We start from the raw sequence: 56,374 nt of genomic DNA on the forward strand, positions 1-56,374 counted from the left end.
AAACCTCGACATTCATATCGCCAAGCGCAATGCGTGGTGCTTGCTGATCCTGATTTAAGCCTTTGTGCTGAGCGACCAACCTAACCGCATCCAACTGAGTGGCGTGTGCCTTAATAATCTCAGCACTAATGCCTTGAATTGTTTGAGCGCGTTTGACCTCAGTTTCAAGCTCATCTTTGTCAGCCTTAGCTAAACGACCCAACTGATCAAACAGATGCTTGTTTAAATCTTTTAATGTGCTCATGCTGCCACCTTCGCTTTTAATTTTGCTTTTAATGCGTCGCGCTCTTGGATTAATGCTTGCACATCATCCGATAAGGCAATTGCTAATCGCTCTTTAGTGAATGCGGCTTGACAGTCCTGCACCAACTGCTTAATTAGCTGCTCAAGCTCCATAAATGTTTTTGCATCACTACCGATGCTCGCATACTTCATTGCACCTTGAATCGCACCAGAGATTGTTGAGTAGTAATATTTCTTACTGATTAACTTTGTGTTTAGCTCGCCACCCTGTGCTTTCTCAGGAATCTTGCCAAGCACAACCCCGCCATCATTAGCAGCCGAGTAAATCACCCATTCGTTATTTAGTCTTATTTCCATCACGCCACCTTCATTATTTGATTAGCCACGACACGCGCTAAATTTTCATTCGTTTCATCTGATATAGCAGGGCTGCGCAAGTGCATTTCATATTCACCAAATAACACTTGGCATGCTGAATTACCCGTTAAATCATTCTTTACAAACACATAGCTCAAAGCTTTACGTGTGCCTTTACCACTAAAAGTGCAGCTACCATCTGCAAGGACTTTCTTCACATAACCGAGCTTCTCTAACCAAATTTTGAAGCCGTCGGCATGTTTATTTTTGATTCTGAAAATCATGCTGCCACCTCACTTAATCGCAAGCTTTTTAGTGCGCACAAACTCCACACCTTCAATTTTTGCACCTTCTTTAAAAGCTAATTTCAGCGCATTCTTATTCACAGTGATGGTGGTTTTCGTAGCCTTGAATTGAGAAGGAATAGCATCCTCATCCTTAACAACAACCGAGATAGGGTTTTCACGAATTTTTACAGATAATAAAGAGTCTTTGATTTCTAGCTTCCCAAAATTCTCCATCTGCCACATCAATAGGCTAGATAGATTTGCATAGGCGTTGCTTATATTTTTCCGCTTATTGGTTAGGCGCAGAATTTCCGAGTCAATCATCACCTCATCTTTAGACAATTGATTGAGGTACTTGGCAACATTAACTGCCTTGTTCTCCCAATCTTCTTCTTGAGCAACCATTTGCTCAAGAAGCTCTTGCACACGCTCATCATCAGCACTAATACCCTCATCTAATAGATCTTGGATTTTTTCAACAGTGTCACCAAGAGCAGAGCCGAAGTCATATAAAGTAGTCATTATGCTGTTCCTTGTTGCTGAGTGAGATTTGTTTTACGAGAGCTGCAAGCACTTATAATTTCTGCTTCACACTCAGTGCCCTTGAATTGGGAATATATAATTCCAAGTTCGGCAATGTCGTTAGTTGAATTGATTCGAGATAGAGCTTCAGAAAAAGCCTCTTGTAATGCTTCTTCTTGACTCTTTCCGTCATTCAACCAAGCAACAAGCTTTTCACCAGTTTCGCGCGTGATAATTTCACCATCGGTGTTGAATAGCTTGGTTCGATCTTTGGTTGGTGTAACAAAGTGATTGTCATGAACAACATCAAGAGCAACAGTTAATTCATACTCGTAACCATCACGCTGTTCAGCCTTCATCCCTAATTTCACAATCTTTTTACCTTCACCTTGTACGGTTTCGGTTTTTGCACGGGTGGTTGTGATGATGTGCATATCGGTCTGTAGGATTGCATCAATAAAACGACGGTGGCGTGGGGTGGTATCAGACCAGGCAGACCATGTATTGCCTTTAAATTTAGTGCGGGCAGTCATGTCATTAATTTCCAAGCATCCACCGGTACCAATCCATTCATGCGAGGCGCTATCTATAATCAAAACCTCATACCCCATGTTGTAAGCTGCCAAAATAGCACCTGCAAAACGCTCAGGAGTGTAAGGGGGGCGCAAAGGCAAGGTATCAAACTTAAAATCGTTTGCGTACAAACTTGCTGACTCATTTTCCGTGTCAATCAAAGCAATTTTAGAGGATATTCCGCTTGCCATTAGGAGTGCCGAGTAAGTTTTGCCTGAACCGCTTGGGCCGTTTAAGTTGAGCTTTAGTTTTGCTTTTTTACGTTCAGCTTTTTGAAAAGAGAACGACTCGTTAGTTTGATTATTCATCCGTAAATCTCCTCTGCAATATCTTCCGCAACGTAATTAGCTTGCTGTTCAGATTCCTTTAAAAACTGCTCTTCACACCAATCCACAATCAACACATTCAAAGCACGCAACTGCTCAGGAAGTAAGACAAATTCATTGCCTTCTTTTGTTGCCACAGCATCAGTTTTCATTACAGTTACCAGTGTGTTTTCAATTGCTTTAAAAGCAGGGATATCAATTTCATGGCAGTTTTGTGGATCTGAATCACCAACTGCAAAACCCTGTGTGCATTCAAGTAATGGCATGCTGCATTCGATAGACGCATCACTGATAAAATTGAAGCGATACTGAAGCGTGAATTTAACCTTGCCGTCATGAATAACAATGTCTTCAGCCACTTCAAAATCAGGAAAGACAGGGGCAAGGATTAAAGTATTAGTTTTGATGTTCATTGATCACCCCTAACCATTAACCGAGATGCGAAGAGATTCTTTACATTCGGCTGATTTGTCTTTTAACGCGCCATAAATCTTCTTTGCTGTCTCAACATCACCACACACCAAATTGAAAGGAATATCAAAACAGTGCCATTTACCAGGCGGAACATTTTGAGCACTTTCCTGATGGTTATTACTCATGAAGTCAGCAATATCTTGAGGGAATTTAATTCCAAGTCTTGCTTCAATTTCTGAAACACTTAGGTTTCCAAGCATGATGTTCATTGATCACCTCGCAAAATCGCAGCGTTAATATTTTGAATATCCGCCTGATCGATGTATGCATTTACTTCAATGCCGTCTTTGGAAACGCTCATTGGTTCCATGTAGCGAATTGACTCGCCATCAAGCCCATATTCAACAAATACTTCGTAATCACCGATAGTGATTAGTGCAGGGCATTGTTCAGCACAAAATTTAAGTTTTTTCTTAAGCTTTACTTCACCTGTAACGACAACTTGATTGTCGTCAATCGGTGCGGTAGTTGAGGCAGGTGATATTGAAAATGCACCAACAATGAATGCTGCAAGTGCAAAAGCACTACCAGCAAACTTGATTTGTTTCTTGTTACTATCCATAATGGTCCCCGTAGTTTGTAAAGCACATCGAAGGTTGAAAGGGTCGGTGTGCTTTTTTTGTTTGTGTAGAGCTATTTAAACAAAACGTTTAAGGATCGTCAAACACTTTTTACACATTTCGTGTAATTTGTTTTTCGACATGCAAAAAAAAGCCGCCCAATTAGGCGGCCTTTGTGTAACGTTGTTTATCCGTAATTACGGTCTTCGGTTTTTATATCTGGGTACTTATAAACGTGTCTGCTTGGCGGGATGATGTCGATTACAGCATTAATTGATTGAACTTCCGACATTTCTATACTTATTCTTTTCTCCCCATTAACTCCTAGTAAATGCAACACATCATTCGTGATTCCGATAAACTCCTTAATTGTTCTTCTGCCATCCTTTAACTCCACCTCAACAAACTCTGTTGGAATAGGTGATGCCTCTGGATCGCAAACAATATACCAACCACTCCTAATAGCTGGATACATTGAATCTCCCGAGCCTCTTACCGCATAAGCAGAACTACTAGCTGTAAGCGACTGAACATAACCATCACCAGCGTCACCAGCATAACCCATATCCGTGTAATACCCATCATCTCCCATCTTGCTGTAGGATTTTACTGGAACCCACTTCGCTGTAGGTACGTAATTTTTCTTAAATAATTGGTCATGCGACAAATTATGACGCTCAATTTTTATATCGCCATTTCCGCTTAATATCCAATCTGAGCTTACGTTAAACATCTCTGAAATCAGCGTTAAGCCATTCTTTGAAATACCCCTCAAATCCCAGTTGTTCACTGCTTGTGGCGATATGTTTATAGCGTGCGCAAGATCACTTTGATCAAGTTTTGTGGCCTCATAAACACGCTGCATGGTTGGGTGAATAATCTTTTCCTTGCTCATGAAAATGCCCATCAATTAATCCCCCTAAATTTTCCTATCTTTTACACAGTTTGTGTTAAACGTTTTGTTTGACAGAGATGCGCTATATGTTTAATATTGTTTAAACAAAACGTGTAAAGGTGTCTTATTATGTTTAAAGACAATCAGCAAATTACTGATGATCGAGAGATTATTGACCGCCTTGGCGGATCTACAAAGGTTGCTGAATTGATTCACTACAAAGTTCAGCGTGTTCAAAACTGGAAGGAGCGTGGAATTCCATCGGCTGAAAAGTTGAAATTCCCGCACCTTTTCTTGAACACAAACATTCACACGCAGAGAAAAGCAAAAGCCAATTTTGAATCTATCTCCGCTTAACCAATCAGAAAGAAACTTGAGGGTCTCATTAATGGGGGTAAACGATATGCAAGAAGCATTGGATTTAGGTTTTCTTGATGTGCATGGGAAAAAGACCGACTCAACATCAGTCCGCATGACACATGAAGCATTGCAGGCGATTGATGCGCTGGCAGCAATGGACGACATAAAGCGCTCGGAGTGGATTCGAGATGCAGCCATAGAAAAACTCGTGAAGTTTAAGAAGCAACATGAGTATCTCAGCAGGGCGTTTGGTAGCACCACAAATACGGTGAATACATCGTCCACAAATAAAGAAAGCCCAGTAGCGCGAACTACTGAGCCTGATGTTCAATAAGGAGTCTAGTCAATATGAACATGCCAATTTTACCACAGTTCGGAAATTCTGAACAGAAAATGTCAAGCAAAGACTTGCTTGATTTGATTAATCAGGTTCGCGCTCAATTCAACGAAAAACCAGTTCGACTGAATGATTTTAATAATCGAGTGGCTGATGAGCTTGATGGTGATAACTACGAAACTTTCGTAGTTCAGAATTTCAACAATACAGAGTCGGTTGTTTTTGAATTAACAATCGATCAATGCATATTGATCGGTATGCGCGAATCGAAAGGTGTTCGCAAGAATGTATTGGCAATTTTAAAAGAAAAGCAAAAGCCTTTCGACATCACCAACCCAGCACATCTACTTCAGGCAATTGAGATTCAGGCAAAGCAGAACATTGCACTAAAACAGGAGTTGGAGATTCAAGCTCCAAAAGTCGCTTTCGTGGATAAATACGTTGCAGGCAATGGCAATAAAACATTCCGCCAAGTTGCAAAGCTATTGCAGATCAAGGAATACAAGTTCCGTGAATTCTTAGAGTCAAACCGAATTATGTACAAGCTCAATGGCGAGTGGACTGCATACCAAACCCATGTAGATGCAAAGCGATTCCATGTCAAAACAGGCGTAAGTGATTCAGGCCACGCATTTAATCACGCCTTGTTTACACCAAAAGGTATCGAGTGGATTGCTGGGGAGTTGGCTAAGTTTAATTTGCGGGGTGCGGCATGACAGCACTCAAAAAACACGAGGACAACATTGTCCAATTCAACAAAGGTAAAAAAATGGCTGACAAGTTTGAAAAAGGCTATGTCATGTCTAGTCGATTATATCGCCAAGAGGTTCGTCCATTTTTAAGTGATGCAGCGAAAAATGTCTATGCAGAACTTGAGGATCGTATTAACGGCTTTAAGGACAAGGTGACTGACCATGTGAGCTATTCACAGTTGCAAGGTGGAAAGCTCGAAGGCTCTAAAAAAATGGGTACAGGTACAGTTAGAAGAGGTCTCAAAGAGTTGCTTGATTTAGGTGTTATTACACTGGTTAGCGAGAACAGTCGCAAGGGTAATGAGTACCAGATCAATGAGGTCTCATTGGTTGAGCACTTCCACAATGAAAGTACCACTTCCAAAAGTGAAGCACTTCCAAAAGTGAAGTGCGAGCACTTCCAAGATGAAAGCGCCAGCACTTCCATAACTGAAGACACAATAGAATTAATTTATAGAACTATATCTATAGAATTATTAATTAAGTCGCTTCGCTCCAAAAAACCTTTGGAAGCTAATTTTTACAGTTACCCAATCTTTGTAAAACAACAAAAAGCAAAAGCCGAAGCTGAGCGCAAAGACAAGGCTCGTAAATTGTCTTATGACGAAGTAATCAAACTCACATCTGGCCGATTTAAAAACCTTTGTGACTTTTCACTTTGGGAGCAGTTTGTTTCCAATCGCTCAATGACCGCCAAAACAAAGCTGACTAAAAACGCACTCAATGCGATTTACAAAGATTTCCAGAAATGGGGATTTGATGGCAGCAACGAGTCTTTGAAAACTTCAATCACTGGAAACTACCAAGGCTTATTTGAGCCAAAGCAAACCAAGCAGACTGCAGCAACCGTCTACCAGTCGTCTGCAGCAAAAAACAGTAAGACCATGAATGACCATGATGCATTTTTCGCAAAGTATGGCATCGGATCTGAACAGCAGGAAATCATTGATGTGAATCCTGTGTTTGCTGCAGTTACTTGGGAGGGCGAGCAATGAGCATTTTTACAACTGAACACGCGGCTCGCCTGATGAACAAGATGAAGGCGTTTTATGGCAAGAAGTACGCTGAACAGTGGGGTGATATTCCTGCTGCAGATATTGCGGATGCAATGGTTGAATGTCTGCAAGGGTTGAGCCAAGAGGATTTTAAGCGCGGTTATATGCGGATGCAGCGCTCAACTTTCTGCCCAACCATCCCTGAATTCCGTTCTTGGTGCGAGCCAAAGACCGATGACTGGCTCGGCTCACATGAAGCATGGGCGATTGCTGAAAAGTCGATTGGTTTTGATGGTCAGGAATTAACAGTAATTTGGACTGAACAAATGGCTCAAGCATTCAGTCGTTGTGAAGACTTGGTTAAGACTGGTGATAAATACCAACGTGCTGAATCCAAGAAAATCTTTTGTGATGCGTATGACCGCCTTGTGATTCAAGCCAAAGATCAGGGATTAAAGCCGATTTATGTAGCTTCGCTAGGTACAGACAAAGACCAAGCGATTGCTGCTATCAAGCAAGCTGAGGTTGATGGGTTTTTAACTACTCCAGATGCAACTGCACTGCTAGAGCATAAACAGACCAAATTGGAGCAACTGAGCGAATCTGAGCGATATAAAACGATAGCTCAAGAAGCTTTAGCAAAAATCAAAGACTTAATTAAGCCAAATGTAAACAAGATGACCGAGGAAGTGAAAGAGCCTCAGCCTTGGGAGTCTATGGAAATGCAGCACATTGATCCGTTTGACAACTTTGATGAATACAAAGCGGCTTTGCAGGCTGAGCAAAAGCCATTGCCGAATGCAGTGCGTTTTATGGATAAGCAAGTAGGAGGTGGGGTGTGAGTTTTACTGTTCCAGAGAAATACAGAATTAAATCAGGACCATTGGCGAGCAGTGAGAGCTATGGAAATAATGGTGCATTTTGGGTGAAGACCAAGAAATGTGTTTTCACTGTCATTGCTAGCGATCAAATGGGTTGGGAGCATGTCAGTGTTTCACTTCCGTCACGTTGTCCAACTTGGGAAGAGATGTGTTTCATCAAGTCCTTATTTTGGAGTGAAGATGACTGCGTAATTCAGTATCACCCACCTAAAAGCGACTATGTGAACAACCATCCGTATTGCTTACACCTGTGGCGACCAATAGAACAATCGCTACCTACTCCACCAAGCTTTATGGTTGGTAAGGCAGGTGCAGCATGAACGAATTACTACAACAGCGTATCGAATCCGTGCAAGCGGGTCGAAATATAACTCACGCTCAGATTGAAGCTAAGCGCAGTCTACGTGAGCAACTTGATAGTGATCTTGAGGCTTTCTTAAAAAATGGTGGAGCTGTTGAGCAATTACCTCAAGGCTTTTCGGGTGAATGCAGCAAAGGGTGGAATGGCTCAAAACCAAAATCTCAAAAGACTATGCGTCAAGTGATGGCGAATTCTGTTGCGCAGACAGATAAAAAGCGTGCTCGTCAAAAAGAGGATCAGGCAGCCTTAGTAGAGATTAAGGCTTTGGATCAGTGGTGCAAAGAACGCAAAGGCCGTGGTGGTGATTTGTGTCGAGAGTTGAAAGTGGCTCATGCGTTCATATCGCAAATAACCAATCAAACTAGACCATGCTCAAAAGAGCGTTATGAGCAAATTAAGTTAGCAATGAAAGCGATTGAACAACGGGAGAAGGCAGCATGAACCTAACAATCGAACAAATGCGGGAAATTGTGGATGGGGCGCCTGAATGGGCAGAAAGCTTCAATGTGTATCTTACGGCCTATGGTAGTGGTGGTATTCCATGCAAAGGTGATGTCTTGATTGCAGATCTACGTGCCGCTCTAGCTGACCACGACCGAACCGATCATGTAAGTGACATTCGGAACCATATAGCGCCGACAACGAAGGTGATTGAGGGATGAGTGATTTTGAAGGTTTGACAAATAGTGACTTAGATTTACTGGGCTTTAGGGCTTTTAATCATTTCACGGTTGGTGAGCAGAGTAAGTATCAATTATCTCGTAAGCGACATCTATCAGCTATGTGTGTCGGCACTTGTAATGAATCATTTTGGCTGTATCAAAAAGATGAAACTGGTGAGATTTCAGATTTGATATGTGTTCACAACTACGATCACGACGGCTTTATTACGAATGAGAAAATTAAAGCATTAATTGAGTGGTTTGATGGTGAGTGTAAAGCCCTGCGAGGTGAGCCATGAATAAGCACTTAAAAACTATAGTTGGCTTTAAAAACGGCACTAGAAGTATTTTTTCAGACTTGCGTTGTGATGTCTTGGATGCTCTTGAAGACTTGTGGGGTGTAATCAAGGTTTTCGCAAAAGCTGTATTCGTAATTGCTGTCTGGTTGTTTTCTTTGTGTTTGGTGGTACTTGCCTTGCCCTTGGCTACTTATCTTCGCATTAAGTGGGAGCGTGAAGCCAAAGAAGCTCACGAAAAAGCCAAAAAGGAGCTACTTGAACGCATGTCGCCAGTGAAGCGAGGTGCCAATGACTAAATACAAAAACAAGAAGGTGGTGCTTAACGGCATCACTTTCGATAGTCAAAAAGAAGCCAGGCGCTATCGGGATTTGTCGCTGTTAGAACGTGCAGGGGAAATCAAAAGCTTAGAGCTGCAAAAGGCTTTCATTTTGGCTGAGTCGGTCAAGTTTGAAAATGAGCCAAAACGCAAGCCAGCAGTGAAGTATGTCGCAGATTTTGTTTATCGGGAAAAGGGGAAGATGGTTGTTGAAGATGTCAAAAGCAAAATGACACGGAATTTACCAGTTTACCGCTTGAAAAAGCACTTAATGAAATCGGTACACGGTATCGAGATTAAAGAGATTTGAGGAGTTAGGGATGGCTTTAGTAAAAATTTGGGATAAAGAAATTAAAGGGAAATTGTGGGCTGTTGGGGATATTCATGGCTGCTACAACCTGCTTATGACTCGACTTAAAGAAATTGGCTTCGACTTTGAAAATGATTTGTTGGTTGCGGTTGGTGACTTGGTGGATCGTGGCACCCAAAACATGGAGTGCATCGAGCTATTGTCTAAGTCGTGGTTTACATCAGTGCGTGGTAATCATGAAGATTTATGTATTTGGGGTTTAAGCAATAGAGCTGCAATGCAATGCCATGTTGAAAATGGTGGCGAGTGGTTTTACGTGCTTGATGAGCAAGAGATGCGCAACATTGCGAAAACCTTTGCTGAACTGCCAGTAGTGCTTGAAGTGAACCATGGCGGCAAGAAGTTTGGATTTGTTCATGGTCACATCGAGGAGAATGACTGGGATGAGTTCAAGCTTAGTTTTGAAAAAGAATCTATTCGTGATGCGGATCAACTGGCAATGTGGGGCCGTTATCGATTAGACGAAGATAAAAACCAATATACCCATGTTTCTGGTGTGCATGCGGTAATCATGGGCCATACAGTCACCCAGAAACCATGTAAGCGCGACAACTGTTATTGGATTGATACCGGTGCAGTTCATTGGGGCACGATGACGATTTTAGATTTAAGCAAAATTTGAGGGACTAGGGATGAATGCAGCGACAGAGTTAAAAATTGATTGGTCCAAGCGTTCAGCGCACCAATGGCTTGAGCAATACGGGGCTTGGGTAAGAACTGTAAAAACAAGCGTGTCAGCCAATCCGCTTGCTATCTTGATTGACCAAAGTGACAAAACAAGAATACGCGCAAGCAAGGTGTCAATTCCAGTCGAGATTGAAGATTATGAAGCGGTGCGAGTTAGCAAGTTGTTAGCAAAAATGCACAATGATAGTCGGGAGTTTTTACAGGAAAGAGCTTGGTTTTTAATCCTTTTTTATGAAAACAATTGGTCGTACCTGAGTATTGCAAATGCTCACGATTGCAGTAAAGCAAAGGTACGCGCTGAGATCGACAAAGGGCTTTCGTACCTTGATGGTGTGATTGAGAATTTGCCCTATTGACAGTGCAGCACACTTCGTTTAAATTTGTGTTAAGTGGTCGAAGTTATGTATACGCACTTAACCACGAAAAGCAAATGACAATCAGGAAAGACTGATAATTACCGTAAAGGCTCACAGAAATGTGGGCTTTTTGCGTTATGGCGGTTCCTATTAATTTCTAGTGGTTTAAATTAATACCGCCACCTAGATTCTAAAGAGGGGTGAATAGCGTAGCTCAGTTGGTTAGAGCGGCTTTCTAATACGAGATAGCAGTCGTATGTATGAGATCACGGTTAAGACACTCTTCGCGCAGGTTCAAGTCCTGCCGTATTCATCCCGTCTTTAAAATCAAAGGAGATCCACATGCTCCAATTTTTAATGTGCTTATTCGGTTTTCATGGTGCAGTTGAGATTGATCACACGATTGATGATGAAGAAATCAAGGTGTGTCGGGATTGTTTGAAAGAAGTTAAGTAAACCCTCGCCACTTCGGTGGCTTTTGCTGAACGTATTACGGCACACAAAGACCCTGCTCAATTCTGGAGATTTGAGTGGGGTTTTTCTTTTCTTATTGGTGGTGGTTATGGTTGATCGTGTCGAAGCATCTAAAAACTTAGAAATACTTAAAGCAAACCAAGCGCGGTTAATGAATTACAACCATCTATTTTCAAGCCATGCATTTAAACAAGACTGTGGTGCTGAATTAAAGAAGATTGGCAGACAGATTTACAACATAGAGAAGCAGCTCAATGCGAAGTCCTAAGCGACTGGCGGAGATTCGCAAGCTTCCTTGTGTAAGGTGTGGTAATCCTGCGCCAAGTGAAGCATGTCATGCGAATTGGGCAGAGTTTGGCAAGTCGATGGGACGAAAGGCTGATGATGAATATACTGTTAGCCTGTGTAGAAATTGCCATTACTTGTTAGATACATATCAGCTTGGTAGACGAGAAGAAACTAAGAAGCTATTTGAACAATGGTTAGTCAAAACTGAGTTGATGATGCGCAAAAATGAGGATGTGTTTTGATGAAAGTCAAACTCGAACCTGCATGTTTTGTTATCAAGTCATTTGAAGAAGTGGGTCGTGCGATTGCGTATATGCACAGGCATCATGCGGATGCTTTGAGCGATGGCAAGCCTTTGGTTGTGCGGATAGATCAGAAGCAAGAAGATCGAAGCAAGGCGCAGAATAGACTCTATTGGCTATGGATTTCGCAGTGGGCAAAACATCAAGGCACAGATAAAGACGCAGAGCATTTATTTTTCAAGAAGCAATTCTTGGCGCGTATCTATCATCGTGATGATGTGGGTCAATACAGAAAGACCTTTGCAGCAGTAAAGGCTTTGAAAGATCAAGGACACCCGATGTATCAGCAAGTGGCAGATGGGTTGAATGGATTAATCACAACGACTGACGCAAGTGTCGAGCAGTTTACCGAGTACCTGAATGACATTCATGCGTTCTGTTTGAAGCATGGGAAATATTTAAGTACACCAGATGATTTGATGTTTGCGATGGAGTAGAGATATGGCGAACCTAACGCCTAAACAGCAAAGGTTTGTCGAAGAATATCTGATAGACCTAAATGCTACGCAGGCTGCAATTCGTGCGGGTTATAGTGAAAAGACAGCAAGAGACATTGGTTGTGAAAACCTAGCAAAACCCAACATTGCAAAAGCCATTCAAGAAGCGCAAGAAAGCTTATCAAACAAAACTCAATTAACCGTTGATATGGTCGTGAATGGCTTGCTTAAAGAGGCTCAAGATTATGCAGAAGGCTCAACACAATCAGCGCGTGTATCTGCTTGGGCGCATCTTGGCAAGCACTTGGGCATGTTCAAAGACAAAATTGAGCATTCAGGCGACCCAAACAACCCAATCAATATGAGTTTAAAGGTGGTATTCGAAAATGATGGAGAAACGAGTACCGAGTAAATTTAAGCCGCTTTATACACACCTAAAAAACAATAAACTGTTCTATGTGTATCACGGTGGCCGTGGTGGTGGTAAGTCTTGGGAGATTGCAGACTTTCTGTTGATCGAAGGTGCAAAACAAAAGCATCGTATTTTATGTTGTCGTGAAGTGCAAAAGTCAATTAAACAGTCTGTGCATAAGCTTTTATCAGATCGCATTGCAGCACTTGGTTTAGGTGCTTTCTATCAGATTTTAGAAACAGAAATACGCGGCATTAACGGCACTGAATTTAGCTTTGCTGGCTTACTGAATCATACAGTCGAGTCGGTCAAATCGTTTGAAGGTGCAACAATCACGTGGATTGAGGAAGCGCAGACAGTGAGTGCGTTCTCGCTGTCTATTTTGATTCCTACAGTTGTTCGTACCTTTAAGCCGATGGTTATTATGTCAATGAACCCAAAGCTGCCAAGTGATGCGGTTTATGCGGATTACGTTGTGCCTGAACGCGCTGACACAGTTGTTGTGCAGATTAATTACATAGACAACAAAGAATGCCCAGATGAATTAATTGCACTGGCTGAACAGATGAAAGCCGATGATTACGATCAGTACGAACATATTTGGCTAGGAAAACCCAAAGAAATTGCAGATGGTGCAATCTACAAAGCTGAGTTTGAGCAGATCAAGCGTGAAAATCGCATATGTAAAGTTCCGCATGATCCAAATTTACCCGTTTATACATCGTGGGATTTGGGGATTCTTGACCCTACTGCGATTTGGTTCTTCCAAATCTATGGCAAAGAGAAGCGAGCAATTGATCATTACGAGGCAAATAACGAGCCATTGGCGCATTACGCTCGAATTCTTGATGAGAAGGCCCAGAAGTTTGGTTATCGCTATGAGAAACATTTTGCACCGCATGACATTGCAGCACGTGACTTATCAAGTGGTGTGAGTCGTGAGCAAACAATGGCTAATCTTGGTTATCGAATGAATAAGGGTGCAAGGCTTGGCGTTGAAGATCGTATTGAGGCAACTCGCCAATTCTTAAAAGACTGTTGGTTTGATGCTGAGAAGTGCAAACACGGTATTCGCGCATTACAAAACTATCGCCGTGAGTTCAACGACAAATTGGATCAATTCAAAGCAACGCCAGTGCATGACTGGGCTTCGCATAGCTCGGATGCGTTTGGTGAGGGTGCGATTAATATCAATAAAATGTGCCAGCCGCAGCAAGTAGAAATTAACCCAATCCCAACAATCAATCGTTGGTAATCAAATGGAGTCAAGTCGTGACTGATAAAACAGATCGACTTGCCAAAATCCATGAAACCGCAAAGAAACAATTTGATAAAGCTCAATGCGCTGTTGCTGATGAACGTCAGCAGTGCTTAGAGGATCGTCGTTTTTATTCTATTGCTGGTGCTCAATGGGAAGGCAAGTTAGGCGAACAGTTTGAAAATAAGCCTAAATTTGAAGTCAATAAGATTCACTTGGCTGTCATTCGTATTATTAACGAATATCGCAACAACCGTATTGGTGTGAACTTCATTAGTAAAGATGGTGTGAGCAATGATGATTTGGCTGACACCTGCGCAAAGCTTTATCGTGCAGATGAGCAGGACTCAGGTGCAGATGAAGCTTATGACAATGCGTTTGAAGAAGCAGTCGGTGGTGGCTTTGGAGCTTGGCGTTTACGTGCTGAATATGAAGATGAGGATGATGAAGAGAACGAGCATCAGCGAATCAGAATAGAACCTATTTTTGATGCCGATACATGTGTTTTCTTTGATCCCGACGCTAAACGCCAGGATAAAGCAGATGCCAAATACTGCTTTGTTTTGACCTCAATGTCATGCGATGCATTCAAAGAAGAATATGGCGAAGATCAAGACCCATCCTCATGGGATAAGACTATTACCAATAGTCACTTTGATTGGGCATCGAAAGACTCTGTTTATGTCGCTGAATATTACAAGGTCGAAAAGGTTAAAGAGAAGATTCATATCTTCCGTTTAATCGATGGATCCGAAGAGCGTTACACAGCGGAACAGCTTGAAGAAGATCCAAGCATTCTCGATGAATTAAATGCAACCGGTGCGCAAGAAGTTCGTGTCCGAGATTTTGAGCGTAAGCGCGTTCGCAAGCTTCTTATGTCAGGTCTTGGCGTTCTTGAGGATTACGGTTACATCGCTGGTCGTCATATCCCAATCGTGCCGGTATATGGCAAACGGTGGTATATCGACAATGTAGAGCGTTGCATGGGTCATGTGCGGCTTTGCAAAGACGCTCAGCGACTGAAGAACATGCAGCTATCCAAGCTTGGTGAAATCAGTGCGCTATCCAGTGTTGAGAAGCCTATTCTTGCACCGGAGCAGGTTGCTGGCGTTCAGCATATGTGGGCTCAAGATAACATTGAGAACTACCCGTATTTGCTTGCACACCCGCTTAAAGATGCAATGGGTAATGCTGTTGCTCAAGGTCCAGTGGCTTACACCAAACCGCCAAGTGTGCCGCCTGCAATGGCAGCCTTGCTTCAGGTTACCGAACAAGATTTATCGGACATTCTGGGCAATCAAGAATCGGGCGATGAGATTGTTTCCAATACGAGCGGTGTTGCAATCGAGATGATTCAAAACCGATTGGATATGCAGTCTTTCATCTACATTTCAAACTTTGCCAAAGCGGTACGTCGATCTGGTGAAATCTGGCTGTCTATGGCATCTGAACTTTATGTCGAGGATGGTCGAACAATGAAGACAGTGGGGGATCAGGACGAGATCGACTCAATCGAGTTATTTAAACCTGTTTACAACCCTTCTTCTGGTGAAGTTGAACATACAAACGACTTAACTAAAGCTAAGTTTGATGTCGCAATCGACATTGGTCCAACATCCACCAGCAAGCGAAATGCAACAGTACGCTCGCTGACCAACATGCTGCCTTTGGTAGCCGATCCAATGGATCAACAAGTGCTGTCATCCATGATTATGATGAACATGGAGGGTGAGGGCGTTAATGAAGTCCGTGAATATTACCGCAAGAAATTACTGCGTATGGGTGTTGTAGAGCCAACCAAAGAGGAAGCTCAGCAACTCGCGCAAGAAGCTCAGAATCAGCAGCCTGATGCAAATACGCTGTATCTGCAATCCGAAGCTGAAAAGAATAAATCACTTGCAATTAAAGCACAGGCAGACACTGAACTTGCGATAGCAAGAGCAGAAGAAACCAAAGCCAAAGCAATCGATTTAATGACGCGCTTAGATATGGACGAACGACAAGCAGTGCTTGAAGCAATCAGTCAACTAGGTATGCAACCACAACAGGCAACCGTTCAGCCTACACAGAACGAGGAAATGCAATATGTCAATTGAAGACCTGCGCACAGAACTGGATGAAGAAGACAACATCGACCCGATTGAAGACAATCAGGAGGATGAAAATCAGGAAGATCCAGAAGAAACCCAAGATGAATCTAACCAGTCTGATGATGAGACGTCTGAAGATGAAGAATTTGTCATTACGGTTGGTGATGAAGAGCCTGAACCATCCGATGAGGATGACTTTAGCGGAAAACCAGCGCCAGCATGGGTAAAAGACCTTCGCAAAAAAGAGCGGGAAGCACGCAAACGCATCAAGGAGCTAGAGGTTCAGGTGCAACAGGCTAAACCGGCTGACAAACCGATTGAAGTTGGTTCAAAACCAAAGCTTGCCGACTTTGATTATGACGAAGATCAATTTGAAAGCGCAGTCGAGCAGTGGCATGAGCGTAAACGTCAAGTTGAACAGCAGCAGGCAGCAAAGCAGGCTGAGGAAGAAAAGGCTAAGCAAGCATGGCAGACCAAAATGCAAAGCTATGAAGAGCGACGTCAAAATGTAGCATCCAAAGTTCGTGACTTTGAGGAAGTAGAAGAAGCTGCAAAAGACAAACTCACAGCAACCCAACAGGGCATTTTGATTCATGCTGCTGAGAATCCAGAATTGATTCTGTATCACTTGGGGAAAAACCCAAAGAAAGCACAAGAGCTTTCTGAAATTACAGACCCAATTCAATTCGCCTTTGCTGCAGCCAAACTGGACTCTCAGATGAAAATCCAAACTCGTAAACCATCAACTCAACCAGAGCGGAAACCTAGTGGATCGGCTGGCTTGTCTGGTGTGGTAGATCAGAAGTTGGCGCAACTCGAAGCGAAAGCAGCGAAAACTGGTGATCGAACCGAGCTGATTAAATACAAAAAATCTTTACAGAAATAAGGTGAATACTTATGGCTACAAGCTTTACTAAACAAGAACAGGTCATGTTTGATGATGTGATCGAAGGTTTTGAAGACCTACTTGTTATTGCAAAAGGGGCTGAACTTTACGACCCAATGACTGCTCAGGAAGCAGTGAATGCGCGTGATAAGTTCTGGATCCCTGCACCAATGATCGGTGCGTCTTACGATGGTTTCGACCAGACTGCCAATTTTGATGGCTTGACTCAGTTAAACGTGCCGGCATCAATTGGTTATCACAAATCAGTACCTAAAACCCTTTCCTCTAAAAACCTGCGTAATGCTTATGCAATGGATCAATTCGGTAAGGCAGCAAAGCAGAAACTTGCCTCCGATGTGAATACCGCATTGTTCCGTACGGCAGCATTGTTTGGCTCTATCGTGTCGAAGCGAACAGGTGCAGCAACCGGTTATGATGATGTTGCTGACATTGATACTCGCATGACGCGCATTGGCGTTCCTGCTGATGGTCGTATGGCGTTCTATTCACCTTCAGCTATGAATGCAATGGCGGGTAATTTAGCGAGCCGCTCTGAAGATACTGCGCGCTCTAAAAATGCTTATGAAAAAGCCATGATTCGCCATGATGTGGCTGGCTTTGAAGTGTTTAAAAACGACCAGGAAGTTCGCTTAACCGCGGCAGCTGGTGGTGCTACAACTGTAAACGGTGCAAATCAGCGCACCATTCCGGCCGCAACCACCACTTCAGCAGGTCTTGAAGAAAACAAAGACAATCGCTACACAGATTTAGTGGTGACTTCGGCGGGCTATGCCGACATTCAAGTCGGTGATGCTTTCACTATTGCAGGCGTGAATGAGGTTCACCTGATCACCAAGCAAGACACCGGATCGCTTAAAACTTTCCGTGTAGTGGATAAGCCAGCAGCAAACACGCTTCGTATTTATCCTGCGATTATCGACCCGACCGAAAGCTCTATTGCTTCGAAAGAATATGCGAACGTAACCAATGCTCCAGCAACTGGTGCGGCATTAACTTGGCTGAATACGGCTGCTGCACCGCTTAACCCGTTCTTCCGTAAAGAAAGCTTGATCTTGATTCCAGGCACTTTTGCAGTTGATGCTGATGATGGCTGGCAAGTGATGCGTGCGACTACCGATTTAGGTATTGGTATCACATACACGCGCCAAGGCAACATTAACGACCTTTCATGTAAAGCGCGTTGGGACATTGACTTTGGTACCGCACTACTTAATCCAGAAATGGCTGGTGTCCAGTTGTTTAATCAAACCTAATAAAAACATGACGACAGATGCCCCTTAATTGGGGCGTCGTCATTTTTGGAGTAGTGAAAATTGTCAAACGAAAAACAGATTGAACAAGAAATTCAAGACAAGGGCCTTAACGCCCCACGATTAACGCCTAATCATATTGATAATCAAATCGTTTCCGAAATCTACATCACTGGCAACGATGCTATTCATGCCGCAGCGAGTAGCGCTACAGGGCTTGTTCGCTCGGAATATAAGGAGGGCGTAAATCTATTAAAGCCTGCCGAAACACTCACATTTTGTATTCTTATTCTGCGTAATGGTTTTACTGTCACAGGTGAAAGCGCATGTGCAAGTCCTGAAAACTTCAATGCTGAAATTGGCCGCAAGATTGCACGTGAAAATGCACGTGAAAAAATCTGGATTCTTGAAGGCTACTTGTTAAAAGAAAACTTAAGTAAAGGTGGTGCAGTATGAGTAATTATCCAAAAATGCTCTACAAGGGCGACCAGAAAAACTTTGAAAACTCTACCGCTCACGACGATATTGAAGAACAGGTATTACGTGATAGTGGGTGGGTGGATTATATCGACCTGCCTGAGTGTGAAATAGGTGTTGCAGGTGGTTTAGTTTCTGAAATTAATCCATCTGCATTTGTAGCGGTAGAACATTTCGATGCACTGGGTGAGGAAAACACCAAGCTCAAAGAAGAACTGGTCGAATCCTTAAAAGAGAACCAGGAGCTTCGCAAGCAGATCCGATTTAAGGAATTGGAAGACAAGCCAGCAGATGAGCTTAAGGTCATTCTTGATGGAGCTGAAATCAAATACAAAGCCAATGCGGGCAAGCCTGAATTAGCTCAGTTGGTACTGGATCACGAGTCTAAAGACTTTGAATAATTAAGAGGTGCTTATGTCCTGGACTAAAAGACAAATTATTGAGCAGGCTCTTGAGGAACTGGGACTTGCATCTTATGTGTTCGACATGCAGCCAGAGCAGGTTGAAAGTGCCAAGCGTAAACTTGATTCAATGATGGCTCTATGGGATAGCAAAGACATTCGTTTTGGCTACCCATTGTCAAGCGATGCCAATAGCGGTGATTTGGATCAAGAGACCTTTATCCCGGATTATGCTGTTGAAGCGGTGGTTTTAAATCTATCCATTCGATTGGCTGGTGCATTTGGGAAGGTTGTACCAGTTGAAACCAAAGCTATGGCCAAAGATGCTTTTGAAACCATTCAACTGGCAATGCTCAGCAATCCACCGCGCGTACAGCTTGACCCATCATTACCGCGTGGTGCCGGCCATAAATCAACATGTCACCCATTTATCGAGAAGACATGCACCAAGGCTGTTTTTGCACCAGATACATCAGTGAGTTTTTCCAATGAATAAACGATTAAATATTACGGATCGCATTGGTCCAAATGATTCAGTTGTGCTTTGGAGTGCAAACAATCAGGATTTTCGTGGTGTGCCAGTTGATTTGCTGGCTGAGGAGATTAAAGAGGGTTTTCCGCAACATGCCGATTATCCAAGAATGCATATTCAACACTTTAACCCGACCACAAACTTTACACTTGATATTGAAAATAGCGAAGTCGGAACGTACTTGATTCTCAACCCGACATCAGGGCTAAGCACAGGGTTAATCAAGTTACCAGAGCGTTACTCTATTCAAGATGCTCAAGAGCTGGCGGTTACCTGCTCTCAGCAGATTACAAACTTCACCATTGATGGTAATGGCGCCTTGGTAATCGGTGCGCCGAATGCGTTGGCTGCTAGTGGCTTCTTTAAATTGAAGTATGACAAGCTCTCTAATACTTGGTATCGAGTGGGGTAAATATGCAAATCCCTATTTTGGATGGAATCTACACTGACAATAATTCTGACTTTCGCACAGCTTACCCCGTCAACCTGATTCCAGTTCCAAAAGGACAGGGGATTTCAGCAGGATATTTAAGACCAGCCGAGGGTATTAACCATGTCGCAGATCTGCCTGGTGTAGATCGTGGCGGTATTGTTTGGCGTGGTGAGCACTATCGAGTGTGCGGCACCAAGATTGTGAAAATCTCAGCATCTAGTCAGGTTGTAGAAATTGGTAGCGTGCAATCAGGCGGGTTATGTTCATTTGATTACTCATTTGATTATCTAGCCATTAATGCGGGGAATGCGCTGTATTTGTACGATGGTGAGGACTTACAGCGAGTCACGGATTCCAATCTAGGCGCTGTGCATGATGTGATTTGGGTGGATGGTTATTTCATGACAAGTGATAGTGACAACATTGTTGTCACTGAGCTAAACAACCCATTTGAAGTGAATCCGCTTAAATACGGTTCATCCGAGGTCGATCCCGATCCCATTGTTGGCTTAATTAAACTTCGAAATGAAGTGTATGTTTTAAACCGACACACGATTGAGGTGTTTGATAACGTCGGCGGTGAATACTTTCCATTTCAGCGCATTGATGGCGCTCAAACCACAAAAGGCACGCTAAGCAAAAATACTGCATGTGTTTACATGGATGCAATCGCTATGCTTGGTGGTGGGCGAAATGAAGCTATCACGGTTTATATTTCATCCGCTGGCTCTTCGCAAAAGATTGCAACACGTGAGGTTGAGCAGATTCTTTCAAACTACACAGAAAGACAATTAACCGAATGTCAGTTGGAAGCTCGACAGGTAGATGGGCATTCATGGTTATACATTCATCTACCAGATCAAACACTGGTCTATGACTCGGTTGCATCACAAACAACTGGTCAGCCAACTTGGTTCATTTTGAATAGTGGCAACGGTTACACAGCTCGAAATATGACTTATGCCTATAACAAATGGTTTATAGGACATACGACTGAATCGAAGCTTGGTGTGTTAACTGATGAAACCGGTGAGCATTGGGGTGATGAAGTTGAATGGCAATTTGGAACGGCTATTGTTTACAACGAGTCAAGTGGTGCAATCTTTCATCAACTTGAGTTGGTTGGCTTAACTGGCCGCAATTCATTCCGAAAAGAATCGAGCATCTATACACAATACTCGACTGATGGCATGGAGTGGTCCATGCCTAAATTTATCAGCGTGGGTAAGCAAGGGCAGCGCAATAAGCGCCTTGTGTGGTTCCAGCAAGGCTGTATGCAAAATTGGCGCATACAGCGATTTAAAGGAACGTCTGATGCACGACTATCCATTGCGAGACTAGAGGCTAAAATAGAGCCGCTGGGGGTGTAAGTGATTAAAAGACCTAGCACACCAAGACGTGAAGACTTAGCCAAAATCTTTAAAGATCCTCGGACTCTAAAAGCATTTGAACAGGTCTTTGATCTATTGCCAGATGAATTAGAGCGACAGCTTGAAGGGCTGGAAAATGTTCAGGTCGTGGCAGAGAGTGCAACGGCTCAAGCAGCCTTAGCAATGGCGTTGCTTTATGCAATCGATGAACTAGCCAGTATTAAAGCGATGGAACCGGTGCATCAATGTAATTGCCAGTTCGATGATTTAACGCCACGTTACGAATCAACAAGTCAGGATTGTCCTGTTCCTCGCTATGAATCCATAACTCAAGATTCATTAGAGCCTGCACAGATTCAATATCAAGAATTATCAACATTGGAGATAGTCTAATGGCTGTCAAAGTCACATGTATTATTCCTTCTAAGCAGTTAGAAGATGTCCAAACAAACCAATATATTGCCACCAACTCTAAAACCATGATTGACAAAGTGACTGTCACTAATACCACATCGGCAGCAGTGACGTTTAGTTGCAACTTGGTTCCTGAAGGTGGAGCGGTAGCAGATGCCAATGCAGTCATTAAAACCAAATCAGTAGCAGCTGGCGATACCTATGTGTGTCCTGAGTTGGTCGGCCATGTTTTAGAGCCTGGTGATGCAATCAGCATGATTGCCAGTGCTGCTACTTCATTGACCATTCGAGCATCAGGTCGAGAGGTGACTTAATATGTCAAACCTTATTGTCGCTGATCTTGAGAAAGAGATGCTAGAAATGCCACAGGCAGATTGCCCTGTGGCGCATCACTTTGGACCAGGCATTTATATTCGCGAAGTCACATTGCCAGCAGGTATTTTTGCAGTCGGGCATGCTCAAAAGTATGAGCACTTAAATATCATGCTAACAGGAAAAGTAGCAATTGTTGATGGTGATCAAGTACGAGTGCTTAAGGCTCCATTAATCTTTACTGGTAAGCCAGGTCGAAAGGTTGGCTATGTGATTGAAACTTGTGTTTGGCAAAACGTCTACGCCACAGAAGAAACTGATATTGATGCACTGGAAGCACACTATCTGGACAAAAGTGAAAACTGGAAAGCTTACGATAAAGAGCAATCAAGCATCATTTATGCACTAAACCAGCCAGATCGTGATGACTTCGAGCAAGTATTAAAGGATTTTGGCTTTAATGCTGAGACTGTGCGGCAGCAATCAGAAGATGAATCAGACCAGATTGATATGCCAGTGGCATTTAAGGCTGTGGCACAGGTTCGCGACTCCAATATTGAAGGCAAAGGTCTGTTTTTAAGTTGGCATATCACTGCAGGGCAAATCATCGCTCCCGCACGAATTTCTGGAAAGCGAACACCTGCAGGTCGTTATGTAAATCACTCGATAAACCCAAACTGTAAATATGTAGCCGATGAAAATGGTGATATTTACCTTATGTCTTTGCGGGATATTGATGGCTGTAAAGGCGGGAGCAAGGGTGAAGAGCTAACTGTTGATTATAGACAGGCTTTAACACTAAATAAGGAGTTATCTAAATGTCAGGAGTAGCAACAGCAGTAGTTGGTGCCGCGGTTGTTGGCGGTGCAATGTCCAGCCGTGCACAAAAAAAAGCAGCCAAGACAGCAGCCAATGCTCAAATTGATGCATCTGAAATGGGTGTAGAAGAACAGCGTCGACAGTTTGATGCAGTTCAAAAACTCTTAAAGCCTTATGCGGATGCAGGCCTTAGTGGTTTGACTGGTCAGCAAGATCTATTGGGTGTTAACGGTACAGCAGCCCAGCAAACAGCGATTAACAATATTAACAATAGCTCTGAAATGCAGACCTATTTGCAACAAGGTGAAAATTCCATTTTGCAAAATGCGTCTGCTACTGGTGGTCTGCGTGGTGGAAACACTCAAGCAGCATTAGCCCAGTTTAGACCACAATTGCTTAATCAGCTAATCAATCAGCGTTATCAAAACCTAGCAGGCATGACTGCGCTGGGTCAAAACGCAGCAGCGGGGACAGGTAATGCTGGCATGCAAACAGCTAGTAATATTTCCAATCTGTATCAACAGACTGGCGCAGCACAAGCGGGTGCGGCTCTAGCATCTGGACAAGCCACTGCAAATGCATGGAATGGCGTTAATAGTGCGATGGGTCAAGTTGCTGGCATGAAAATGATGGGGGTGTTTTAACTATGCAGCCAATTAATTATATGCTTGATGTGCAAAATCCAGTACAGACTGCTATGACTGGTCTCACTCAAGGGATGCAAATCGGGCAATTTGTGCAGGCGAAGGAGCTTGCTCAAAAAGAAGCATTGCAAAAAGAGCAGATGCAACAAGAGCTTTCAGCATTTGCATCAAAACCAAATAAAACTCATGAAGATTATGCAAATATTATGGCTAGACACCCGTCATTAGCTGAGAATTTTCAAAAGTCTTACACTGTTTTAGATTCAGGTCGCCAACAAGCCGCCTTTAAGACAGCATCACGTGTGTATGCTGCAGCCACAGGTGGTCGACCAGATATCGCAAAATCAATCCTTGAGACTGAAGCCTTGGGTTATGAGAATGCAGGTGATGAGGCTCAGGCTGAGCAAATGCGCAATCTTGCAAAAATGGCTGACCAAAATCCAAACGGGTTTTTAACATCAACTGGCTTATTCCTTGCATCAGCAAACCCTGATAAGTTTAAGGATACATTAGGCGCATTGAATCAAAACGATTTAACACCGTTTGAGATTAAAAACAAACAAGCTCAAACAGGTAAGGTTAAAGCCGAAACTGAGAAAACCGAGACTGAAACCAAGTGGCTTGGGCCAAAAGCCGAAGCTGAAATTGGAAAAATTGAAGCTGAAACCGAACAGACCAAGATTGAGAATGAATGGCTGCCTGATGAAAAACAATGGAATATCGCGAACGTTCAATCACAAATTGAGTATCGTGCAGGACAGTTGGGTTTAGAGCGAGATAAACTAGAAACTAATACGCAGCTGAAGCTCGAAGAGTTGGGGCAAAGCCAAACCAAGTTAAGCCCAGGGGCGGAAAAACTTGTAAATGAGCTTGTCACAGACTCGGCAGCCGCTCAGACACAATCCCAAAAACTCAACAGTCTTGCAGATCGATATGCCAAAGAGTCTCAGGCTGGTGGTTGGTTTACATCTGGATGGGCGGGATTTAAACGTGCAACTGGGTTTTCGAATGATGAGCAAAACGCCATGATGAGAGAGTATGATCGATTAATTAACAGTGAGGTGCTTAAAGCCTTACCACCTGGCCCAGCAACAGATAAAGATATTGAGATGGCGCGCAAAGGATTTCCACCATCAAATGCTGATTCGACCACCATTACAACGTTCTTGCGCGGTGTGGCTAAAATGAGTGAGGTTGATGCAGCCCACAAGCAGATGAAAGCTGAGTGGGTTAATCAGAATGGGCAGCTTGGCTCAAGTAAGCGCGACATTGAGGTGCTGGGTGTTCGAGTTCCGAAAGGCACTCCATTTTCTGAGTTTTACCAAAAGAATTTAGGAAGAGCACTCAAGAATCAAGATAAACAAAGTCGCAGTCAGCAGGCAACCACTGGTCAGGCGATCTATTTTAATATTTCGCCTTAAAGTTGTGATAACCTTCCTTTAACAATAAAGGAGGGTTATCGCATGAAAAATATTATTTTAATTATCTTATTATTGTGTTCAACAGCAAAAGCTGCCGATGTAAAAGGATTGAGCAACCATGAGCTTTTGAAAAATATTGCATCCCACTTATCTTCCAAAAAAAACAAGAAAAACAATAAGGCTGAGTTAGATATGTATAAGAGTAGTTTTGATGAGCTTGATAGTAGAGTAAAGAATGGCAATCCATCTGCGCACCTATACAGGGGCTTGCTTGATTTCACAATATGTGGGCTCGCAAAAGAAAATGGAATGGATGCAGTGACTTTTAAGCCGTGCGTTGACTCCTTTAATCACTTTGAAGTGGCTGCAAGCACAACTAAGCCCATGCTACCTCATGAAAGAGCACAAGCACTATCCTACAAAGGGGAGATGTATGTTGGTGGTTTTGGTATTGCAAAATCTAATATTTTAGCTGCAAATTCTTTTGTTAATGCGGCTGTTGTAAATATAGAAAATACTGACAAGGAGAACGCCTTGCTTAATTTAGAGAGGGCGCTACAAGCATACCCTGAACACCCAAAAGCAAGAAGATTGCTCAAGGGCTTATTGGAAGAGTAGTGGACTTAATTAAAATCAGTTGGATAATTTCGGGTTAACTAAAACATTGCCTTGACCACCATCACCAATAACCACCTTCGGGTGGTTTTTTATTACCTAAGGAAAAGTTATGGCCACACGTCAAGAGATAGAGCAACATCTGAAGAATCCAAATGTTCGAAAAATGCTAGGGGTGATTGCTTCAGCTGAGGGTGTGAAGCATGGTTACCACACAATGTTTGGTAACGAGCGTTTAAGTGATTTAAGCAAACATCCCGGTATCCTGAAAGAGTTCACTCAGACCGATGGCAAAAAAAACAAAACCAGTGCTGCGGGTCGCTATCAATTCTTAGAGCCAACTTGGAACAGCCTCGCAAAACAACTTGGATTGAAGGACTTTTCACCTAAAAGCCAAGATATTGCCGCTGTCGCACTATTAGCTCAAAACGGTGCACTACCGCATGTCTTAAAAGGGGATATTCCCACAGCAATCAAGAAATCAGGTGGCACTTGGGCTTCCCTTCCTTCTGCGCCGGATAGTTACAAGCAGCCAAAAAAAGCATGGAGTGATATCGGAATGAGTGGCAGCACATTTGATCGCGTTAAGAGTAAACGAGAGGCCCAGAAACAACCAACCATTGCTGATGTCTACAAAGCATACCGTGGCGGAAAGCTCACAACTGAGCAAAAGAATGCTTTTGAGTCAGACGTAAAGGCTGGCAAGGTGATGCTACCCAGTGGCGCTAAATTAATGGGGCAGAAAAAAGCAGTAGAGCCAGTCATGCTACCTCAAAATGTATCTGATGCTTATTACTCCGGAAGGCTCAGCAATCAACAACGAGAAGCTCTGGAGAGAGACCTAAAAGATAATATCGTCAAACTACCGATGCCAACAAGTCACCAAAGCTCCATCCCTGATTTTGATGCAAACGGCAATATTATTGAACCACAAATGCCAAAAGCTCCACCACAACAAGAACCATTGAGCACAATGGATAAAATCATTGGTGGAGCAGAGGCGGGTTTAACACTTGCAACTGGTGCGGTTGGTGGGGCGATTGGTCAGGCTGCCGGCGGTTTGCATGGTATTGCTGAATCTGTCGTTGATGGCACATTTGGTACTCAGCAAGGTGCACAAAATGCCGTAAATCGAGCTACACAGTTCTCTAATGCTTTGACTTATGAGCCAAGAACGGCAGGCGGTCGACGTGCTGTAGGTGCAGTTGGTGAGTTTATCGAAGACAGTGGTCTTGACACATTGCCGCCTGTATTGGGTGGTGGTGTTGGCACAGCTACTGCAACTTTAGGTCGTGCATCTGTACCAGTAGCGACCACAGCTGCAAGGGAAGTCGCTCAGGCTGCAAAACCTGTTGTCGCTCAGGTGGTTGAACAGGCGAAACGGCCAGTTGCGGCAGTGACTGAGGCGGCTAAAAATACCTTTAATCGCGAGAGTTCAAACAGTGGTCCAGCACCAGCAAACATTGGCGCGGCTCAGGTAGATCAGGCTACGGTACGTCAGGCATTAGCTCAAGATCTACCAGTTACGCCTGAGCTCACTAAAGGTCAGATCAGCCGCGACCCTGCACAGCTTAAGTTTGAAGTTGAAACCGCAAAAGATGGCGAAATGGGTGCTCCACTTCGCCAGCGTTATGAACAGCAGCATCAAGCTGTGCAGCAATCAATAGATGTATTTATTGACCAGACTGGTGCCGAAAAAGGTAGCGCACGTGAAGCAGGCTTGTTGGTGGATGATGCTCTGCAAAAGCAAATGCAGGCAGACAAAAACCGTGTGCGTGTAGCATACAAAAAGGCTGATGACTCTGAAGAAGCGACTACGCCAGTTGATATTACCAATCCTGTTTCGGTTTTAGAGGATGGTGATTTGTCAGTGATTGATTACCTGAATTCACAGCCTGAACTACCAACCACACCAATCATTACTGCAGCAAAGCGGACTGCGGAAGCGCTCGGTATTGCTAAGCGCGGTGAAGATGGTCAACTTGTGCCAGGCAATCCAACAATCAAGCAGCTTGAAAAATGGCGCTCTGAAATTAACGGCAACGTGAATCAAGAAGCACCAAATATCAGGCAGGCCACCATCCTTAAAAACTTCATTGATGCGCATATTGAGCCGCATGCGGGAAGTTTGTATAAAGCTGCTCGGATTGAGCGTAAACGCTTTGCTAATAAGTGGGAGAACCACGCTATTGTCAAAGATTTGGTGGGAAATAAGAAAGGCACCGATGACCGCAAAGTTGCTTTTGAGAATGTGGTGGATCGTGTTGTTTATCGCGGCTCACTGGATGACTTACGGCAAGCCAAGCGCACCATCATGACTGCTGGCCCAGAAGGTCAGCAAGCATGGCGTGAAATTCAGGCATCTGTGCTTCGGGATATCAAAGATCAAGCAACACGGGGTGTTGCTCCAGATGCCAATGGCGATCAAATGATCAGTCCTGCCAAGTTGAACGCTCAGATTCGAAAACTTGATGACAAGCTTGATTTCATTTTTGGCAAACAAGGTGCAGATAAGTTAAGGGCCTTAAATGAGGTTTCTAAAACAATCTTCACTGTACCAACCTCAGCAGCAATCAACCACAGTAATACGGCAGCAACACTATCCGCAGCAATGGACCTAGTGTTATCTGGCATGTCTGGATTCCCCGCACCAGTTGCAAGTGCATTACGCCTCTCAACAAAACACATTAAAGATCGGAAAATTCGCAAGCGTGTAGAAGACGCATTAAACCCACGGAGTTAAGTTATGACTATGTTTTTAGCACCCTACACAGCTATTGCTGATATTGATGGAAGCCCGCTTGATGCGGGTTTTATTTATTTTGGGGAGTACGGGAAAAATCCTGAATCGTTTCCAGTGCCTGTGTTTTGGGATGCAGATTTCACAATACCTGCAGCACAGCCGATTCGTACACGTAATGGCTACCCTATGCGCAATGGTAGTCCGTGCAAAATTTACATAAAACAAGCGGAGCACTCTTTGGTTATTAAGAATAAAAACCTGAGCGCGATTCTTGTTGAGATGAATAATAAGGGGATCTCCTCAAGTTTACTTGTACGACCTAATGGAGATACGGTTGAAACAAGTCTCACTAATATTGATGCAGAATTAAACGATAAACAGCAACAGATTGATGAAAAACCAAGTCAGCAATATGTTGATGAAAAACTTAATTTAAAAGCACCTCAAGAAACCACTTATACAAAACTTGAAGTAGATTCTGCCTTGTCTGCAAAAGCACCACAGGAAACAACATATACAAAAACTGATGTTGATACAGCACTTTCAAATCTAAGCACCACTGCAAATAAATACTATGCAACCCTAGCAGCCGCAACCACAGATATTGCAAATATTGCAATAAACCAGTCTGTCACTATTGGGGAATCCGGTGCAAACAGTGGATTATGGTATAAGGCAACAGCAGGGGCGACGAGTTTAACTAAAAGTCCTTACGACCCAGTAGGGCAAGCGAAGAAAACAGCGGATTTAGCAAAACTGAAAGCTAACAACGATACAGATAATTTATTGTCAACAATTTTCTTTAGAACAGAAAACATGCTTAATTTAAGCGCTGTTACTAGCGGCACTTTAGGTGAAGATGGTGTCACACCTACACCGAGTTCAATGTATTGGGTTAGCGATTTTATACCTGTCACAGCTGGTAAAATTTATGAGCGCACACGTAATAATTATTACGTATACGCTTACGACAGCAATAAAAATCCTGTGATTGTGAGTAATTCAAAACCTTATTGGACTACAACTTTTAATTCAACAATGATACCTGAAGGTGTTGCATATATTCGTTGCGTTGTTGGTGGAAATAATCTTGACCCTGCATTAGATATAAATCAAAAGATGATGCTTGTTGAAAGCGGTGTAGACACATCAACCTATATTCCATATTTTAAATTGAGAAATTTGACAGACTACGTAAAGCCAGAAGATGTTTTCTCACGCACTAGTAATTTATTTAATAAATTAACAGTCATCGCTGGGTATTTTGGTGACAACGGAAAAACGTGGGAAGCTTATTCACGGTTTACATCAGATTATATATCTGTCACAGCCGGTAAAATTTATAAACGATCTACAGCTGGCTCACTTAACTATGTTTATGCGTATGATGCAAATAAACAGCCTGTAGTTGTAAATGCTGATAAACCATTTTGGACGAATACATTTGACACAGTTACCATACCTGAAGGTGTTGCTTATATTCGCTGCATTGTTTCAAGCAGTCAACTTGATTCGTTTATGCTCGTTGAAAGCGGTGTGGATACATCAACATATATCCCATACTACAAAGTTAATATGAATTTACTTGATGATGTGTTGCTAAAAGATGAACTTTTAGTGCGCACAAAAAATCTAGTAGATTCATCAAAAACAGTAGATGGGTACTACGGAGAAGGGGGTTTAACTTTCATCTCGGGTACTTATTGCACTACCGATTTCATTCCTGTTGAAGTGGGTAAGACTTATAAGCGTAGCCCACTGACCGCATTTTATGCATATGCATATGACTCAAATAAACAACCAGTTGAGGTGCGCACGGGTAAAAAGTATTGGCAGACTGAGCTCGAAACAACTCTAATCCCAGAGGGTGTTTCTTATATTCGCTGTATTCATCCACCAGCGAATAAAGATACTTTTATAGTTACAGAATCTAGTGTCGATACATCATCGTATATTCCGTATTATGCAGTTTCCCCAAAATATTTGCAGACGAGCAACAAACAATCGGTTGAGTCTAAGAATTTACAGAAATGTAAAGATCTTGGATTTGTAGATAATCAGTTATTTAATACAGATTATTCGCACATCATTTTTTACGGTCAATCTCTTAGTAATGGGCATGAAGCAGCAGAAGCCTTAACAACAGCAGCTATTGATGGTTGTTATATGCTTGGCAACTCAGTATGGTCAAATTTAGGTAATAACGGTGCAAATACGCTCACACCTTTAGTCGCAGTAACAAATGCAACTCATGGTGAAAGTTCTATTGTTTCTGCTACTAACGTGCTTAAAAAACTGCTTGAGAAAAATCGTATCGACTCTAAGTTGATTGCTACAAATACCGGGGAATCAGGAAAAACTATTGAGCAATTATCAAAAGAAAGCACCAACGGAACTAACTTTTATACAGCGAATTTCGTCAAAGCATTGAACCAAGCAAAAACTACAGTTGACGGATTATCTAAAACAATTAGTTGTCCTGCGATTGTATTTATGCAGGGTGAATATAACTATACCAATTTAACTGGTACGGGTTTGACACCGGGTTCAAATGCTACAAATGATAAGGCTGCATATAAAGCGTTATTGCTAACACTTAAAAATAATATGCAAGCTGAAGTCATGGCTAAATACGGTCAGACTAAGAAACCTTTGTTTTTCTTATGTCAGGTAGGCGGTACATATATCAATTTAAATCAGATGCCAATCAATATGGCACAAGTTGAGTTTGCAGATGAGAACGATGACGTGATTTTATTAAATCCGACATATGGTGTGCCAGATTACAACGGCGGGCATTTATCTTCGAATGGTTATCGTTGGTATGGTGAACTGGTTGCTAAGCAACTATACAAATCGCTGCTAAAGCATGAAGGCAGTTCGACTGTAAGAGCAAAAGAGTTTGAGTTAGTAGGCTCAACACTCGTTATTCATTGTGAAGTGCCTAACGCGCCTCTTGTTATTGATGCATATACTACTCAAGCAGCAGCAAGCTCGGGGTTTTGTGTAATTGACGACACAGGCGAAATTGCAATTAATAGTGTTCGAATTGCGGGAGGTACGTCCATAGTTCTGTCACTCGGACGAGAGCCAACAACCAATGCATATGTGACTTATGCGGGTCTAGGGAGATCAGGCAATGGTAATATCCGCGATTCAGACGAATGGAATCCAATGTATGTGTACACAGATGAAACAGCATATTCAAAAAAGCCAACGTATACGCCAAAGTTATCAGATGGGGTAACGCCGATCTATAACAGGAAGTATCCACTTCATAATTGGTTGGTTGCTTTCTATCATCAACTGAACTAAAGAAAGGTGATCTATGAAAAACCTTCAGGCAGTTGCCGAAGCGCTCATATGGCTCGGCACGCCCTACCATCACCAAGGGCAAGTTAAAGGTGCGGGTGTGGATTGTGCCACTTTGCTTTGTGAAGTCTATGCTTGATTAATCAACAAATCACCAACCCTGACTAGCTCAGGGTTTTTTATTGCCAAAATTTAGGGGGGTGTATGCCTGAAAATAGGCCGTACAACAACAATGGATGGGAGGGGAAGATTGATTCCATTCATAAAGACATTCGATTGATCCTGGAACATGTTGCACGCCAAACCTTTATTAACGAACACCATGAGAACGCAATTGCCAAAACCCAAAAAGAACTTGATGCCCTTGAGTTAAGGATATCAAGCCTTGAAAACAAGTCTGCAATTCAGGATGGGGGTCTTGGTTTCTTAAAGGGATTACTTGGGCTTTGTGGCGGAACAATTATAGCTGCATGTATTTGGGTTGGCGCATCAATCATTCAAATCAATCAAACACAGTCATTAATGAAAGAAAAAGTCACAAGACTTGAGGAAACCTTAAAATGAAATTCATTCCCGAAAATGTTTGGAAATATTTATCTGTAAAGCTCCCAATTATCGGAGCTTTTTTATTGGGTGTTCTTCCTGTTTTAATTCAAGAAGGCATCAATACACAACTCATTCCTGCTGAATACCATGCTATTTTGCTTTCTGTAGTTTTACCTGCACTGGCATACATTGGTCGTAAGATTGCACAGCCTAAAGCTAAAGGTGACACATGAATATCAAGAAGCTGCAAAAGGCGGTAGGTGTGCATGATGACGGCATCATTGGTCGTGGCACCTTGACCGCTGTATTTAAAAAATTAGGTGCCAGTCAAGCACGTGCTGAAGAACTTGGCCTTGCTGCTAATGTTCACATGCGAACCTTTGGCATTCTGGACAACTCGCTTCGCTTTATACACTTCATTGCACAACTAGCACACGAGTCGGGTAACTTCCACTACATGGAGGAAATCGCATCTGGTGCAGCTTATGAAGGCCGAAAGGATTTAGGTAATACGCAAGTAGGGGATGGCAAGCGATTTAAAGGCCGCGGCCCAATTCAATTGACTGGGCGTGCCAACTATCGCAAGTATGGTCAGCAGCTCGGCATCGACTTTGAAAACAATCCTGAGATTGTGGCATTACCAAGTGTAGGCTTATTGGTTGCTTGCAAATTTTGGGCAGACAATGGGTTGAACGTATTAGCAGATCAAGACGATTTAAGAACTATTACGCGCCGCATTAATGGCGGTTATAACGGCTTTGAAGATCGGAAAAACCATCTAGCCAAACTTAAAAGTTGGGTGTGAAAAAAAGCCCTCAAGTGAGGGCTTCTTTAAATCACCCACTAACTATCTCCACACCTTCCCAAAACTCCCCCTTCTTTTTAGCCAAGAAAATATCAGCATCTCTTTTACTCATAAAATACTTGGCCTTTTCGTAATCACTGGTCCAATGCCAACCCGATTGATCTACAAAATTCACTTCTGATAACTCCCAATAATCCAAATCATCTTCTTGTTTCACATAGGAGAGATACTTTTTATTTTTCTTCATGACAATCATAGATTCACCTCACCAGCTATCAACCATATCAGCCCAATCTTGCATCATTTTTCTACGCTCTTCTAAATTTTGAGCGTGATTATATGTGCCACGAACCGCATTTTTATCTACATGCGCAAGCTGCAATTCTATCCATTCTGAGCTATATCCGGCCTCATGAAGCATTGTTGATGCTGTAGCTCGAAAGTCGTGTGCTGTAAACTCAAAACCCATAGATCCAAGCGCTCGATTTATGGTGGTTTTGTTCATTATTTTTGATTTATTAAAGACCGAGCAAAACACATATTCATCATTTGATTGTAGTTTTTGACTCTCTAAGATTTTAAAAATTTGATCGCTAATTGGCACCAAATGAGTTCTGTTCATTTTGATGTTTCGCTCACCTTGATCCAGCTGCTCTTTCGTTGCTGGTGGTATGGTGATTAATCTATTTTCAAGATCAACCCACTCCCAGCGCAAGCGACAAACTTCAATCGATCGCATCATTGAATACAATAAAAGGAGTATGGAATTTTTAACCATTTCAGTAGATCGACTGTTTTTTAGCGCACTATTAAAACGTGATTTTTCATCACTCGTTAAAGGTCTAGCGGTTTGCTTTGGAGGGCGCTCAACAGTTTGACCAAGTGATATTGCCGGATTGCTTTCGCATCGCAGATTGGCGATAGCGTAGTTAAAGATTGAATTCACAAGTTGGCGATTTCGAATAGCCGTGCTTTCGCCAGTACCATGATTCATCTGCTTAGATACGCGCTTAATCGTGTCTTTCTGCATTCTGAGCACATCATGCGGAGTAATTGTTTTTAAATCTTTACTGCCAAATGCAGGAAATAAATCACGCGCAAAAGCTTTCTCTACGGTAAGTCTAAACGATTCAGACCTTTTATTTTTCTTTACTTCATACCATTCAAGGGCAATATCCTTAAATGTAGATTCTGACTTAAGTTTGGCTTGTTCCTTTTCCTCGAGTCGATATTTAGCTGGATCAATATTCTGATCCAACAGTGTTTTTTGATCTATGGTTTTTTGACGGGCAGCAGCCAGACTTACAACCGGGTATTCACCGAGACTTAACATTGATGCTTTCCCGAGAAAACGATAACGAAAACGCCAGTGCTTTGATCCATTCGGACGCACTTCAATACATAGTCCAGAATGATCTGCCATCCTGTACATTTTATCTCTTGGTTTTAATTGTTTGATCTTGGTATCATTTAGCATAGGTTGTGAGTAACGAAGTGTCGAAAGCTTGTTACTCACAATCTTACTCACATATCCATTTAATGCAATCAGACAATAATTTACGGTAGTTAATGTAATGGGGTGTGTTGAGTAAGTCTAAGTATTTTATTTTTATAGCAATTTATAATATTTAACAAATCTGATTCTTTTCGATCATCAAAAGCATGAGCGTATTAACCTTTGAAATTTATGCACTTAACTGTGCTTAGAATAGTCCGAAATGATTCTAAATAGTTGTATATTGACCCAAATATCGTGTGGATATTTTAAATAGAAAAATAGTGAAATATTTAGAATGCAGCCAATCATAGCAAATATTATTCAATTTCTGCTGAACAATTTCGCCAAAGTTCATCGCAACTGAAATCATTTCAGCAAATTATCGACTTATAAATTTAGGATTTAAGTTGAACAAAGCAATAGGCTGAATTTAAGTGTTTAAAATGTGTTCAATTGATATTTTAAAAAGATCTGCTTACTGTCGTTAAAAATTGCAATTCAGGCTCTAGCTGGAAAAATATGAACCGTTTTGAAGCAAAATCACCAAAATGGAGCACAATTAATGCAAAGGTAGATTGATCAAAATTAAAACAAAATGGTTAAATCTACTTCAAAAAAAGAGTGCTTTAAGGGCTCAAAAAACCTAAATATCGATCATGAATATAGTGATTACGCTGGTATTTTTCCATCTAGAACTAGCTAAACCATTAGTTTCTATCGTATTTAAATTCGACCTTAAAGCTTGAATAAAATCCTAATAATTTTATCGTTGAAAGCGATTAATCATTTTGGTGCATACTGGTGCAAAACCAAGTTGCACTATTTTGATACACCTGCGAGAAGTTTTTAAACAAAAGTGATGAAGAGTGGCTGAATATGGTGCATTTACTGTTACACACAGTATAATAGTCGAAAAGCAAGGAGCTAAAATCTTCTATTCTGATAAGGAATTCAGTATTTTAGCTTAGCTTTTAAAAGTTGGTACGGTAATTGCTTAATAACTACCAACTACTAACACGCACTTCAGTGTGCACAAAAAAATCATCGGAGCAAAATGAGCATGGCGAACAAGGTCCTTCAACTCATCCAAGAAAGTGGCGCAAAATGGGTCGATTTTCGCTTTACTGATACTAAGGGTAAAGAACAACACGTAACTTACCCAGCAGATTCAATCGACGAAGATACGTTTGAAGATGGCAAAATGTTTGATGGTTCTTCAATTGCTGGTTGGAAAGGCATTGAAGCATCTGACATGATCTTACGTCCAGATGCAGAAACTGGTTTTATCGACCCGTTCTTTGCAGAAGCTACAGTTGTTGTGACTTGTGACGTTATCGAACCTTCAACTGGTCAAGGTTATGAACGTGACCCACGCTCTATTGCTCGCCGTGCGGAAGAATACCTAAAATCAACTGGTATCGGTGATACTGCTTTCTTTGGTCCAGAACCAGAATTCTTCGTTTTTGACGAAGTAAAATGGGACATCGATATGTCTGGCGCGCGTCACACATTAATCGCTGAAGAAGCTGCTTGGTCTACTGGTAAAGATTACGAAGCGGGTAACTCTGGTCACCGTCCACGTGTGAAAGGTGGTTACTTCCCAGTTCCTCCTGTAGATTCTTCACAAGATATGCGTGCAGATATGTGTGCAAAAATTGAAGACATCATGGGCCCAGGTCGTGTAGAAGTACATCACCACGAAGTTGCATCTTGCCAGCTTGAAATCGGTGTAAGCTTCAACACTATGGTTCGCAAAGCGGACGAAGTTCAACAGTTCAAATATGCTGTTTGGAATGTTGCTCACCAATATGCTAAAACTGCTACGTTTATGCCTAAACCAATGGTTGGCGATAACGGTTCAGGTATGCACGTTCACATGTCAATCTCTAAAGACGGTAAGAACTTGTTTGCTGGTGATGAATACGCTGGTCTTTCAGAAATGGCGTTGTACTTCATTGGCGGTGTGATCAAACACGCTCGTTCATTGAACGCAATCACAAACCCATCAACTAACTCGTACAAACGTTTAGTACCACATTTCGAAGCGCCGATTATGCTTGCTTACTCAGCACGTAACCGTTCAGCTTCTATCCGTATTCCTTATGTTTCTAGCCCTAAAGGCAAACGTATCGAAGCACGTTTCCCAGATCCAATGATGAACCCGTACTTAGGTTTCGCTGCACTTCTTATGGCTGGTCTTGACGGTATTCAAAACAAGATCCACCCAGGTGAAGCTGCTGACAAGAACTTGTATGACCTTCCTCCTGAAGAAGAAGCTAAAATCCCTACAGTGGCTCATAGCTTAGATATGGCGCTTGAAGCGCTTGCAGCTGACCATGATTACCTTCTTAAAGGTGGCGTGTTCACTAAAGAAATGCTTGATGCTTACATCGAACTTAAAACTGAAGAAGTTCGTCGTCTTAACACGACAACTCACCCAGTTGAATTCGACATGTACTACAGCTTGTAATTCTGTGCAGAATTTCACTGTAAAAAGACCCGCCTTGTGCGGGTTTTTTTATGAGATGGGTTAAGATAATGCAAAGATTTGAATGAATATCTAAACATGGCAAAACCACGTAAAAAACATACCGGTTTTTTTCCTTGGATTGATCCAGCGGATCAAGCAAAGGGATTTAAACTCAACTTCTCAGAAGTGACTTATTTGGAAGTGGGGCGGACCGTTGAAGGTTATAAGCAGGCTGAATTTGTCGAACTGAAAAACCCAGAGCTAGCATTGGAGTTTGATTACCCTGAAAATTTTTATATTACCACCGAAGGACTAGTTCTGATTAAAACGCCGCAAGGCAAGTTTGAAGCCATTGCCAAGACAGATAACTTTTAATTCAACACTAAAAAATTGAACTGAAAAAATGACCTACAACGTCGCAGGTCATTTTTTATTGAATATCTAGAAATTTGCCAATCGTCATTGCAAACCATGCTGTTTCAAATTGTCGATTTCATAAGGCGCATCTTCGGCGGGGTAGCGTAAGTTTTCTAATCCTTTTGTTTTGGCAATGGACCAAATTACACTTTCACCCGCAGGGATGTTTTGGCTGTGCTGCGTATATAAGGGGTCTTGCAGGGCGTCTGCTGCTGAAATAAAAGTCCAGCCATGCTGCTGAAAAGCAGTAATGACATCCTTTAAAATTGCGGCATTAATAGCATTCACATGTAAAAGTAAAACATGCTGTGGCGAACGATTTATGGTGAGCTGGGCAAGTTGGTCATAATAATCTGCTCGGTGAAGCAGGTGAGCAATATACGCTTGTTTTAGTCGGTCTAATTTGTCCTGATCTTGCAGTTTGGCATAGTCGAGATATTTTCGGTTATAAAACCAGTCACTGGCATCTATACTGACTCCGCCAATGCGGTATTTATGCTGTGCTAACCATAGATAGACAGCATCACGCTTTTTAGCGCTATTACCTTCTTTTAAAAAAGGATACCGGTAAATACGTGTGTAATTTGGCAGCGTTTTTAGCACTGTATCCGCCTGTTCAATGCTGTGCAGATAATCGTGTACAGCGACATTTTCTTTATTTAGATTTTGGTGCAGTGCACTATGATTGCCAATCAGATGGCCAGATTGTCCCCACGCTTGAATCAGTTGTTTACCTTGATAATCGCCAATTTTAATCAGGCTAGGGAAGACAATAGTTTTGATTTGTTGATCATGCAGATGTTTTAAAATTTGGGCATTGATTTGTTCCGCTTGTGCGTTAAACGCTGGATTTAATCCATCATCAAAACTGAGCGCAATAGATTTTGCTTGAGCCGTGATATTGGCACAAAGTAAAACGAAAAAAATAAAAACATATAGCGGCTTATATGGAAACATTATGCTTGTGTAATTTAGTGGTTATCCACGACATCATACTGTGTATGTGAGGTTTGTGTTGATTACATATGTAATGAAGTGCTTAAGCTGTTTTGGTTTTGCTCATTTTACTGAAAACAAGCTATTGGTCATGAAAAACGATGTTGAGTTGGTTACACTAAGGATTCGCTATACTCAGCAAATGCTTATAAGGGAAATGAAATATGCAGCGTCAAGCATGCGAAATGCGGGATAAAAGAATGTCTCCTGAATTAAGAACATGGTTGTATGCTTCGGGTTCATTAACCCAACAATTAACAGATTTTGCCCAAGGTGTATTTAAAGTTGAGCCGAGTATTGAGCAATTTCAACGTATGACGCTTCAAGATGCACGGTGGCTACAAATGCCAATACAGCACACAGCTTGGGTACGTGAAAGTTATTTATATGGCTGTGAAGCTGAGCCGTGGGTCAAGGCAAAAAGTATATTTCCAATCCTTAGCATACAAGGACGTGCGCGGATTTTTCAGCATATTGGTAAAAAACCCATCGGACATTTTTTATTTCAGCGTACCAATCCGAAGTGTGAGCGGCGTGTATTGTGGCTAGACGATGGTTGGACACGTCAGAGCTGTTATACTTGGCATGGTTGTAAATTTATAGTTCAGGAAACTTTTTTAGCGAGTTTTGAACAATATTTGCAGAAATAACATTACCAGATGAAGGACAATCATGGCCGTGGTGCAACAGATTACTTGGCAGCAGCGTTTAGAAGCTTATTACTATTTATGTCGCTTCGATAAGCCAATTGGCACGGAACTGGTTTTTTGGCCAACCATGTGGGCACTGTGGATTGCCAATCAAGGAACACCGCAATTCAGTATTTTGATTCCCATGATTTTGGGCACGATATTTATGCGTGCAGCAGGTTGTGCGATTAATGACTTTGCTGACCGTAAAGTCGATGGTGCTGTGGAAAGAACCAAGCATCGTCCTTTAGCCACTGGAGTGATTAGTGCTAAAGAAGCCATATATGTGTTCTTGATCTTGGTACTTGCTAGCGCATGTATGTTGTTCTTTTTACCGATAGAAACTTTTTATTGGTCCTTTGGGGCATTGTTTTTAGCGTTCATTTATCCCTTTATGAAACGCTACACGCATCTGCCACAAGTATTTTTAGGTGCGGCATTTTCATGGTCGATTCCTATGGCTTATACCGCTGTGGGGCAAACACCTGATTTGACTTGCTGGTTATTGTACTTTGGTAATTTGGCGTGGACCGTTGCGTATGACACACAATATGCCATTACTGACCGTGAATATGATTTGAAAATTGGCGTGAAATCGACTGCGATTTTATTTGGTAAATACGATATTGAAATCATTTCTTTATTACAGGCGCTAAGCATTGTATTGATTGGTTCTGCGTTGTATTTAGAAGATCTCTTGATGCCATTTGGTTTAGTTGCAATGTTGGCTGTGGCTGCCGATTTTATTTACCAATGGACTAAAACTAAAGACCGTGATCCGCAGTTATGTTTTTGGGCGTTTCGCCATAACCGTTGGGTAGGGTTTATGATTTTTATTGGAATTTTTATGGCATTGGCTCTTTAATGTCATTGATCTGAAACTGTTTAAATTGAACTAAAGCATCCTATTCGGGTGCTTTTTTTTATGCATTAATAAAAAGGCATGTAGTTTCATGTTTAAAGAATAATGATGAAAAAGGATATTTTATGAAACGTTCAAAAATAGCATTAGCTTTGACAGTTGCAGTTTCTATGCTGTCTTTAACCGCGTGTAATGACGATGATAATGACTCATCATCTTCGAATCAAAAATCAACATTTGTGTCTGAAGCAAATTATGCTTTCAATACAGTAGACAATACATCGTCCATTAAAGTCATGACCTATAACATGACAAATGTACAGGGGAAAGCAGCGACTGCAACAGCCTTGGTGTTATTTCCAAAAGCTACACAACCTAAAGATGGGTATCGCGTTGTGGTGTGGGAGCATGGGACAGTCGGAGCAGGAGATGAGTGTGCGCCAAGTAGAAATGTAATTCATCCACGTTTTAAAATTCTAGCTAACACGCTTATGGCGGCAGGTTATGTAATTGTGGCACCAGACTATGAGGGTTTAGGAACCAAGGGGGTTCATCCATACCTTAATTTATCGAGTGCGGCAAATTCGGCGCTTACTGCAGTTAAAGCGGCAAAAGAACATTATGGTAAGCAACTCAATGGTCAGTGGATGTCGATTGGTCAATCGCAAGGTGGTCATGCATCCTTAGGGACGGCGGAATTTGCGAATACCGATAGTAATTATAAAGGTGCAGTAGCAGCCGCACCTGCGTCGAGTTTAGGCACGATTATTAAGATCTATTTAGATCCAAAACTAAATGTTGATGCAAATGGTCAACCTAAACCCCATGGATTGAATAGATTGGATGAACAGTTGGCACAAGTGCGTTATGCACTTAGTATGGGGCAGCTTTCGGAGGTTCAAGCACAGGCGTTAATTGATCAAATTGCAGATGGCTATGCTGAGCTTTTGGCATATGCTGCATTGACCAGTTCGGGTATTAAAGCCTATGAGCCAAATTATGATTTAAAAAATATCTTTACTGCTGATGCTGGTGTTCTTGCAGAAAAAGCCTATGGACGTACAGGGGATGACGGTGCATGTTTAAGTTATTCTGATCCAAATGGCGCAAATGGTTTGCAAGAACAGTTTAAAGCAGCTGTGATTGAATTCTTAAAGGATCCAACGCATACGGTTTCACAGTATGGAATTGATTTGAATAAAATCGATACCGATCCTGTTGTTCAGAAATTTTTAAATGATAATCAACCAGCGACAAATGCAAGCGCTGATAAAGTGATTAAAGCACCTGTTTATATTATTCAAGGTGCAAATGATAAGGCCGTTATTCCTGTGGTTACGCAAGCGCTATTTGCAAATATGAAAACGCAAGCGACGAAGTATTTCCCAGAGGCAAATTATGCTGAAGGTTATCAATTAGACATTGTGCCAAATGCAAGTCATACACAGGCAATTATCTGTAGAAATGCGCAAGCGGTCGAATTTATTCAAGCTAAAATGTCTGCAGGTACAGGTATTGTCTTAACCAATGAGCAAAAAGATGCAAGCCAAAGTCCACATTGTACGGGTGTAGCTGCTTCAAGCTAAGTTTTTTCAATAATAAAAAAAGGAGCATGTCTCCTTTTTTTGCATATTGGATTATTAATCATTCAATCCGTGAAAATGAGGGGGTACAGTTAGTTCGAGCAAAGAATGTTATGAAGACTTGAGCGAATTTTGTTTTTTGCTATATTGGGCGTCGAATTATTTATGTAAATGAAAGAATAGTTATGTCTGAAGTAAAGCCAAAACCCAATACCAAAAAGATGATCATTTTGATGGCACTTGGACTATTGATTCCTATATTTTTGGTCAGTATGGCTTTTCTTGCAGTCAATAGTGATGCCAAAAACCAAGAAAAATATAAGCAACAACAAGCTGAAATGATTGAGCGTATTAAAGCAAAAGAAGCACAAGATGCGGCTTTGGCTGCTGAGGCTGACCAAGCAGTATCAGAAGTGCTGGCAGCTCAAGAGTCAAATGCTCAATAAAATTCTGCTTACGTTATGGATGTGAATGCAATGCGCATTCACTCAATGTTCGATTGTACTTTACGTATTTAACAACTATTTATTTACATCATGCCTGAGCGTGTGAACTGTTGGAATACTAGTGTAGCGGATTACACGGTAGCCAGCTTCTTCAAGCATTGCATCACGTTCAGCATCTTCTTGCTCTTTGCCTATATGACTAGGGTCATCCAGTTCGATAATCACAAGCACATTATATGCTTGGTCTAGTATGACAAAATCAGTGACTTTTCGATTAAATCTATTTCTGATTTTGTAATTTTGATTGGTGATCAGTGCGCTAAATGCCACTTGGGCTAAAATGTGGTAGTCCGGAAATGCTTCATTTAAACGATGAAACATCTTACTTTCAAAGGCAGTGATTACACGACGTGGGAAAAACTTTTGTTTGCTTCTAAACAGTCTGGGAAAGACTAAGCAGACAAGGGCAAAAGTTGCCAAGCAACCAATAATAAAAAATGTAAACTGACTGAGATTTGGCACGAAATAAACTACATATATGAAAAAAGCCCACGTCATGATGCGTGGGCTTTTTAGAATTTGGCTCTCCAACCTGGGCTCGAACCAGGGACCTGCGGATTAACAGTCCGTCGCTCTACCGACTGAGCTATTGGAGAATCTGCACGCATTCTATGGGGCAAATGCAGTGAGGTCAAGTCAGAATTGCAAAAAATAAGGAAATTTAGGCTGAATGTATTAAATATAAACACCTTTAATATAAAGCGTTTTTAAAACTTAAGCTCTGACTATTCTTTCTAATGTGGTCGGAGAGCTAAGTGAATAGCTTAGGTCATAGAGCAAGTTATACTTATCTTAAAACAAAAGTCAGAGCATAAAAAAAGCCCACGACATAATGCGTGGGCTTTTAGAATTTGGCTCTCCAACCTGGGCTCGAACCAGGGACCTGCGGATTAACAGTCCGTCGCTCTACCGACTGAGCTATTGGAGAATCTGAAGTGGATTCTAAAGATGTATGGGAGGGTGGTCAAGCCTGATTTAAATAAAATACTTAAAAATCAAATTAAGTGTTTTAAAAATAGCCGAATCAGACAAGTTGGTATTTATACGGATATTTTTAGGAAGGCAAAAACAAAAAAAGTAGGTATGCTTTTCTTAAACAGTAGGCAATAAAAAACCCACTTCACAATGAGTGGGTTTTAGAATTTGGCTCTTCCACCTGGGCTCGAACCAGGGACCTGCGGATTAACAGTCCGTCGCTCTACCGACTGAGCTATGGAAGAATAGATGGCTCTCCAACCTGGGCTCGAACCAGGGACCTGCGGATTAACAGTCCGTCGCTCTACCGACTGAGCTATTGGAGAATCTGATGCGCATTTTAGGGATGAATTTTAAAGTGGTCAAGCAGATTTGATGAAATGACTATTTGAATGTTTTTTTATTGTTCAATTCTAGAAATTTTTTCTTAAATAGCGGTTATTTTTGAAGTTTTTTATATCATCTAGGTTGCTGATTTGCTTTATCGTCAAATTTTGTAGATTTAAATTTTTAAGCGTAGTTATGCGTTTCTCTTGATCTACAGGAATTATAATTTGGAATAATAAATATATTTCTAAAATTTGATGGTTTGCGAAGGTATCTAAATGAAATTTAGAAAAAGACATAACAGGTTTAATAGTGTTTTGGAGTAGATTAAAAAGATTTTGATTGTGTTTGAATACAATCCTTAATAAATATTCATTACCGACAGGTAATAGTTTGTAGTGACTTTTTGTGTTGTTAATGGATATGCTTTCTATTTGATCATAGTTAAACTGAATTTTCATTATATAAAGTTGAATTATACAATGACTTTCGAAAAATCTAATTTGTGGCAGTCCATTTTTGATGATAAGTGAAATTAAGACGAATTCCATAATTGATAATCCAGTCAATATTAGTGCTGAATTAAAGCTATATTTAATAGATTCTTGAACATAAGAGTAACTCACATACTGGATTATAGTGATAAAGATAAACATTACTAATATTTTGGTATATTTTGCTTTTAAGATTAGTAATGGTTCTTGATTCATTCTTTTGTATAGTATTGATTGTTGTGGCAGTATGATATTTAAAGCATAAAAAATCACCCTAAAAGGGTGATTTTTTTGACTTTTGAATAAGTTTTAAAACTTATTTTTCAACGCCAGCAGCTTGACCTGCATATTTAGCGTTTGCATAGTCCCAGTTCACTAGGCTTTCTAAGAAAGTAGAGATGTATTTAGGACGAGCGTTACGGAAATCGATGTAGTAAGCGTGTTCCCAAACGTCGATAGTCAACACAGCAACTTTACCGTGAGCAAGTGGAGTGTCAGCATTTGAAGTTTTAAGGATAGAAAGGTTGCCGTTTACTTCGTCAGCAACTAACCAAGCCCAACCTGAACCGAACTGAGTTGCAGCAGCATTTGCAAATTCTTCAGCGAATTTTTCGTAAGAACCGAAAGCTTCGTCGATTTTAGCTGCTAAAGCGCCAGTAGCTTTACCGCCACCGTTTTTAGCCATACAGTTCCAGTAGAATGTGTGGTTCCATACTTGAGCTGCATTGTTGAAGATACCAGCTTTAGAAGCATCGCCTTTAACAGCAGTGATGATTTCTTCTAAAGTTTTGCCAGCAAGGTCAGTACCTTCAATTGCTTTGTTTAGGTTAACCACATAAGTATTGTGGTGTTTGTCGTGATGGTATTCTAAAGTTTCTTTGCTGATATGAGGAGCAAGATCTTCGTAACCGTAAGGTAACGCTGGTAAAGTAATCGTTGTCATGTTTTCAATTCCTTGCATTTTGCTGGGTTTTGACATTAAGTGCCGTTATTGTAATAGATTCTTGCAGTAAAATGCGCATTGCTTATAAATAACAATACAGAATAAAGCCTGAAAATATACGTATAAGGACTGAGCCAAAGACCAGGACGATTTAAATTAAATCGGGTTGTTTAATTCGAAATAACTATACTCAATATTGAACTGTTCTGAAATAGCTTTTGCGAGTCGTTGTACACCATAACGCTCGGTTGCATGATGTCCACATGCATAATAATGCATGTTTAATTCTTCAGCCTCATAAAAAGTGCGTTCACTCACTTCACCTGAAATGTACGCATCACAATCTAATGCAGCCGCCTTGCCAATAAAGTCCTGTGCGCCGCCCGTACAAAAACCAATTTTTTGAATAGAGGGTTTATCTGCCGGCAGGTGAATGGCATCAAATCCTAATTTTTCAGAAACGAACTCTTTAAACGCTGTTGGAGTCATTGCTTGTTTTAAATAACCAACATTACCAATAGGATTGCGCTCAGTAGGATCTAAGGCTTCAATATTCTCTAATTCGAGCAAATCAGCTATCGCTGCATTATTACCTAAAGTAGGGTGACTATCTAAAGGTAAGTGATAACCTACGAGTGAAATATCTTTTTTGATCAGGCTTTTGATGCGTTTGCCGCGCATACCAGTGATTGGGTAAGCTTCACCTTTCCAAAAATAACCATGATGTACCAATAACAAATCAGCATTTGCTGCGATTGCGGCTTCAATCGCAGTTTGTGATGCGGTAACTGCACATAAAATTTTATGCACTTCTGCTGAGCCTTCAATTTGCAAGCCATTGGGAGCATAGTCCTTAAATTCATGTGCTTTGAGTGTGCTGTCACACCACTGAATAATTTCACTTAACTGAGCCATATACTGTCCAAAATCTCAAAGAGATGAATCAAAATTTACGATTGTTTAAATTGTAACTAAAGAATCACAAATCTCTGTATTTATTTTTAATTTTGTTGAAAAGATTACATTACAATACGATATAAATTATTTAGCCATCAATGAATTATAAAATTTAGAGGATATAGACGTGCGTCGGACCTTTACATGGTTACCTTGGGTATTATTAATACTTGTGATCATCGGTTTCTTTACATGGCAACAGGTTCAAAAACCTAAAGCACCCATTGCCCCAGATGGGGTTAAAATGCCTGCAGAAAAGGTTGAGCCCCTCATTGATACGTCGCGTACAGGCGGTGTAGTTTCGTATAGTGCTGCGGTAAAAGTTGCTGCTCCAGCGGTTGTCAATATTTTCACTACGCAAAAAGTGAAACAATTGGATCATCCTTTATTAAATGATCCGGTTTACCGTGAGTTTTTTGGTAATCAACTTCCAGATCAAACCAATCAAAACGAAAATAGTTTAGGTTCAGGTGTGATTGTTCGGCCAGATGGCTATATTTTGACGAATAACCACGTGATCGCACAGGCCGATCAGATCGTTGTGGCTTTACATGATGGTCGTCGTGCTGAAGCGAAAGTTGTGGGTACAGACCCAGATACAGACCTAGCTGTGATTAAGATTGAAATGAGTCAATTACCGGTTTTGCCATTTAAGCTAAGTGGCAATGAAGTCGGTGATGTCGTCCTCGCGATTGGTAACCCTTTTGGCGTGGGTCAGACGGTTACGCAAGGGATTATCTCAGCTACAGGTCGTTCAGATTTGGGAATCAACACTTACGAAGACTTTATTCAAACAGATGCGGCGATCAACCCCGGCAACTCTGGTGGTGCTTTAATTGATGTTGCAGGGAACTTAATTGGTGTAAATACCGCGATCTTCTCGCAGTCAGGTGGCTCTTTGGGGATTGGTTTTGCCATTCCTGCAAAAGTGTGCCAACAAGTGCTGAACGCTATTTTAAAAGATGGGCGAGTGGTACGTGGTTGGTTAGGTATTAGTTTACTTCCAATTAAACAAGAAAATATTTTAGATCCACGGGTGAATGGCGTGATTGTCGCAGATGTCATTCGCAATGGACCTGCAGCACAAGCAGGTTTAAAACGTGGTGATAAAATCATGAAAGTGAATAATGAGCTAATTACCTCGACTTCGCATTTAATCAACTACGTTGCACAGCAAGCGCCATTGAGCACTATGCAAATTGAGATTGAGCGAGATGGTAAGGCGATGACATTGCCGGTACAAGTAGGAGAGCGTAAACCGCAAACTCAAAACAGTGACTCGCAATATATTCCATTACCACGTTAGTATAGAAAATCCCTCTTCATGAGGGATTTTTTTTGAATTCTTTTTTGCACAACGCTTTGACGTGCATCGTTTGGGCCAAACAATGTGCTTTGTAATTGAAATATCAATTACAAAAATGCATTGCACGCTTTGCTGAATTTGGCTTAATTTATAAGCAATAATAATCAGATAAGCGTATAAGAATATGAGCTTTTTACCCGCAGAACATGCCAAAGTTTTATCCAGTCAAGCCAATTTAGATATCGCCTTATATAAGGCACGTTTGGCTTTGCTGATTGAAGAAAATGCCAAACAGGGGAATACCGCCGTATTTACGGTTTTACCCAAGCACTTAGCTTTAGAAGAGATTCGAAGTCTATCTGCTGAGCTTACAGAATTGGGATATCAAGTTCGATTTGAAGTGAATGAATTTTTTTATAATTTTAATGTCTACTGGATTTGATTCGGGATTCACGACATTTAAGGTCCTAAGTTAAAAAACAAGATGAAAACCTTTAGAAAACCACGATAAGCGTAGTTTTCTAAAGCCGTTTTATAACGCAGTAACTTATTCAGATTTTTGATAGTCATTAATGACTTCAAGTGCCGCACGAAAGGCTTCTTGAGTCGCCGGTGCGCCACAATATGGCAAACTATGAAGTAACACTTCCTGAATTTCTTCTACAGTCGCCCCATTATTTAAAGCACCTCGGACATGACCCTTGAGTTCTGTTGGACTTTTTTGTGCAGTTAAAAATGCAATGGTAATCAGTGAGCGATATTTACGGGGTAAAACGCCTTCACGCTGCCAAGTTGAACCCCATGCATGCTCATTAATCCAATCTTGCAAAGGTTGAGTAAATGGCACGGTATTGTCTTGCGCACGTTTGACGAAACTCTCACCCATAACTTCAGTACGAACTTTTAAGCCATTTTCATAATCTTGTTTTGACATGCAGCAAACCCTCTGTGATGTAATTTTGCAGTACAGCCTATACCTTTGACTCTGCGATACCATTGGCTGATGGTCGTATAAAAAAGCCATCCCATTGTTTAACAGTGGAATGGCTTTTATTTTGAGTAAAATTAAGTTTAAAAGCGATGCAGAAGCTGATTAATAACGCAGAAATGCTTCTGGTTCATCATCGGTGTGTTGTTGCTTTTTCATTCCTGGTGTAACGGTTAAATGTGGATTGGATAACTCAAGTTCGTGGATGAGCTGCATGTCAAATACATCTGTGAGCATGCTGTCATAGCGTTGAATGTTGTAAGTGCTGAGCTGTTCAGCTTCAGAGGCTGTAATGACTTTTTGTGCAATCGCATCTTCTATATGTGCTTCAAAAGTTAAACCTTTGAATTGGCCTTTAGATTCAGCTTTTTTAAATTGGTTCCACAGCGGTTCAATTTTCAACAATTGTAAAAAGGCATTTTCCATACGACCAGAAACTTCATCTGCTGCAGTGCTGTAATACACGTGCTTTTTCAGTTCTTGGCGGAAAGTATTGTCTAGCATCATTTGAGTGGCAACTTCACGTTTTAAACGGTCTGTCGGTTTAGCAACAACTCGTCCAAACGGAAAGCAGATGATTTTTACTACGCTTGCTGCTAGTCGCATTGGGAAGTTATCAAATAAGCCATGGAAAGCTTCTTCAACATTGTACAAAGCTTTATCTAATGCAAGTTGCGCATGTAATTGTTCAGCTTCACTTCTTTGACCTTGTTCATAATATTTAAGAATAGCTGTCGCGATAAATAAATAAGAGTGAATGTCTGCAAGTCGTCCAGAGAGCATTTCTTTACGTTTAATATCGCCGGCTAATAGGCCAAGACACATATCTGCAGTCAGCGCGAAATCGGCACTAAAGCGGTTAATTTTTTTATAGTAGGGGCGACTAAATTCATCTGCTGAAGCAGGTGAGTCTGATGGGCCACCAGTGAACGCATAAGCAAAGGCACGTGCAGTTCGGTTAAAAGTATAGCCCAAGTGCTTAAAGAGCATTTCGTTGAATGTATTGAGTGCAGTGTCCTTATCTTTGGCTTGAATTAATTGTAGCTCTTCAAATAAATATGGATGGCACCGCATTGAGCCTTGTCCAAAAATCATTAGAGAGCGACTTAGAATATTGGCGCCTTCGACGGTAATTGACACAGGAATGGCTTGATAATTCAAAGCTAAAAAATTACGAGGTCCCATTTGCACGGCACGTCCACCGACGATGTCCATGCCATGATTCACCACTTTCCGCATGGTTTCAGTGGCATAGTATTTGGCCATTGCAGTCATTACAGCAGGTTTGCCGCCTTGGTTTAAACCACAAGTCACCAAATAGCGGAATGCTTCAAGCATATAAGCATCTGATGCGATATCACTCGAAGCTTCTTGTACACCTTCAAAATTACCCACGGAAATTTTAAACTGCTGACGAACTTTGGCAAATGCACCGACATTTAGATATGCCATTTCACCGGCTGCCGTTGACAATGCAGGGAGTGAAATACCACGACCAACCGCTAAGCATTCCATCAGCATACGCCAGCCTTTGCCTGCATTTTCAATCCCACCAATGATCCAGTCTAAGGGAATAAAGACATCTTTACCTTCAACTGTCCCATTCATAAATGGTGAGCCTGGATTATGACGAGGGCCTGTAATGACACCGTCATGACTCGCCGGTAGCAGCGCGCAGGTGATACCATATTCCGTTTTATTTTTATCTCCCAATAAGCCATCTGGATCGTATAACTTAAATGCAAGACCAATGACGGTGGCAATTGGTGCAAGAGTAATCCAGCGTTTGGAGAAGTTCATATTTAAGCCGAGCACTTGTTGTCCCTCAAAGGTGCCATAACAGACGACACCTGTATCTGGAATAGCGCCTGCATCCGAACCGGCTTCAGGACTGGTAAGTCCAAAACATGGAATTTCTTCACCTTTTGCAAGGCCAGGGAGGTATCGGTCTTTTTGTGCTTCGGTACCATAGTGTAGAAGTAATTCGCCCGGTCCAAGCGAGTTGGGCACCATACAACTGACTGCAGCAGTCAGTGATCGGGATGCAATCTTGCTCATGACACGGCTTTGTGCAAATGAGCTAAATTCACGGCCCCCGTAAGATTTTGGAATCACCAATCCTAAGAAACCATTATCCTTAATGAATTGCCAAGCTTCTGGTGGGAGGTCTTTATGTTTATGGTGAATATCCCACTCGTTGAGCATGGCACAAAGTTGTTCGACTTCATTATCAATGAAGGATTGTTCTTCAGCACTGAGCTGAGGGTAGGGATAAGCCTCAAATTTTTTCCAATCAGGCGCGCCCATAAATAGCTCTTTTTCCCACCAACTTGTTCCTGCATCTAACGCTTCACGTTCCGTAATACTCATACTCGGCATCGCATTTGCTAAGGTTTTATAGGCAGGTTTGGTGAGCAGATTGAGCCGCAGTGGGTCAATCAACATAACTAAACTTAAAGCAATAAGCGGGATGCCAAGTATTAATGACCATGGGGTTAAAAAGGCGAGTGCAATTGAAACAAATATCAGTGTTATTGCGCCTACAGCTCGTGAAAGTTCAAAGAAAAAAACGGCCCAAAAAGCAAAAATAAAGAGTACGGCACTGAGTATAAATAGCATTTGTTATGGCTCCAGTGACAAGGGCCAGAGCGTTATGCGTTTAAAACAGCCTACATGCGTTTAAAAATGATCTCATCTTTTGTCTTTCTGATTTTAAAGTGCATGAGACTGTCAAAATGGCATCACTCGGCTGGTGAGTATGATTGGACAATTGCGCGAATATCATGAAAGCGCAAATAAAGTGTTATCAATAGATTGATTAATAAATAATCACAACACAATCCCTATCGGGCAAAAAAATGTCACATTACGTAAACTTGGATGATTCGATATATTGGATAACGTTTAAGGAACGCACTATTTTCGAAAGATCTTATATTGGTAAACGAATTGGGCTGAGTGTGAAAGTCACAAAAAAGCCCTCAATCAATGAGGGCTTTTAATTTGCGATGTTTTAAATCTTTGCGTGATTAAGCTTCAATCGTTTGAACTGCAATTTTCTTTGCAGGATCAGTTTTACGACGTACCGCAGGTACTGGCTCACCATAGTATTGACGGTCAGCAAAGTAGCTTGAACGGACCATTGGTGCAGCCCAAATGTTTTTGAAACCAAGCTTTTGACCATGTGCTGTGTAACGATCAAACTCTTCAGGTGTAACGAAACGATCGATCGGTGCATGTTCTTTAGAGGGCTGTAAGTACTGACCAATGGTGACATAGTCAACATCGTGTGCTTTTAAGTCGTCTAATAACGCGATCACTTCTTCTTCAGTTTCACCAATACCGACCATCAAACCACATTTGGTTGGAACATCTGGGCAGTATTCTTTAAACATTTTTAATAAGTTTAGAGAGTGTTGGTAGTCAGAGCCCGGACGCATTGCTTTATACAAACGTGGCACGGTTTCAATGTTGTGGTTAAACACATCAGGTGGACACTCCGTCATAATACGAAGGGCAACATCCATACGACCACGGAAGTCAGGAACTAGAATTTCCAAAAGTGTTTTTGGACTCAAGTCACGAGCTTCTTTAATACAGTCAACAAAGTGCTGTGCGCCGCCATCAACTAGGTCATCACGGTCGACCGACGTAATTACGGCATATTTCAAACCAAGATTGGCAATGGTTTCTGCCATGTGACGTGGTTCATCTGGGTCAAGAGCATTGGGACGACCATGTGCAACGTCGCAGAATGGGCAACGACGAGTACAGATATCGCCCATAATCATAAAGGTTGCAGTACCGCCACCGAAACATTCAGGTAAGTTCGGGCAAGCCGCTTCTTCACACACGGTATGTAATTTTTGTGCGCGCAAAGTTGTTTTAATACGTTGAACTTCATCAGGGGCAGCCATTTTGACCCGAATCCAGTCAGGCTTACGAGGCGTTTCAACCGTTGGCACAACCTTCACAGGTATGCGAGCGACTTTTTCTGCGCCACGAAGTTTTACACCCTGTACAGGTTTACGGTTCTCAGACATATTCAACTTTTCCACTGTTTTTGACGAGGAGATATTCAAAAAAATTAGCTCGATCATTATAGCGGACTTGAGCTTAAATAGGGGGAAAACGATATTCATATAATAAATGTGGTTATCACATAATATATGTGAGCTAAATATCCAAAAAAGTTAGGATATACGTCATAATACAGCCTAGATTAAAGAATATTTGTAAAGGAGCGTTGAATGCCACGTAAGAAAGAGGTCGTTAGTGGAACTTTCGTGAAATACGATGCGGTAGTTCTGGGTTCTGGCCCTGCGGGTGAAGGCGCTGCAATGAAACTTGCTAAATCAGGTAAGCGAGTTGCAATTGTAGATATGCGTGAACAGCTTGGTGGTAACTGTACCCATGTAGGAACAATTCCAAGTAAAGCATTGCGTCAGACCGTTTCAAGCATTTTACGTTACCAACGTGACCCTATGTTCCAAAAAGTCGGTGAATGGAAACAGTTCACGATGAAACAGGTGTTACGTAATGCGCATAAAGTGATTCAACAACAAGTTGAAACTCATTCACGTTTTTATGACCGTAATAAAATTGATATTTTCCACGGCCGTGCGTATATCCAAGATCAAAACACTGTTTTGATTTTTAGCAATGAAGGTATGACGGAAACTTTAGTATTCCAGCAATTAGTGATTGCTACAGGTTCACGTCCTTACCGTCCAGCTGCTTTAGACTTTAATCATCCTCGCGTATTTGATTCAGATAAAATTTTAGATCTGGATTATTCAATCCAAAAAATCATCATTTATGGTGCAGGTGTGATTGGTTGTGAATACGCGTCTATCTTTATTGGTCTAGACCACAAAGTCGATTTGATCAATACACAGCACAAATTACTCAGCTATTTAGACGATGAAATTTCAGATGCATTGTCATATCGTTTACGTGAGCAGGGTGTACTGATTCGCCACAACGAGCAGATTGATCATCTTGAAACACATGATGATCACGTGGTTCTTCACTTGCAAAGTGGTAAGAAAATTAAAGCGGATGCGATTTTGTGGTGTAACGGCCGTTCTGGTAATACCGATGGTTTAGGCCTAGAAAATGTAGGTATCAAACCAAACAGCCGTGGTCAATTAACTGTGAATGATCAATATCAAACTGAAGTAGAGAATATCTTTGCTGCGGGTGATGTAATCGGTTGGCCTTCACTTGCATCTGCTGCATATGACCAAGGTCGCTGTGCTGGTTCTAACATGAGCGGTGAAGAAGGAATTGCACCTGTAACGGATATTCCTACAGGTATTTATACAATTCCTGAAATTTCTTCGATTGGTAAAACTGAACAACAGTTAACGGAAGAAAAAATTCCGTATGAAGTGGGTCAGGCATCTTTCCGTCATTTGGCACGTGCGCAAATTACAGGTGACACCGTGGGCGAGCTTAAAATCTTGTTCCATCGTGATACTTTAGAAATTTTAGGTGTTCATTGCTTCGGTAATAATGCTGCGGAAATTATTCACATTGGTCAGGCTGTGATGAACAGCCCGAACAATACGATTAAATATTTCGTAGAAACCACATTTAACTATCCGACAATGGCGGAAGCGTACCGTGTTGCAACATTGAACGGTATGAACCGCTTATTCTAAGGTTAAAGTGAACTTAGAATGTGCAATGAAAGACCCGTAAGTTTCGGCTTGCGGGTTTTTTATGGGTAGAATAAAGTGCATACAAAATATACAGTCAATCAACTCATAATCATCAGCATTTTCAACTCATTTTAGGTAACCCATGACGATCCGTTCAGTGACTATTCAAGGTTTTCGATCTATTCATCATATGAGTCTGACCTTGTCGCGTCTGAATATTGTCAGTGGTCCGAATGGTTGTGGTAAATCCAATCTATATAAAGCTGTACGTCTCCTGCATGAAGCTGCAAATGGCCAATTATCCCAAGCTATTGCAAATGAGGGCGGGATTCAAAAAATCATGTGGGCAGGTGGTCAGCGTGCGGGTGATCGATCGAAAGACCCTAAGCGCATGAAGCTTGCAGTGGAGATGGAGCATTATGAATATCAACTTGAAATAGGTTTTCCTGAACCGCTCATCACCTTGTTTGCACTCGATCCTTTGGTCAAAGTAGAAGGAATTTGGTTAAGCGGTTATCAACGTCGAAAAATGAGCGAGTTGTTAGAGAGAACCAACCAAGCGGCATTTCTTAAAAATGTTGATGAAGAACGGATTGCTTATCCGATGTCTTTAACACCTGAAGAGTCGGTGTTTGGACAATTGTCCGATCCACATTTATACCCCGAAGTTTCACAAGTGCGTGAGACCATGAAAAACTGGCGCTTTTATCATGAGTTTTCAGTCAGTGGAAATTCACCGATCCGTGTCCCACAGGTGGGCATTCGTTCGCCAGTTTTAGCGCATGATGGTACAAATTTAGCCGCAGCTTTTGAAACCTTGCGTGAGCGGGGCAACAGTGAAACCTTGTTTGAAGTACTAGAAAAAGCCTTTCCGCAGACCCAATTTTATGTGCAGGAAATGGGAGGGCGCTTTCAAATGATGATGCAAAAGCAAGGGATCTTAAGACCTTTAGAAAGTGCAGAATTTTCAGACGGGACTTTACGGTTTCTGTGTTTAGCCGTGGCTTTGTTGAGTCCTAGGCCCCCAAATTTTATGGCACTGAATGAGCCAGAAAATAGCTTGCATCCCGATTTATTACCTGCCTTGGCGATGCTGATTGCCGAAGCAAGTCGCTATACGCAGCTTTGGTTGACCACACATTCCAATGAACTGGTTGAAATGATCAAACAGTATAGTGATGTGCAGCATTATCAACTAGATCAAGTCGAGGGGAAGACCGTGGTCAAGGGCGCAAGCTTAATCGATGAGGATTAGATTATTCCTTTAGCTAAAGTTTTTTGCTTAAGTTTAAAAAGGCAGAAAAGTTAAAAAAGCATAATAGCCGATAAAACTGCTTATTAAGCTAAACCAGACTGGCAGCTTGCTGCGAAGTAAAGCAATAACGACGGCAACAAATATAAAGTCCGTCCATTGAATGATGTATTTTTGGCTCATTTGAAATAGTAGACACAGTAATAAACCGACGACAGCTGCATTGATTATTTTTAAGGTGCCAAAAAGCATCGGGTATTTCATCAACTTATTCCAAAACGGTAATAAGCCAAACAATAATAAAAATGATGGTAAAAATATCGCCACAGTCGCGAGTACAGCATTTAAGAGTAGCACATCAGTCATGGGTAAAAGTGTGCCGAGATAGGCGGCGAAACTAAACAAAGGCCCTGGCATGAGTTGTGCAAGTGCATAGCCTAAGTCAAAATTTTCATTACTGATCAGACCTGTAGAGACAAAGTCCTGATGTAAAAATGGCAAAATAATATGTCCACCACCAAAGACGATGGATGCTGTGCGGTAAAAGCTTTCTAAGCTGAATGCCAGTACATTGCTATGTTGTATATCGAAGAATGGCAGAACGAAAAAGGGGCAGATAAAGGCGAGAAGCCATAGCCATGAAGTATGTGTATTGCCACCTGTATTCAGGCTTAAATTGTTATGTATAGGTGGAACTGGTTCTGCGATATTTGGCTTTTTGATGTGCAAGTTATTTGACGATAAAACTAAACCGATAACTGCAGCAGCTAAAATCACTAAAACTTGATTCAGAGAAAACTGAAAGAAATAGATAAAAAATGCAGCCAATAGCATGATCAAATACTGCAGTTTTGTTTTACAAAAGCTTCGCATCATTTGCCAAAACGCCCATGCAACCACAGCAAGGACAATCAACTGAATAACATGAAAGAACTGTGTTGAGAGTTGATTGCTGAGTTTTATACTTAAAGTGGCCGCAGCACACATCAGCAGGGCTGAAGGTAAAGTAAAGCCTAACCATGCAAAACAAGCACCTTGATAGCGGTTGAGTTGAAATCCAATCGCCATGCCGAGCTGGCTACTTGTTGGGCCTGGAAGGACTTGAGCCAAGGCAAGCAAATGCGCATATTCATGCTCTGTTATCCATTTTTCTTGTTTCACAAAATATTGAAAAAACAACACCAAATGTGCCGCAGGTCCACCGAATGCAATACACCCTAATCTTAAAAAGGTGAGAAAGATGACAAGGTTTCGTTGTGGTTTGGACTGGCTCATGCGTTACCAATATTTAAAATCAAAAGTAAGGTTATGAATTTCTAAAGGATAAAATTATGAAAGTTAAAAGATCTTAAAGGCTGATTATTGCAGGAGTATGTAAATCCTGCTTCAAAAATATTTTGAAGTGCTTAGCAGGGAAAAAGATAATTGGACGAAGTGACATAGTGCTGTCCCACATGCACATGGCGTCGGTTTCCGCCGCTGATTAGCATCAGCACATACACATAAAAAATTGTCTAAAAATGACTTCTCCAAAATCAGACACCTTATCAGAAATTTTGAGCGCTTTAT

At 41.6% G+C, this 56,374-nt stretch carries 66 protein-coding genes, 4 tRNA genes and 1 pseudogene (1 of these 71 cut by a window edge); 48 read left to right on the forward strand and 23 right to left on the reverse strand.

Features of this window, described 5'->3' with window-relative positions; translation table 11 throughout:
* The 9 genes from FTU06_RS11085 to FTU06_RS11125 form a co-directional block, all read right to left on the reverse strand.
* Positions 1-244 carry the 5' portion of a hypothetical protein gene (locus tag FTU06_RS11085; RefSeq protein ID WP_180076876.1) on the reverse strand. Its footprint begins 2 nt before the window's first position, so only the first 244 of its 246 coding nucleotides appear in the window; the start codon lies at positions 242-244; its stop codon straddles the left edge of the window (only 1 of its three bases is visible, at position 1).
* A complete protein-coding gene (locus tag FTU06_RS11090) occupies positions 241-600 on the reverse strand; it encodes a hypothetical protein (protein ID WP_180146614.1) in 360 nt (119 codons plus the stop codon). The genes FTU06_RS11085 and FTU06_RS11090 overlap by 4 nt, the downstream gene beginning before the upstream one ends.
* A complete protein-coding gene (locus tag FTU06_RS11095; protein WP_257234400.1) occupies positions 600-884 on the reverse strand; it encodes a hypothetical protein in 285 nt (94 codons plus the stop codon). The genes FTU06_RS11090 and FTU06_RS11095 overlap by 1 nt, the downstream gene beginning before the upstream one ends.
* 9 nt (positions 885-893) lie before the next feature.
* The gene (locus FTU06_RS11100) at positions 894-1,409 is read right to left on the reverse strand and encodes a siphovirus Gp157 family protein (protein ID WP_180146617.1); all 516 of its coding nucleotides are present in this window, start codon (positions 1,407-1,409) and stop codon (positions 894-896) included.
* Positions 1,409-2,290, reverse strand: coding sequence for an ATP-binding protein (locus FTU06_RS11105; protein ID WP_180114741.1), 882 nt, complete (start codon positions 2,288-2,290; stop codon positions 1,409-1,411). The genes FTU06_RS11100 and FTU06_RS11105 overlap by 1 nt, the downstream gene beginning before the upstream one ends.
* A complete protein-coding gene (locus FTU06_RS11110) occupies positions 2,287-2,721 on the reverse strand; it encodes a hypothetical protein (protein WP_180146620.1) in 435 nt (144 codons plus the stop codon). The genes FTU06_RS11105 and FTU06_RS11110 overlap by 4 nt, the downstream gene beginning before the upstream one ends.
* A 9-nt stretch (positions 2,722-2,730) precedes the next feature.
* The gene (locus tag FTU06_RS11115; RefSeq protein ID WP_180146622.1) at positions 2,731-2,991 is read right to left on the reverse strand and encodes a hypothetical protein; all 261 of its coding nucleotides are present in this window, start codon (positions 2,989-2,991) and stop codon (positions 2,731-2,733) included.
* Positions 2,988-3,344, reverse strand: a complete 357-nt coding sequence (locus FTU06_RS11120; protein ID WP_180146625.1) for a hypothetical protein — start codon at positions 3,342-3,344, stop codon at positions 2,988-2,990. Before FTU06_RS11120 ends, FTU06_RS11115 begins: the two co-directional genes overlap by 4 nt.
* A gap of 185 nt (positions 3,345-3,529) precedes the next feature.
* Positions 3,530-4,237, reverse strand: a complete 708-nt coding sequence (locus FTU06_RS11125) for a LexA family transcriptional regulator (RefSeq protein ID WP_180146627.1) — start codon at positions 4,235-4,237, stop codon at positions 3,530-3,532.
* Between the two features lie 129 nt (positions 4,238-4,366).
* On the opposite strand from FTU06_RS11125, the gene FTU06_RS11130 reads away from it, so the two are divergent.
* The 38 genes and pseudogenes from FTU06_RS11130 to FTU06_RS11310 all read left to right on the forward strand — a co-directional run bounded on the left by FTU06_RS11130 (position 4,367) and on the right by FTU06_RS11310 (position 32,876).
* Positions 4,367-4,594 carry a hypothetical protein gene (locus FTU06_RS11130; RefSeq protein ID WP_180146630.1) on the forward strand — a complete coding sequence of 76 codons (228 nt, stop codon included), beginning with the start codon at positions 4,367-4,369 and terminating at the stop codon, positions 4,592-4,594.
* Between the two features lie 46 nt (positions 4,595-4,640).
* Positions 4,641-4,931: a hypothetical protein gene (locus FTU06_RS11135; RefSeq protein WP_180146633.1), complete on the forward strand. Its 291-nt coding sequence runs from the start codon at positions 4,641-4,643 to the stop codon at positions 4,929-4,931.
* 14 nt (positions 4,932-4,945) lie between these two features.
* The gene (locus FTU06_RS11140; protein ID WP_180146636.1) at positions 4,946-5,650 is read left to right on the forward strand and encodes a phage antirepressor KilAC domain-containing protein; all 705 of its coding nucleotides are present in this window, start codon (positions 4,946-4,948) and stop codon (positions 5,648-5,650) included.
* Complete coding sequence (locus FTU06_RS11145; protein ID WP_257234405.1) at positions 5,647-6,681, forward strand: hypothetical protein; 1,035 nt, start codon at positions 5,647-5,649, stop codon at positions 6,679-6,681. The genes FTU06_RS11140 and FTU06_RS11145 overlap by 4 nt, the downstream gene beginning before the upstream one ends.
* Positions 6,678-7,523: a hypothetical protein gene (locus FTU06_RS11150; protein WP_180146639.1), complete on the forward strand. Its 846-nt coding sequence runs from the start codon at positions 6,678-6,680 to the stop codon at positions 7,521-7,523. Before FTU06_RS11145 ends, FTU06_RS11150 begins: the two co-directional genes overlap by 4 nt.
* Complete coding sequence (locus tag FTU06_RS11155; RefSeq protein WP_180146556.1) at positions 7,520-7,882, forward strand: hypothetical protein; 363 nt, start codon at positions 7,520-7,522, stop codon at positions 7,880-7,882. The genes FTU06_RS11150 and FTU06_RS11155 overlap by 4 nt, the downstream gene beginning before the upstream one ends.
* Positions 7,879-8,364, forward strand: a complete 486-nt coding sequence (locus FTU06_RS16885; protein WP_257234406.1) for a hypothetical protein — start codon at positions 7,879-7,881, stop codon at positions 8,362-8,364. Before FTU06_RS11155 ends, FTU06_RS16885 begins: the two co-directional genes overlap by 4 nt.
* Positions 8,361-8,585 (forward strand): hypothetical protein, encoded by a 225-nt coding sequence (locus FTU06_RS11165; protein ID WP_180146642.1) that lies wholly within the window; start codon positions 8,361-8,363, stop codon positions 8,583-8,585. Before FTU06_RS16885 ends, FTU06_RS11165 begins: the two co-directional genes overlap by 4 nt.
* Complete coding sequence (locus FTU06_RS11170; RefSeq protein WP_180146644.1) at positions 8,582-8,884, forward strand: hypothetical protein; 303 nt, start codon at positions 8,582-8,584, stop codon at positions 8,882-8,884. The genes FTU06_RS11165 and FTU06_RS11170 overlap by 4 nt, the downstream gene beginning before the upstream one ends.
* Complete coding sequence (locus FTU06_RS11175) at positions 8,881-9,180, forward strand: hypothetical protein (protein WP_180146647.1); 300 nt, start codon at positions 8,881-8,883, stop codon at positions 9,178-9,180. Before FTU06_RS11170 ends, FTU06_RS11175 begins: the two co-directional genes overlap by 4 nt.
* A complete protein-coding gene (locus tag FTU06_RS11180) occupies positions 9,173-9,511 on the forward strand; it encodes a DUF1064 domain-containing protein (RefSeq protein WP_180146651.1) in 339 nt (112 codons plus the stop codon). The genes FTU06_RS11175 and FTU06_RS11180 overlap by 8 nt, the downstream gene beginning before the upstream one ends.
* A 10-nt stretch (positions 9,512-9,521) precedes the next feature.
* Positions 9,522-10,193, forward strand: coding sequence for a metallophosphoesterase (locus FTU06_RS11185; RefSeq protein ID WP_180146654.1), 672 nt, complete (start codon positions 9,522-9,524; stop codon positions 10,191-10,193).
* Positions 10,194-10,203: 10 nt separating this feature from the next.
* Positions 10,204-10,614, forward strand: a complete 411-nt coding sequence (locus FTU06_RS11190) for an antiterminator Q family protein (protein ID WP_180146656.1) — start codon at positions 10,204-10,206, stop codon at positions 10,612-10,614.
* A 202-nt stretch (positions 10,615-10,816) separates the two neighbouring features.
* Positions 10,817-10,927, forward strand: a pseudogene (locus FTU06_RS11195).
* A gap of 249 nt (positions 10,928-11,176) precedes the next feature.
* A complete protein-coding gene (locus tag FTU06_RS11200) occupies positions 11,177-11,356 on the forward strand; it encodes a hypothetical protein (protein ID WP_180146659.1) in 180 nt (59 codons plus the stop codon).
* A 261-nt stretch (positions 11,357-11,617) separates the two neighbouring features.
* A complete protein-coding gene (locus FTU06_RS11205) occupies positions 11,618-12,115 on the forward strand; it encodes a hypothetical protein (protein ID WP_180146662.1) in 498 nt (165 codons plus the stop codon).
* A 4-nt stretch (positions 12,116-12,119) separates the two neighbouring features.
* Complete coding sequence (locus FTU06_RS11210; RefSeq protein ID WP_180146665.1) at positions 12,120-12,527, forward strand: terminase small subunit; 408 nt, start codon at positions 12,120-12,122, stop codon at positions 12,525-12,527.
* The gene (locus FTU06_RS11215) at positions 12,502-13,782 is read left to right on the forward strand and encodes a PBSX family phage terminase large subunit (RefSeq protein ID WP_180146668.1); all 1,281 of its coding nucleotides are present in this window, start codon (positions 12,502-12,504) and stop codon (positions 13,780-13,782) included. Before FTU06_RS11210 ends, FTU06_RS11215 begins: the two co-directional genes overlap by 26 nt.
* 17 nt (positions 13,783-13,799) lie before the next feature.
* Positions 13,800-15,881 (forward strand): portal protein, encoded by a 2,082-nt coding sequence (locus tag FTU06_RS11220; RefSeq protein WP_180146671.1) that lies wholly within the window; start codon positions 13,800-13,802, stop codon positions 15,879-15,881.
* Complete coding sequence (locus tag FTU06_RS11225; protein WP_180146674.1) at positions 15,871-16,761, forward strand: hypothetical protein; 891 nt, start codon at positions 15,871-15,873, stop codon at positions 16,759-16,761. The genes FTU06_RS11220 and FTU06_RS11225 overlap by 11 nt, the downstream gene beginning before the upstream one ends.
* Before the next feature lie 11 nt (positions 16,762-16,772).
* A complete protein-coding gene (locus tag FTU06_RS11230; protein WP_180146677.1) occupies positions 16,773-18,035 on the forward strand; it encodes a P22 phage major capsid protein family protein in 1,263 nt (420 codons plus the stop codon).
* A gap of 60 nt (positions 18,036-18,095) precedes the next feature.
* Positions 18,096-18,488 carry a Gp49 family protein gene (locus tag FTU06_RS11235; protein ID WP_180146680.1) on the forward strand — a complete coding sequence of 131 codons (393 nt, stop codon included), beginning with the start codon at positions 18,096-18,098 and terminating at the stop codon, positions 18,486-18,488.
* Positions 18,485-18,910: a hypothetical protein gene (locus FTU06_RS11240; RefSeq protein WP_180146683.1), complete on the forward strand. Its 426-nt coding sequence runs from the start codon at positions 18,485-18,487 to the stop codon at positions 18,908-18,910. The genes FTU06_RS11235 and FTU06_RS11240 overlap by 4 nt, the downstream gene beginning before the upstream one ends.
* Before the next feature lie 13 nt (positions 18,911-18,923).
* Entirely contained in the window at positions 18,924-19,406 is a 483-nt protein-coding gene (locus tag FTU06_RS11245; protein WP_180146687.1) for a packaged DNA stabilization gp4 family protein, read from the forward strand.
* Complete coding sequence (locus FTU06_RS11250) at positions 19,399-19,854, forward strand: hypothetical protein (protein WP_180146690.1); 456 nt, start codon at positions 19,399-19,401, stop codon at positions 19,852-19,854. The genes FTU06_RS11245 and FTU06_RS11250 overlap by 8 nt, the downstream gene beginning before the upstream one ends.
* Before the next feature lie 2 nt (positions 19,855-19,856).
* The gene (locus FTU06_RS11255; RefSeq protein ID WP_180146693.1) at positions 19,857-21,245 is read left to right on the forward strand and encodes a packaged DNA stabilization protein; all 1,389 of its coding nucleotides are present in this window, start codon (positions 19,857-19,859) and stop codon (positions 21,243-21,245) included.
* On the forward strand, positions 21,246-21,638 hold the full coding sequence (locus FTU06_RS11260) for a hypothetical protein (protein ID WP_180146696.1): 393 nt from the start codon (positions 21,246-21,248) through the stop codon (positions 21,636-21,638). It begins immediately after the preceding gene.
* Positions 21,638-21,973 (forward strand): hypothetical protein, encoded by a 336-nt coding sequence (locus FTU06_RS11265; protein WP_180146699.1) that lies wholly within the window; start codon positions 21,638-21,640, stop codon positions 21,971-21,973. Before FTU06_RS11260 ends, FTU06_RS11265 begins: the two co-directional genes overlap by 1 nt.
* Position 21,974: 1 nt before the next feature.
* Positions 21,975-22,802: an SET domain-containing protein-lysine N-methyltransferase gene (locus FTU06_RS11270; protein ID WP_180146702.1), complete on the forward strand. Its 828-nt coding sequence runs from the start codon at positions 21,975-21,977 to the stop codon at positions 22,800-22,802.
* Complete coding sequence (locus tag FTU06_RS11275; RefSeq protein WP_180146706.1) at positions 22,790-23,434, forward strand: hypothetical protein; 645 nt, start codon at positions 22,790-22,792, stop codon at positions 23,432-23,434. The genes FTU06_RS11270 and FTU06_RS11275 overlap by 13 nt, the downstream gene beginning before the upstream one ends.
* A gap of 2 nt (positions 23,435-23,436) precedes the next feature.
* Positions 23,437-24,855, forward strand: coding sequence for a hypothetical protein (locus tag FTU06_RS16895; protein ID WP_257234408.1), 1,419 nt, complete (start codon positions 23,437-23,439; stop codon positions 24,853-24,855).
* Between the two features lie 42 nt (positions 24,856-24,897).
* Positions 24,898-25,473, forward strand: coding sequence for a hypothetical protein (locus FTU06_RS11285; protein WP_180146709.1), 576 nt, complete (start codon positions 24,898-24,900; stop codon positions 25,471-25,473).
* Between the two features lie 109 nt (positions 25,474-25,582).
* Positions 25,583-28,213 (forward strand): glycoside hydrolase family 104 protein, encoded by a 2,631-nt coding sequence (locus tag FTU06_RS11290; protein ID WP_180146712.1) that lies wholly within the window; start codon positions 25,583-25,585, stop codon positions 28,211-28,213.
* A gap of 3 nt (positions 28,214-28,216) precedes the next feature.
* A complete protein-coding gene (locus FTU06_RS11295) occupies positions 28,217-31,528 on the forward strand; it encodes a hypothetical protein (protein WP_180146714.1) in 3,312 nt (1,103 codons plus the stop codon).
* Between the two features lie 13 nt (positions 31,529-31,541).
* On the forward strand, positions 31,542-31,664 hold the full coding sequence (locus tag FTU06_RS16900) for a hypothetical protein (protein WP_257234412.1): 123 nt from the start codon (positions 31,542-31,544) through the stop codon (positions 31,662-31,664).
* Positions 31,665-31,729: 65 nt separating this feature from the next.
* Positions 31,730-32,089: a hypothetical protein gene (locus FTU06_RS11300; protein WP_180146715.1), complete on the forward strand. Its 360-nt coding sequence runs from the start codon at positions 31,730-31,732 to the stop codon at positions 32,087-32,089.
* On the forward strand, positions 32,086-32,304 hold the full coding sequence (locus FTU06_RS11305) for a hypothetical protein (RefSeq protein WP_180146717.1): 219 nt from the start codon (positions 32,086-32,088) through the stop codon (positions 32,302-32,304). Before FTU06_RS11300 ends, FTU06_RS11305 begins: the two co-directional genes overlap by 4 nt.
* On the forward strand, positions 32,301-32,876 hold the full coding sequence (locus FTU06_RS11310) for a glycoside hydrolase family 19 protein (RefSeq protein WP_180146719.1): 576 nt from the start codon (positions 32,301-32,303) through the stop codon (positions 32,874-32,876). Before FTU06_RS11305 ends, FTU06_RS11310 begins: the two co-directional genes overlap by 4 nt.
* Positions 32,877-32,907: 31 nt before the next feature.
* Here FTU06_RS11310 and FTU06_RS11315 read toward each other — a convergent pair whose 3' ends face one another.
* Together FTU06_RS11315 and FTU06_RS11320 are read right to left on the reverse strand one after the other, a co-directional pair.
* The gene (locus tag FTU06_RS11315; protein ID WP_180146722.1) at positions 32,908-33,132 is read right to left on the reverse strand and encodes a hypothetical protein; all 225 of its coding nucleotides are present in this window, start codon (positions 33,130-33,132) and stop codon (positions 32,908-32,910) included.
* 9 nt (positions 33,133-33,141) lie between these two features.
* The gene (locus FTU06_RS11320; protein ID WP_180146752.1) at positions 33,142-34,353 is read right to left on the reverse strand and encodes a tyrosine-type recombinase/integrase; all 1,212 of its coding nucleotides are present in this window, start codon (positions 34,351-34,353) and stop codon (positions 33,142-33,144) included.
* Positions 34,354-35,428: 1,075 nt separating this feature from the next.
* Between FTU06_RS11320 and glnA the strand changes: the two genes are divergently transcribed.
* Positions 35,429-36,844: a type I glutamate--ammonia ligase gene (glnA, locus tag FTU06_RS11325; RefSeq protein ID WP_171262625.1), complete on the forward strand. Its 1,416-nt coding sequence runs from the start codon at positions 35,429-35,431 to the stop codon at positions 36,842-36,844.
* 96 nt (positions 36,845-36,940) lie between these two features.
* On the forward strand, positions 36,941-37,219 hold the full coding sequence (locus FTU06_RS11330) for a hypothetical protein (protein WP_180022633.1): 279 nt from the start codon (positions 36,941-36,943) through the stop codon (positions 37,217-37,219).
* Between the two features lie 84 nt (positions 37,220-37,303).
* Here FTU06_RS11330 and FTU06_RS11335 read toward each other — a convergent pair whose 3' ends face one another.
* Positions 37,304-38,218 (reverse strand): polysaccharide deacetylase family protein, encoded by a 915-nt coding sequence (locus FTU06_RS11335; RefSeq protein ID WP_180110055.1) that lies wholly within the window; start codon positions 38,216-38,218, stop codon positions 37,304-37,306.
* A 203-nt stretch (positions 38,219-38,421) separates the two neighbouring features.
* Here FTU06_RS11335 and FTU06_RS11340 point away from each other — a divergent pair, with 203 nt between their 5' ends.
* The 4 genes from FTU06_RS11340 (at position 38,422) to FTU06_RS11355 (ending at position 41,837) form a co-directional block, all read left to right on the forward strand.
* Positions 38,422-38,907, forward strand: a complete 486-nt coding sequence (locus FTU06_RS11340) for a chorismate lyase (protein ID WP_111884531.1) — start codon at positions 38,422-38,424, stop codon at positions 38,905-38,907.
* Between the two features lie 22 nt (positions 38,908-38,929).
* Positions 38,930-39,811, forward strand: coding sequence for a 4-hydroxybenzoate octaprenyltransferase (gene ubiA, locus FTU06_RS11345; RefSeq protein WP_180084131.1), 882 nt, complete (start codon positions 38,930-38,932; stop codon positions 39,809-39,811).
* 122 nt (positions 39,812-39,933) lie between these two features.
* Positions 39,934-41,394 (forward strand): S9 family peptidase, encoded by a 1,461-nt coding sequence (locus tag FTU06_RS11350; protein ID WP_180146724.1) that lies wholly within the window; start codon positions 39,934-39,936, stop codon positions 41,392-41,394.
* A 182-nt stretch (positions 41,395-41,576) separates the two neighbouring features.
* Positions 41,577-41,837 carry a hypothetical protein gene (locus tag FTU06_RS11355; RefSeq protein ID WP_180146726.1) on the forward strand — a complete coding sequence of 87 codons (261 nt, stop codon included), beginning with the start codon at positions 41,577-41,579 and terminating at the stop codon, positions 41,835-41,837.
* Positions 41,838-41,912: 75 nt separating this feature from the next.
* On the opposite strand, the gene FTU06_RS11360 is transcribed toward FTU06_RS11355, so the two are convergent.
* From FTU06_RS11360 to FTU06_RS11390, 7 genes are all read right to left on the reverse strand, one after another.
* Complete coding sequence (locus tag FTU06_RS11360) at positions 41,913-42,395, reverse strand: DUF2726 domain-containing protein (protein WP_218953505.1); 483 nt, start codon at positions 42,393-42,395, stop codon at positions 41,913-41,915.
* Between the two features lie 22 nt (positions 42,396-42,417).
* Positions 42,418-42,493 (reverse strand) — tRNA-Asn (locus FTU06_RS11365).
* A gap of 256 nt (positions 42,494-42,749) precedes the next feature.
* A tRNA-Asn gene (locus FTU06_RS11370) sits at positions 42,750-42,825 on the reverse strand.
* Between the two features lie 216 nt (positions 42,826-43,041).
* A tRNA-Asn gene (locus FTU06_RS11375) sits at positions 43,042-43,117 on the reverse strand.
* Between the two features lie 5 nt (positions 43,118-43,122).
* Positions 43,123-43,198, reverse strand: a tRNA-Asn gene (locus FTU06_RS11380).
* An 811-nt stretch (positions 43,199-44,009) separates the two neighbouring features.
* The gene (locus FTU06_RS11385; protein ID WP_078192384.1) at positions 44,010-44,636 is read right to left on the reverse strand and encodes a superoxide dismutase; all 627 of its coding nucleotides are present in this window, start codon (positions 44,634-44,636) and stop codon (positions 44,010-44,012) included.
* Between the two features lie 156 nt (positions 44,637-44,792).
* The gene (locus FTU06_RS11390) at positions 44,793-45,551 is read right to left on the reverse strand and encodes a Nif3-like dinuclear metal center hexameric protein (protein WP_180146730.1); all 759 of its coding nucleotides are present in this window, start codon (positions 45,549-45,551) and stop codon (positions 44,793-44,795) included.
* Between the two features lie 169 nt (positions 45,552-45,720).
* Between FTU06_RS11390 and FTU06_RS11395 the strand changes: the two genes are divergently transcribed.
* Positions 45,721-46,899, forward strand: a complete 1,179-nt coding sequence (locus tag FTU06_RS11395) for a S1C family serine protease (protein WP_180010436.1) — start codon at positions 45,721-45,723, stop codon at positions 46,897-46,899.
* A 184-nt stretch (positions 46,900-47,083) separates the two neighbouring features.
* On the forward strand, positions 47,084-47,341 hold the full coding sequence (locus FTU06_RS11400; protein WP_078190243.1) for a hypothetical protein: 258 nt from the start codon (positions 47,084-47,086) through the stop codon (positions 47,339-47,341).
* Between the two features lie 105 nt (positions 47,342-47,446).
* Here FTU06_RS11400 and FTU06_RS11405 read toward each other — a convergent pair whose 3' ends face one another.
* The 3 genes from FTU06_RS11405 to lipA form a co-directional block, all read right to left on the reverse strand.
* Entirely contained in the window at positions 47,447-47,833 is a 387-nt protein-coding gene (locus tag FTU06_RS11405; RefSeq protein ID WP_180010435.1) for a carboxymuconolactone decarboxylase family protein, read from the reverse strand.
* A gap of 159 nt (positions 47,834-47,992) precedes the next feature.
* On the reverse strand, positions 47,993-50,506 hold the full coding sequence (locus tag FTU06_RS11410) for an acyl-CoA dehydrogenase (RefSeq protein ID WP_180146733.1): 2,514 nt from the start codon (positions 50,504-50,506) through the stop codon (positions 47,993-47,995).
* A gap of 410 nt (positions 50,507-50,916) precedes the next feature.
* Complete coding sequence (lipA, locus tag FTU06_RS11415; RefSeq protein WP_180004941.1) at positions 50,917-51,930, reverse strand: lipoyl synthase; 1,014 nt, start codon at positions 51,928-51,930, stop codon at positions 50,917-50,919.
* A 207-nt stretch (positions 51,931-52,137) separates the two neighbouring features.
* Here lipA and sthA point away from each other — a divergent pair, with 207 nt between their 5' ends.
* Complete coding sequence (gene sthA / locus FTU06_RS11420) at positions 52,138-53,553, forward strand: Si-specific NAD(P)(+) transhydrogenase (RefSeq protein ID WP_078190237.1); 1,416 nt, start codon at positions 52,138-52,140, stop codon at positions 53,551-53,553.
* A 142-nt stretch (positions 53,554-53,695) separates the two neighbouring features.
* Positions 53,696-54,808 (forward strand): AAA family ATPase, encoded by a 1,113-nt coding sequence (locus FTU06_RS11425; protein ID WP_180146735.1) that lies wholly within the window; start codon positions 53,696-53,698, stop codon positions 54,806-54,808.
* A 33-nt stretch (positions 54,809-54,841) separates the two neighbouring features.
* On the opposite strand, the gene chrA is transcribed toward FTU06_RS11425, so the two are convergent.
* A complete protein-coding gene (chrA, locus tag FTU06_RS11430) occupies positions 54,842-56,080 on the reverse strand; it encodes a chromate efflux transporter (protein ID WP_180146738.1) in 1,239 nt (412 codons plus the stop codon).
* Positions 56,081-56,374 lie beyond the last annotated feature (294 nt).

The organism is Acinetobacter sp. YH12052 (assembly GCF_013419835.1).
In the GTDB taxonomy this organism is placed as follows: domain Bacteria; phylum Pseudomonadota; class Gammaproteobacteria; order Pseudomonadales; family Moraxellaceae; genus Acinetobacter; species Acinetobacter amyesii.

Bases quoted from the DNA above. Each gene is read 5' to 3' on its own strand.
- FTU06_RS11240 (WP_180146683.1), top strand. From the start codon at position 18,485: ATGAGTAATTATCCAAAAATGCTCTACAAGGGCGACCAGAAAAACTTT.
- FTU06_RS11135 (WP_180146633.1), top strand. From the start codon at position 4,641: ATGCAAGAAGCATTGGATTTAGGTTTTCTTGATGTGCATGGGAAAAAG.
- FTU06_RS11360 (WP_218953505.1), bottom strand. From the start codon at position 42,395: ATGACGTGGGCTTTTTTCATATATGTAGTTTATTTCGTGCCAAATCTC.
- FTU06_RS11170 (WP_180146644.1), top strand. From the start codon at position 8,582: ATGAGTGATTTTGAAGGTTTGACAAATAGTGACTTAGATTTACTGGGC.
- FTU06_RS11225 (WP_180146674.1), top strand. From the start codon at position 15,871: ATGTCAATTGAAGACCTGCGCACAGAACTGGATGAAGAAGACAACATC.
- FTU06_RS11425 (WP_180146735.1), top strand. From the start codon at position 53,696: ATGACGATCCGTTCAGTGACTATTCAAGGTTTTCGATCTATTCATCAT.
- FTU06_RS11210 (WP_180146665.1), top strand. From the start codon at position 12,120: ATGGCGAACCTAACGCCTAAACAGCAAAGGTTTGTCGAAGAATATCTG.
- FTU06_RS11190 (WP_180146656.1), top strand. From the start codon at position 10,204: ATGAATGCAGCGACAGAGTTAAAAATTGATTGGTCCAAGCGTTCAGCG.
- FTU06_RS11305 (WP_180146717.1), top strand. From the start codon at position 32,086: ATGAAATTCATTCCCGAAAATGTTTGGAAATATTTATCTGTAAAGCTC.
- FTU06_RS11265 (WP_180146699.1), top strand. From the start codon at position 21,638: ATGGCTGTCAAAGTCACATGTATTATTCCTTCTAAGCAGTTAGAAGAT.
- FTU06_RS11405 (WP_180010435.1), bottom strand. From the start codon at position 47,833: ATGTCAAAACAAGATTATGAAAATGGCTTAAAAGTTCGTACTGAAGTT.
- FTU06_RS11125 (WP_180146627.1), bottom strand. From the start codon at position 4,237: ATGAGCAAGGAAAAGATTATTCACCCAACCATGCAGCGTGTTTATGAG.
- FTU06_RS11105 (WP_180114741.1), bottom strand. From the start codon at position 2,290: ATGAATAATCAAACTAACGAGTCGTTCTCTTTTCAAAAAGCTGAACGT.
- FTU06_RS11290 (WP_180146712.1), top strand. From the start codon at position 25,583: ATGGCCACACGTCAAGAGATAGAGCAACATCTGAAGAATCCAAATGTT.
- FTU06_RS11330 (WP_180022633.1), top strand. From the start codon at position 36,941: ATGGCAAAACCACGTAAAAAACATACCGGTTTTTTTCCTTGGATTGAT.
- FTU06_RS11100 (WP_180146617.1), bottom strand. From the start codon at position 1,409: ATGACTACTTTATATGACTTCGGCTCTGCTCTTGGTGACACTGTTGAA.
- FTU06_RS11295 (WP_180146714.1), top strand. From the start codon at position 28,217: ATGACTATGTTTTTAGCACCCTACACAGCTATTGCTGATATTGATGGA.
- FTU06_RS11335 (WP_180110055.1), bottom strand. From the start codon at position 38,218: ATGTTTCCATATAAGCCGCTATATGTTTTTATTTTTTTCGTTTTACTT.
- FTU06_RS11300 (WP_180146715.1), top strand. From the start codon at position 31,730: ATGCCTGAAAATAGGCCGTACAACAACAATGGATGGGAGGGGAAGATT.
- sthA (WP_078190237.1), top strand. From the start codon at position 52,138: ATGCCACGTAAGAAAGAGGTCGTTAGTGGAACTTTCGTGAAATACGAT.
- FTU06_RS11165 (WP_180146642.1), top strand. From the start codon at position 8,361: ATGAACCTAACAATCGAACAAATGCGGGAAATTGTGGATGGGGCGCCT.
- FTU06_RS11400 (WP_078190243.1), top strand. From the start codon at position 47,084: ATGAGCTTTTTACCCGCAGAACATGCCAAAGTTTTATCCAGTCAAGCC.
- FTU06_RS11315 (WP_180146722.1), bottom strand. From the start codon at position 33,132: ATGATTGTCATGAAGAAAAATAAAAAGTATCTCTCCTATGTGAAACAA.
- FTU06_RS11245 (WP_180146687.1), top strand. From the start codon at position 18,924: ATGTCCTGGACTAAAAGACAAATTATTGAGCAGGCTCTTGAGGAACTG.
- FTU06_RS11385 (WP_078192384.1), bottom strand. From the start codon at position 44,636: ATGACAACGATTACTTTACCAGCGTTACCTTACGGTTACGAAGATCTT.
- FTU06_RS11285 (WP_180146709.1), top strand. From the start codon at position 24,898: ATGAAAAATATTATTTTAATTATCTTATTATTGTGTTCAACAGCAAAA.
- FTU06_RS11320 (WP_180146752.1), bottom strand. From the start codon at position 34,353: ATGCTAAATGATACCAAGATCAAACAATTAAAACCAAGAGATAAAATG.
- FTU06_RS11275 (WP_180146706.1), top strand. From the start codon at position 22,790: ATGTCAGGAGTAGCAACAGCAGTAGTTGGTGCCGCGGTTGTTGGCGGT.
- FTU06_RS16895 (WP_257234408.1), top strand. From the start codon at position 23,437: ATGCAGCCAATTAATTATATGCTTGATGTGCAAAATCCAGTACAGACT.
- FTU06_RS11390 (WP_180146730.1), bottom strand. From the start codon at position 45,551: ATGGCTCAGTTAAGTGAAATTATTCAGTGGTGTGACAGCACACTCAAA.
- FTU06_RS11230 (WP_180146677.1), top strand. From the start codon at position 16,773: ATGGCTACAAGCTTTACTAAACAAGAACAGGTCATGTTTGATGATGTG.
- FTU06_RS11095 (WP_257234400.1), bottom strand. From the start codon at position 884: ATGATTTTCAGAATCAAAAATAAACATGCCGACGGCTTCAAAATTTGG.
- FTU06_RS11205 (WP_180146662.1), top strand. From the start codon at position 11,618: ATGAAAGTCAAACTCGAACCTGCATGTTTTGTTATCAAGTCATTTGAA.
- lipA (WP_180004941.1), bottom strand. From the start codon at position 51,930: ATGTCTGAGAACCGTAAACCTGTACAGGGTGTAAAACTTCGTGGCGCA.
- ubiA (WP_180084131.1), top strand. From the start codon at position 38,930: ATGGCCGTGGTGCAACAGATTACTTGGCAGCAGCGTTTAGAAGCTTAT.
- glnA (WP_171262625.1), top strand. From the start codon at position 35,429: ATGAGCATGGCGAACAAGGTCCTTCAACTCATCCAAGAAAGTGGCGCA.
- FTU06_RS11340 (WP_111884531.1), top strand. From the start codon at position 38,422: ATGCAGCGTCAAGCATGCGAAATGCGGGATAAAAGAATGTCTCCTGAA.
- FTU06_RS11115 (WP_180146622.1), bottom strand. From the start codon at position 2,991: ATGAACATCATGCTTGGAAACCTAAGTGTTTCAGAAATTGAAGCAAGA.
- FTU06_RS11250 (WP_180146690.1), top strand. From the start codon at position 19,399: ATGAATAAACGATTAAATATTACGGATCGCATTGGTCCAAATGATTCA.
- FTU06_RS11255 (WP_180146693.1), top strand. From the start codon at position 19,857: ATGCAAATCCCTATTTTGGATGGAATCTACACTGACAATAATTCTGAC.
- FTU06_RS11110 (WP_180146620.1), bottom strand. From the start codon at position 2,721: ATGAACATCAAAACTAATACTTTAATCCTTGCCCCTGTCTTTCCTGAT.
- FTU06_RS11120 (WP_180146625.1), bottom strand. From the start codon at position 3,344: ATGGATAGTAACAAGAAACAAATCAAGTTTGCTGGTAGTGCTTTTGCA.
- FTU06_RS16885 (WP_257234406.1), top strand. From the start codon at position 7,879: ATGAACGAATTACTACAACAGCGTATCGAATCCGTGCAAGCGGGTCGA.
- FTU06_RS11185 (WP_180146654.1), top strand. From the start codon at position 9,522: ATGGCTTTAGTAAAAATTTGGGATAAAGAAATTAAAGGGAAATTGTGG.
- FTU06_RS11200 (WP_180146659.1), top strand. From the start codon at position 11,177: ATGGTTGATCGTGTCGAAGCATCTAAAAACTTAGAAATACTTAAAGCA.
- chrA (WP_180146738.1), bottom strand. From the start codon at position 56,080: ATGAGCCAGTCCAAACCACAACGAAACCTTGTCATCTTTCTCACCTTT.
- FTU06_RS11215 (WP_180146668.1), top strand. From the start codon at position 12,502: ATGATGGAGAAACGAGTACCGAGTAAATTTAAGCCGCTTTATACACAC.
- FTU06_RS11410 (WP_180146733.1), bottom strand. From the start codon at position 50,506: ATGCTATTTATACTCAGTGCCGTACTCTTTATTTTTGCTTTTTGGGCC.
- FTU06_RS11180 (WP_180146651.1), top strand. From the start codon at position 9,173: ATGACTAAATACAAAAACAAGAAGGTGGTGCTTAACGGCATCACTTTC.
- FTU06_RS11145 (WP_257234405.1), top strand. From the start codon at position 5,647: ATGACAGCACTCAAAAAACACGAGGACAACATTGTCCAATTCAACAAA.
- FTU06_RS11090 (WP_180146614.1), bottom strand. From the start codon at position 600: ATGGAAATAAGACTAAATAACGAATGGGTGATTTACTCGGCTGCTAAT.
- FTU06_RS11310 (WP_180146719.1), top strand. From the start codon at position 32,301: ATGAATATCAAGAAGCTGCAAAAGGCGGTAGGTGTGCATGATGACGGC.
- FTU06_RS11175 (WP_180146647.1), top strand. From the start codon at position 8,881: ATGAATAAGCACTTAAAAACTATAGTTGGCTTTAAAAACGGCACTAGA.
- FTU06_RS11270 (WP_180146702.1), top strand. From the start codon at position 21,975: ATGTCAAACCTTATTGTCGCTGATCTTGAGAAAGAGATGCTAGAAATG.
- FTU06_RS11150 (WP_180146639.1), top strand. From the start codon at position 6,678: ATGAGCATTTTTACAACTGAACACGCGGCTCGCCTGATGAACAAGATG.
- FTU06_RS11350 (WP_180146724.1), top strand. From the start codon at position 39,934: ATGAAACGTTCAAAAATAGCATTAGCTTTGACAGTTGCAGTTTCTATG.
- FTU06_RS11140 (WP_180146636.1), top strand. From the start codon at position 4,946: ATGAACATGCCAATTTTACCACAGTTCGGAAATTCTGAACAGAAAATG.
- FTU06_RS16900 (WP_257234412.1), top strand. From the start codon at position 31,542: ATGAAAAACCTTCAGGCAGTTGCCGAAGCGCTCATATGGCTCGGCACG.
- FTU06_RS11130 (WP_180146630.1), top strand. From the start codon at position 4,367: ATGTTTAAAGACAATCAGCAAATTACTGATGATCGAGAGATTATTGAC.
- FTU06_RS11355 (WP_180146726.1), top strand. From the start codon at position 41,577: ATGTCTGAAGTAAAGCCAAAACCCAATACCAAAAAGATGATCATTTTG.